This is a genomic window from uncultured Turicibacter sp., from assembly GCF_938044715.1.
Lineage (GTDB): Bacteria > Bacillota_I > Bacilli_A > MOL361 > Turicibacteraceae > Turicibacter > Turicibacter sanguinis.
The window spans coordinates 1-41,618 of sequence record NZ_CALIOS010000024.1 but is presented as its reverse complement, the minus strand read 5'-3'; the positions used below and the strand labels follow the sequence as shown (position 1 = coordinate 41,618).

At 35.7% G+C, this 41,618-nt stretch carries 41 protein-coding genes and 1 other annotated feature; of the genes, 37 read left to right on the top strand and 4 right to left on the bottom strand.

Translation table 11 applies throughout. The annotated features are described in order from the left end of the window. Positions 1 to 224 precede the first annotated feature (224 nt). The 26 genes from hemA to gnpA all read left to right on the top strand — a co-directional run bounded on the left by hemA (position 225) and on the right by gnpA (position 26,758). On the top strand, positions 225 to 1,460 hold the full coding sequence (hemA, locus tag QWC74_RS02635) for a glutamyl-tRNA reductase (protein WP_006783543.1): 1,236 nt from the start codon (positions 225 to 227) through the stop codon (positions 1,458 to 1,460). 17 nt (positions 1,461 to 1,477) lie between these two features. Continuing rightward, positions 1,478 to 2,773, top strand: a complete 1,296-nt coding sequence (gene hemL, locus QWC74_RS02630) for a glutamate-1-semialdehyde 2,1-aminomutase (protein WP_006783544.1) — start codon at positions 1,478 to 1,480, stop codon at positions 2,771 to 2,773. A gap of 69 nt (positions 2,774 to 2,842) precedes the next feature. After that, complete coding sequence (locus QWC74_RS02625) at positions 2,843 to 3,622, top strand: sirohydrochlorin cobaltochelatase (RefSeq protein WP_006783545.1); 780 nt, start codon at positions 2,843 to 2,845, stop codon at positions 3,620 to 3,622. Position 3,623: 1 nt separating this feature from the next. Continuing rightward, positions 3,624 to 4,529 (top strand): hydroxymethylbilane synthase, encoded by a 906-nt coding sequence (gene hemC / locus QWC74_RS02620; protein ID WP_006783546.1) that lies wholly within the window; start codon positions 3,624 to 3,626, stop codon positions 4,527 to 4,529. Then, the gene (gene cobA / locus QWC74_RS02615) at positions 4,519 to 6,027 is read left to right on the top strand and encodes a uroporphyrinogen-III C-methyltransferase (RefSeq protein ID WP_006783547.1); all 1,509 of its coding nucleotides are present in this window, start codon (positions 4,519 to 4,521) and stop codon (positions 6,025 to 6,027) included. The genes hemC and cobA overlap by 11 nt, the downstream gene beginning before the upstream one ends. Position 6,028: 1 nt before the next feature. Then, positions 6,029 to 7,000 (top strand): porphobilinogen synthase, encoded by a 972-nt coding sequence (gene hemB, locus QWC74_RS02610; protein WP_006783548.1) that lies wholly within the window; start codon positions 6,029 to 6,031, stop codon positions 6,998 to 7,000. Between the two features lie 86 nt (positions 7,001 to 7,086). Next, positions 7,087 to 7,671: a bifunctional precorrin-2 dehydrogenase/sirohydrochlorin ferrochelatase gene (locus QWC74_RS02605; protein ID WP_288993898.1), complete on the top strand. Its 585-nt coding sequence runs from the start codon at positions 7,087 to 7,089 to the stop codon at positions 7,669 to 7,671. A gap of 161 nt (positions 7,672 to 7,832) precedes the next feature. Further along, positions 7,833 to 8,054, top strand: a binding site (T-box leader). A gap of 174 nt (positions 8,055 to 8,228) precedes the next feature. Next, a complete protein-coding gene (locus QWC74_RS02600; protein WP_006783550.1) occupies positions 8,229 to 9,002 on the top strand; it encodes a transporter substrate-binding domain-containing protein in 774 nt (257 codons plus the stop codon). Between the two features lie 27 nt (positions 9,003 to 9,029). After that, the gene (locus QWC74_RS02595; protein WP_006783551.1) at positions 9,030 to 9,716 is read left to right on the top strand and encodes an amino acid ABC transporter permease; all 687 of its coding nucleotides are present in this window, start codon (positions 9,030 to 9,032) and stop codon (positions 9,714 to 9,716) included. Continuing rightward, on the top strand, positions 9,709 to 10,434 hold the full coding sequence (locus tag QWC74_RS02590) for an amino acid ABC transporter ATP-binding protein (protein WP_006783552.1): 726 nt from the start codon (positions 9,709 to 9,711) through the stop codon (positions 10,432 to 10,434). The genes QWC74_RS02595 and QWC74_RS02590 overlap by 8 nt, the downstream gene beginning before the upstream one ends. 340 nt (positions 10,435 to 10,774) lie before the next feature. Then, positions 10,775 to 11,698 (top strand): phosphotransferase enzyme family protein, encoded by a 924-nt coding sequence (locus QWC74_RS02585; RefSeq protein WP_006783553.1) that lies wholly within the window; start codon positions 10,775 to 10,777, stop codon positions 11,696 to 11,698. A 174-nt stretch (positions 11,699 to 11,872) separates the two neighbouring features. After that, on the top strand, positions 11,873 to 13,039 hold the full coding sequence (locus tag QWC74_RS02580) for an SIS domain-containing protein (protein WP_006783554.1): 1,167 nt from the start codon (positions 11,873 to 11,875) through the stop codon (positions 13,037 to 13,039). Then, positions 13,033 to 13,902 (top strand): tagatose bisphosphate family class II aldolase, encoded by an 870-nt coding sequence (locus tag QWC74_RS02575; protein WP_006783555.1) that lies wholly within the window; start codon positions 13,033 to 13,035, stop codon positions 13,900 to 13,902. Before QWC74_RS02580 ends, QWC74_RS02575 begins: the two co-directional genes overlap by 7 nt. Before the next feature lie 137 nt (positions 13,903 to 14,039). Next, complete coding sequence (locus tag QWC74_RS02570) at positions 14,040 to 15,809, top strand: sensor histidine kinase (RefSeq protein ID WP_006783556.1); 1,770 nt, start codon at positions 14,040 to 14,042, stop codon at positions 15,807 to 15,809. Positions 15,810 to 15,825: 16 nt separating this feature from the next. Beyond that, positions 15,826 to 17,061: a response regulator gene (locus QWC74_RS02565; RefSeq protein WP_006783557.1), complete on the top strand. Its 1,236-nt coding sequence runs from the start codon at positions 15,826 to 15,828 to the stop codon at positions 17,059 to 17,061. A 90-nt stretch (positions 17,062 to 17,151) separates the two neighbouring features. After that, positions 17,152 to 18,549 carry a carbohydrate ABC transporter substrate-binding protein gene (locus QWC74_RS02560; protein WP_288993895.1) on the top strand — a complete coding sequence of 466 codons (1,398 nt, stop codon included), beginning with the start codon at positions 17,152 to 17,154 and terminating at the stop codon, positions 18,547 to 18,549. A 155-nt stretch (positions 18,550 to 18,704) separates the two neighbouring features. Next, positions 18,705 to 19,103 carry a hypothetical protein gene (locus QWC74_RS02555; RefSeq protein WP_229098559.1) on the top strand — a complete coding sequence of 133 codons (399 nt, stop codon included), beginning with the start codon at positions 18,705 to 18,707 and terminating at the stop codon, positions 19,101 to 19,103. Between the two features lie 124 nt (positions 19,104 to 19,227). Next, positions 19,228 to 20,895 (top strand): hypothetical protein, encoded by a 1,668-nt coding sequence (locus QWC74_RS02550; protein WP_006783560.1) that lies wholly within the window; start codon positions 19,228 to 19,230, stop codon positions 20,893 to 20,895. A gap of 122 nt (positions 20,896 to 21,017) precedes the next feature. Beyond that, positions 21,018 to 21,281, top strand: coding sequence for a hypothetical protein (locus QWC74_RS02545; protein ID WP_006783561.1), 264 nt, complete (start codon positions 21,018 to 21,020; stop codon positions 21,279 to 21,281). 70 nt (positions 21,282 to 21,351) lie between these two features. After that, positions 21,352 to 21,501 carry a hypothetical protein gene (locus QWC74_RS02540; protein ID WP_009606742.1) on the top strand — a complete coding sequence of 50 codons (150 nt, stop codon included), beginning with the start codon at positions 21,352 to 21,354 and terminating at the stop codon, positions 21,499 to 21,501. A gap of 418 nt (positions 21,502 to 21,919) precedes the next feature. Then, entirely contained in the window at positions 21,920 to 22,105 is a 186-nt protein-coding gene (locus QWC74_RS02535) for a hypothetical protein (protein WP_006783563.1), read from the top strand. 25 nt (positions 22,106 to 22,130) lie between these two features. Further along, positions 22,131 to 22,256: a DUF2812 domain-containing protein gene (locus tag QWC74_RS02530; RefSeq protein WP_129821420.1), complete on the top strand. Its 126-nt coding sequence runs from the start codon at positions 22,131 to 22,133 to the stop codon at positions 22,254 to 22,256. 133 nt (positions 22,257 to 22,389) lie between these two features. Beyond that, positions 22,390 to 22,629: a hypothetical protein gene (locus tag QWC74_RS02525; RefSeq protein WP_006783565.1), complete on the top strand. Its 240-nt coding sequence runs from the start codon at positions 22,390 to 22,392 to the stop codon at positions 22,627 to 22,629. A 161-nt stretch (positions 22,630 to 22,790) separates the two neighbouring features. Beyond that, positions 22,791 to 23,747, top strand: a complete 957-nt coding sequence (locus tag QWC74_RS02520) for a carbohydrate ABC transporter permease (protein ID WP_006783566.1) — start codon at positions 22,791 to 22,793, stop codon at positions 23,745 to 23,747. A 14-nt stretch (positions 23,748 to 23,761) separates the two neighbouring features. Further along, positions 23,762 to 24,592: a carbohydrate ABC transporter permease gene (locus QWC74_RS02515; protein ID WP_006783567.1), complete on the top strand. Its 831-nt coding sequence runs from the start codon at positions 23,762 to 23,764 to the stop codon at positions 24,590 to 24,592. A gap of 15 nt (positions 24,593 to 24,607) precedes the next feature. Beyond that, positions 24,608 to 26,758 carry a 1,3-beta-galactosyl-N-acetylhexosamine phosphorylase gene (gene gnpA / locus QWC74_RS02510; protein ID WP_155222901.1) on the top strand — a complete coding sequence of 717 codons (2,151 nt, stop codon included), beginning with the start codon at positions 24,608 to 24,610 and terminating at the stop codon, positions 26,756 to 26,758. A 293-nt stretch (positions 26,759 to 27,051) separates the two neighbouring features. On the opposite strand, the gene QWC74_RS02505 is transcribed toward gnpA, so the two are convergent. From QWC74_RS02505 to QWC74_RS02495, 3 genes are all read right to left on the bottom strand, one after another. Further along, the gene (locus QWC74_RS02505) at positions 27,052 to 27,723 is read right to left on the bottom strand and encodes a flavodoxin family protein (protein WP_006783569.1); all 672 of its coding nucleotides are present in this window, start codon (positions 27,721 to 27,723) and stop codon (positions 27,052 to 27,054) included. 165 nt (positions 27,724 to 27,888) lie between these two features. Then, a complete protein-coding gene (locus QWC74_RS02500; RefSeq protein ID WP_006783570.1) occupies positions 27,889 to 28,617 on the bottom strand; it encodes a hypothetical protein in 729 nt (242 codons plus the stop codon). A 142-nt stretch (positions 28,618 to 28,759) separates the two neighbouring features. Continuing rightward, positions 28,760 to 29,605, bottom strand: coding sequence for a hypothetical protein (locus tag QWC74_RS02495; protein ID WP_006783571.1), 846 nt, complete (start codon positions 29,603 to 29,605; stop codon positions 28,760 to 28,762). Between the two features lie 289 nt (positions 29,606 to 29,894). On the opposite strand from QWC74_RS02495, the gene QWC74_RS02490 reads away from it, so the two are divergent. The 9 genes from QWC74_RS02490 to QWC74_RS02450 all read left to right on the top strand — a co-directional run bounded on the left by QWC74_RS02490 (position 29,895) and on the right by QWC74_RS02450 (position 37,413). Continuing rightward, positions 29,895 to 30,611 (top strand): hypothetical protein, encoded by a 717-nt coding sequence (locus QWC74_RS02490; RefSeq protein WP_230321554.1) that lies wholly within the window; start codon positions 29,895 to 29,897, stop codon positions 30,609 to 30,611. A gap of 130 nt (positions 30,612 to 30,741) precedes the next feature. After that, complete coding sequence (locus QWC74_RS02485) at positions 30,742 to 31,173, top strand: MarR family winged helix-turn-helix transcriptional regulator (RefSeq protein ID WP_006783573.1); 432 nt, start codon at positions 30,742 to 30,744, stop codon at positions 31,171 to 31,173. Positions 31,174 to 31,251: 78 nt separating this feature from the next. Further along, positions 31,252 to 31,728 (top strand): glutathione peroxidase, encoded by a 477-nt coding sequence (locus tag QWC74_RS02480; protein ID WP_006783574.1) that lies wholly within the window; start codon positions 31,252 to 31,254, stop codon positions 31,726 to 31,728. Between the two features lie 316 nt (positions 31,729 to 32,044). After that, the gene (locus QWC74_RS02475) at positions 32,045 to 32,575 is read left to right on the top strand and encodes a GNAT family N-acetyltransferase (protein WP_006783575.1); all 531 of its coding nucleotides are present in this window, start codon (positions 32,045 to 32,047) and stop codon (positions 32,573 to 32,575) included. A 135-nt stretch (positions 32,576 to 32,710) separates the two neighbouring features. Further along, positions 32,711 to 33,562: a hypothetical protein gene (locus QWC74_RS02470; RefSeq protein ID WP_006783576.1), complete on the top strand. Its 852-nt coding sequence runs from the start codon at positions 32,711 to 32,713 to the stop codon at positions 33,560 to 33,562. Between the two features lie 10 nt (positions 33,563 to 33,572). After that, on the top strand, positions 33,573 to 34,238 hold the full coding sequence (locus QWC74_RS02465) for a hypothetical protein (RefSeq protein ID WP_006783577.1): 666 nt from the start codon (positions 33,573 to 33,575) through the stop codon (positions 34,236 to 34,238). A 13-nt stretch (positions 34,239 to 34,251) separates the two neighbouring features. Beyond that, the gene (locus QWC74_RS02460) at positions 34,252 to 35,040 is read left to right on the top strand and encodes a polymer-forming cytoskeletal protein (RefSeq protein WP_006783578.1); all 789 of its coding nucleotides are present in this window, start codon (positions 34,252 to 34,254) and stop codon (positions 35,038 to 35,040) included. 9 nt (positions 35,041 to 35,049) lie between these two features. After that, positions 35,050 to 35,679: a DUF4004 family protein gene (locus QWC74_RS02455; protein ID WP_006783579.1), complete on the top strand. Its 630-nt coding sequence runs from the start codon at positions 35,050 to 35,052 to the stop codon at positions 35,677 to 35,679. 27 nt (positions 35,680 to 35,706) lie between these two features. Beyond that, the gene (locus QWC74_RS02450) at positions 35,707 to 37,413 is read left to right on the top strand and encodes an ABC transporter ATP-binding protein (protein WP_288993891.1); all 1,707 of its coding nucleotides are present in this window, start codon (positions 35,707 to 35,709) and stop codon (positions 37,411 to 37,413) included. A 136-nt stretch (positions 37,414 to 37,549) separates the two neighbouring features. Here the strand turns inward: QWC74_RS02450 and QWC74_RS02445 are convergent, their stop codons facing one another. Further along, entirely contained in the window at positions 37,550 to 37,981 is a 432-nt protein-coding gene (locus QWC74_RS02445) for a hypothetical protein (protein WP_006783581.1), read from the bottom strand. Between the two features lie 339 nt (positions 37,982 to 38,320). On the opposite strand from QWC74_RS02445, the gene QWC74_RS02440 reads away from it, so the two are divergent. Further along, a complete protein-coding gene (locus tag QWC74_RS02440) occupies positions 38,321 to 40,159 on the top strand; it encodes an ABC transporter ATP-binding protein (protein ID WP_155222900.1) in 1,839 nt (612 codons plus the stop codon). Further along, the coding region (locus QWC74_RS02435) for an ATP-binding cassette domain-containing protein (protein ID WP_288993889.1) at positions 40,147 to 41,618 on the top strand (1,472 nt) is incomplete at its 3' end. The genes QWC74_RS02440 and QWC74_RS02435, both read left to right, overlap by 13 nt.

Sequence of the window (41,618 nt, the reverse complement as noted above, 5' to 3'; positions counted from 1 at the left end):
TCCTTAGCGCCGAGGGTAGTACGCAAGTGCGAGAGTAGGACGTTGCTGGGCCAAAAATTTATTAACATCCTTATTAGGGTGTTTTTTTTTATTTTTTTAAATATAATTTTATTCTAATGATCAAAGTTTTCCTTTAAATGAAATGAAATTTACAAATAAAGTTTACTTGGGGTATACTAGTATTGAACTTATTAAATAAGAGTACATACCAATGGAGGTTAGTTATGGATGTAGCAGTTATAGGTGTCAATCATCACTTGGCTCCAATACAGATTAGGGAAAAAGTTTCATTTACAGATTCTCAAAAAATAGAAGCTATAAATGTTTTGTTGGATCAGGCTATCAATGAAATTGTTATTTTATCTACATGCAATAGAAGTGAAATTTACATTCATGCTAATACAATTGACGAAAAGATTAATGTTATTAAAAATTTTTATGAAGAATTCTTTCATGATGATGAGATAAAAAATTTCCTATTTTCAAAAACGGGAGAACGGGCAATGGGTCATTTATTTGAGGTGGCATCTGGTCTAGATTCTATTGTTTTAGGTGAAGATCAAATTTTAGGACAAGTAAAAAAAGCCCATGAATTTTCTATGCAACTTGGGGCAAGTAAAAAGTATTTTAATAAACTCTTTAGAGAAGCAATTATGACCGCTAAAGAAATTAAGAATACGACTAAAATCTCTGAGCAACCTTTATCAATTAGTTATATAGCTATAAAACTTTTAAAAGAAAAAATAGGTTCGTTAAAAGGAAAGAATGCTTTAGTTATTGGGTATGGAAAGATGAGTAAATTAGCGATTACTTATCTGAATGATGAGCAGGTTAATAAGATTTATGTGGCAAATAGAAGTCACGGCAAAGTTCAGGATATTGGCGATAGGTTTACTAATGTCATGCCTATTCTATATGAAAATCGATACGATGTATTGAATGATGTTGATTTAGTTATAACAGCTACTGCCTCTCCTCATGTTATTTTAAAGCTAGAGCATATGCCAACGATTGATCATAAGATTTGCATGATGGATATTGCGCTTCCTCGCGATATTGATCCAGCTATTAAAAAAATGAATAATATTGAACTTTATGATATTGATGACTTAAAGAAAATACACGAAGAGAATGATAATAAGCGAAATGAGTTAGCACTAATTGGACGTCAAATTATTAATCGTAAAATAGAAGAGTTTCTACAGTGGCTAGAGTTAGCTAACATTGACCCAACCATTCAATCATTAAATGAAAAATGTTTGGAAATTAAATCAGATAGTTTAGATTACTTATTTAAAAAAATAAATCTGGATGCAAAAGAGAGAAAATTGATTGATAGGATGATGGAATCGGCGTTAAAACGATTAATAAGAGAGCCTATTATTAATCTAAAACAAATTGATAATAAACATAAACGTGATGAGTATATTAAGTTAATTGAGGAATTATTTGATATCTAGTATTAGGAGGCAACAGGATGATAAATATAAAATCACAGAAAATTTTTGAAGAAGCAATTGAATATATACCTGGCGGAGTTAATAGTCCCGTAAGAGCATTTAAATCAGTAGGTTTGAGTCCAATTTTTATTGATCATGCCCATGGTAGCAAGATATATGATGTAGATGGTAATGAATATATTGATTATATTTGTTCTTGGGGACCTCTAATGTTAGGCCATTCTCCGCAAGAATTAACTGATGGAATCGAAGACGTGATTAAAAAGGGGACAAGTTTTGGGGTACCAACACAAATCGAAGTTGAGATGGCCAAGATTATTGTAGATGCCTATCCAGCTATTGATCAGGTACGAATGGTTAATTCAGGAACTGAAGCGACAATGAGTGCGTTACGAGTTGCAAGAGGATATACCAATAGAAATAAGATCTTAAAGTTTGAGGGATGCTATCATGGTCATTCAGATGCACTATTAGTTCAATCTGGTTCTGGAACCATTACTTATGGGGTGCCAACAAGTCCTGGAGTGCCTGAAGATGTGGTTAAACACACTTTAGTCTGCAAATATAATGATTTAGCAGCTGTTAGACGTATTTTTGAGGAACAAGGAAATGAGATAGCCGCTGTGATTGTAGAAACTATTTCTGGTAATATGGGACTAGTTAAAGGAAAACAAGAATTCATTGAATTATTACGCGAGGTATGTACTGAATATGGAGCTGTTTTAATTTTTGATGAGGTTATTACTGGATTTAGAATTGATTATCATAGTTCTCCTGCTTATTTTAACGTTGAACCTGATATGGTTTGCTTTGGAAAAATTATTGGAGCAGGACTTCCTGTTGGTGCATACGGCGGAAAAAAAGAGATTATGAGTGTTGTATCTCCTGTCGGGCCAGTTTATCAAGCTGGAACTTTATCCGGTAACCCATTAGCTATGTATATGGGGAAAAAGAATTTAGAAATTTTAAGGGATAACCCGCAAATCTATACTGAATTAGATCGAAAAGCTCTAAAACTTGAAGAGGGAATTAAAGCTAATTTAGAGAAGCTAGGATTAGATTATACGGTAACACGTGCGGGTTCATTAGTTTGTTTATTCTTTGCTAAAGGACCTATTGAAAATTATGATGATGCTAAGCGATGCGATATCGATAGATTTAATAAGTATTTTAAAGCGTTATTAAGTCAAGGAATTTTAATTGGTCCTAGTCAATATGAAGCGATGTTCTTATCCAATGCTCATACGGATGAAGATATTGAAAAAACAATTGAAGCAAATTACGAAGCATTAAAATTGGCTCATCAAGAATGATTTATTATGTGATAAAAACCTAGTCCATTTGGCTAGGTTAATTTTTTAAAGGTTTCAAGGAGATAAATGATGAAAAAAGCTGTATTAGTTGTAAGTTATGGAACAAGCTATAAAGAAACACGAGAAAAAACAATAGAGGCTTGTGAGAAAAAAATACATAAATCTTTTAAAGATTATGATTTTTATAGGGCATATACATCTGATAAGATTATCAGTAAGATAAAAGAACGAGAAGGAGTAGAGATTCATAACCCAACTAAGGCTTTATCACAAATATTAGAAAAAGGATATGATGAAGTATTAGTGCAATCTTTGCATATTATTTGCGGAGATGAGTTTAATCAATTAAAAGAAGAGGTAGAAGCCTATCAACATAAATTCAAAAAAATTGTATTAGGGAGGCCTTTATTGTCAGTTGGTCATGATTACGAGGAGGTAGCAAAGGCTTTAGAAGATGAGTTGTTTGCCATGAATAAAGATGAGGCCGTTGTATTTATGGGACATGGGATGTCTCATAAATGTAATCAAGAGTATTTAGGAGTTGAGTCTGCTTTAAGATCGCATGGTATCAATGCTTATGTAGGAACGATTGAAGGGACGCCTAGATTAGAAGAGGTGATACCGCGATTAAAGGCTGGTCAAGTAAAGACGGTTAATTTAATGCCTATGATGTTAGTAGTAGGGTACCATGCTAAAAAAGAGATGATAGGCAATAGTCAAGATTCATGGAAAAATGTATTGGAGTCCGAAGGATTTGTTGTGAATGTTCAACTGAAAGGTCTAGGAGAGAATATTGGGATCCAAGATAAGTTTTTAAAACATGCGCAAGAGTGCTTAAAGGAGGTTTAGTATGCGAGTAGTGGTCGGTACAAGAGGAAGTAAATTAGCGCTGACGCAAACGCAATGGGTGATTGATCAGTTAAGAAAATATCATCCTGAGGTGGAATTTGAAGTTAAAATCATCAAGACAAAAGGTGATTTGATTCAACATGTTTCGTTGGATAAAATAGGAGATAAAGGGTTATTTGTAAGAGAAATAGAGCAACAATTATTAGATAAAGAAATTGATATAGCTGTTCATAGTATGAAAGATATGCCGTCAAAATTGCCCAAAGGGTTAAAGTTTGCAGCGGTTCCTAAACGCGAAGATCCACGAGATGTGCTAATCTTAAAAGATGGATATAAAACGTTAGAGGATTTGCCTAAAGGGGCTAAAATAGGAACGGGAAGTAAAAGAAGAAAGTATCAATTATTAAAATATCGACCAGATTTAGATATTTTATCGATTAGGGGAAATATTGATACGAGAATTAGAAAAATAGAGGATGAGAATTTAGATGGAATCGTACTTGCGGCTGCAGGGATATTAAGAGCGGGAATGAGTGAAATGATTAGTAGTTATATTCCAGTTGATATTATGGTGCCGGCTCCAGCTCAAGGAGCATTAGCGATTCAGATTAGGGAAGCAGATTTAGAGATTGAAGCGTTAATAGAGAGTATTAAAGATGTTGAAACTGAAATTAGGGTAGCAGCAGAAAGAGCCTTTTTAGCAGGTGTGAATGGTGGCTGTCATATTCCAATGGGAGCGTATTGTGAATTAGAAGGTGACAAGCTTAAGTTAACAGGCCTTTATGGAAGTGAGAATGGAAATTGTCTGGTGAGGAAGTGTTTAGAAGGTGGAATTGAGTCACCGATTGAGTTAGGATTAGAGGTTGCACAGTTTGTTTTAAAGGAGTATGACAATTATGAAAGGTAAGGTTTATCTTGTAGGAGCAGGGCCAGGTGATTATAAGTTATTAACGTTAAAGGGACTAGAGTGTATTCAGCAGGCAGATGTTATTGTTTATGATCGATTAGCGAATGTTCATTATTTAAAGGAAGCTAAACCCGATTGTGAGATTATTTATGTTGGCAAGGCATCTAGTGATCATACGCTACCTCAAGATGATATTAATCGTGTGATTGTTGAGAAAGCGAGGGAAGGTAAGATCGTGACACGATTAAAGGGTGGGGATCCTTATGTTTTTGGTCGTGGAGGTGAAGAGGGAGAAGCGTTAAAGTCTGAGGGAATTGAGTTTGAGGTAGTACCAGGTATTACGTCTGCTATTGGAGGACTTTGTTATGCAGGGATTCCAATTACTCATCGTGATCATGCATCGTCATTTCATGTGGTGACGGGGCATTTAAGAGCAGATGATAAGGAAAATCCTGAGATTAATTGGAATGCTTTGGCGAATATAGGCGGAACGTTAGTCTTTTTAATGGGGGTGGCTAATTTGAAAAAAATTAGCGACTGTTTAATGAGAGAAGGTAAAGATGGTAAAACACCGGTAGCGTTAATTAGTTGGGCAACACGTTTTAATCAGCGAGTGATTACTTCAACGCTTGATGAGGTTTACGATACGGCGATTAAGGAGAAGGTGAAGCCACCAACGTTGATTGTGGTGGGATCGGTTGTTGGATTGCGTGAGTCATTGAATTTCTTTGAGAATAAGCCGTTGTTTGGAAAAAATGTGATGGTGACACGTAGCCGAACTCAAAGTAGTTCGTTGGTTGAGAAGGTGATGGATTTAGGTGGAAATCCGATTGAGGTGCCAACGATTAGGATTGAGAAGATTAAGGATAATGTTGAATTAGAGCAAGCGATTAAGGAGATACAAGATTATACGTATTTAATTTTGAGTAGTCAGAATGCGGTGGATATTTTCTTTGATCAGTTAGATGAATTAGGATTTGATGCAAGGGCATTGGCTCATTTGAAGGTGTGTGCGATAGGAAGTGCAACGGCCAAGGCGGTGAAAGACCGCGGGATTAAGGCTGACTTGATTCCATCTAAATTTGTTTCAGAGGCTCTTTGTGAGGAGTTAAGAGACGTATTAAAACCTGAGGATCGAGTGTTAATTCCAAGAGCTAAGAATGCACGAGATGTTTTGGTTGAGACGTTAGGTCAAATTTGTTCCGTTCATGAGGTTCATACGTATGAAAGTGTGATGGATACAAGTATGAAAGAGGATGTCACTGAGCTATTAACCAATCATCAGGTTGACTATGTGACGTTCGCTAGTTCGGCAACGGTTAAGAATTTTGTTAAGATGTTAGGGACTGATTATTTAGAAAAATTGAATCAGACAAAGGTCATATCAATAGGACCTGTGACCTCTAAAACATTGCAAGATTTAAAAATCGAAGTATACAAGGAAGCAAAGGAAGCAAGTATTGATGCGCTTGTTGAAGCGATGATTGGAGGCCATTAGAATGTTAAGAAGACCACGTCGATTAAGAACGAGTCAAGCAATTCGAAATTTAGTAAGAGAAACGAAGTTAAATGTTGAGGATTTAATTTATCCGTTATTTATTGTCGAAGGCGAAGGAATTAAACGTGAGATTTCATCGTTACCAGATGTTTATCATTTTTCAGTAGATCAATTAGAGGCCGAAATTATAGAGTTAGGCGAACTTGGAATTGAGCATGTGATTTTATTTGGAATTCCTCATGATGAGGATAAAGATGCATGTGGAAGTGAAGGATTTAATGAAAATGGAGTAATTCAACGTGCCATTCGAAAAATTAAAGAAGTGAATCCTGCTATGAATGTCATTACAGATGTTTGTATGTGCGAGTATACAAGTCATGGACACTGTGGAATTTTAAATGAGGAAGGGTATGTTAAGAATGATGTGACCCTTGAGTATTTAACGAAGATTGCCGTGAGTCATGCGTTGGCAGGAGCAGATATGATTGCACCATCTGATATGATGGATGGACGTATTAAAGCGATTCGTGAAGGATTAGATGCAGCAGGGTTTGAGAGTATTGCGATTATGTCATACAGTGTTAAATATGCGTCAACGTTTTATGGACCGTTTCGTGAGGCGGCTAACTCTGCGCCGGCTTTTGGAGATCGAAAAACGTATCAAATGGATCCGGCTAATTCAAATGAAGCCTTAATCGAAGCAGAACTAGATGTATTAGAAGGGGCTGATATTTTAATGGTGAAGCCAGCCCTTTCTTATTTAGATGTCATTCGCCGTGTGAAGGATGAGTTTGATCTTCCATTAGCAGCCTATAATGTGAGTGGGGAGTATGCCATGTTAAAATCGGCAGTTAAAAATGGGATTTTAGCAGAGGGAGCCATTTATGAATCGGTGATGTCGATTAAACGTGCGGGAGCAGATATTATTATTACGTATTTCGCGAAAGATTTGGCAAAGATGTTAAAAAAATAAACATAAAAAGACTGATGACGCTTGCGATAGTCATCAGTTTTTTTGTGTTATAATGAGGCTATATGAAGAAATGAAGGTGATTTTTTTTGCTTTATCCGGTCAATTTAGAGTTGGATCAGTTTGAAATTGTGATTGTTGGAGGGGGTGAAGTATCTTATCGAAAATGTAAGAACTTTCTTGAGTTTAATAAATCGGTTAAAGTCATAGCACCTCATTTTTTAGATAGTTTTTATGAGTTAGAGAATGTGGTGTTAGTGCAGGATAAGTATGATGAAAGATATATTGAAAGTAGTCAAATAGTGGTGGCAGCAACAGATAATCGGTTAGTTAATGAGGAGATTGCAAAGTATTGCCATCAACATAAAAAACTTGTGAATGTGGTAGATAATCGGATGCTTTCAAATTATATCGTTCCATCTTATGTAAAAAGAGGTGATTTACTGTTAAGTGTTTCAACGGGGGGAAAGAGCCCCGCTTTAGCGAAGAAGATTAGCCGTGAGTTAGCGGTGGAGTATGATGATTCTTATGAGGAATATGTCAATCTTTTAGGGAGTTTACGAGAAGCTATTATGAAGAGGTATGAGGATGTTGGTGTGAGGCGAAAGCTAATTAAAGAGTTGATTTCATTAGATTATGAGGCATTAAAAGAAGAAAGTAGAAAGTATTTATAAGATTAAATTTTATCAAAATTAGAGTAGTGTGTGAGCATTGTTTTGCTATATTCAGGTGCTAGAGATGAAGCTGCAGTTTAAAAATAAGTTTAAATTTTTTTAAAATTGTTCTTGATTTTTGAAATGAATTACCTTAAAATGTATTTAACAATTTGATTTGAATAAATCCTTTGACGAAGAAAGTAGCCATAAGTTAATTGCAAAGCGAGCTAGAGTAGGTGTGAGTCTAGCCAATGCTTATGTGTGAAACGCCCTTCTATGGAGATTATCACAAATATACCTCGTATAGAGTATGATAATCGGGTACTCCCCTTAATGAGCAGAGCGGATGCAAGTTTTTGTATCAATTAGAGTGGTAACGCGGTCAGTAGGTCGTCTCTTATGTTTATAAGAGATGACCTTTTTTTATAAACATAGCCACTATTAATTGATAAGATAAACTTGGATCAATAAGAGTGGTACCGCGGTTGAAAGATCGCCTCTTGATGAAAGAGGCGGTCTTTTTTAATTGTCAAAAAAAATCGATTCAAATCAATTTATACAAGGAGGAGAAAACGATGAAAAAAATGTTAATGATTTTAGGTTTAATGTTAGTGGGCGTGGTAGGATGTTCACAAAATGGTGTGAGTGTTGAAAGTATCGAAAAGAACGGAAGTTTATTAGTCGGGTTATCGGCAGATTATCCACCTTTTGAATCAGTAAAAATGATTGATGGAAAGGAGACGTTAGTTGGATTTGATGTCATGTTAGCAGAAGAAATTGCGAATGAGTTGGGTGTTAAAGTTGAGTTTAAGCAAATGGATTTTAGTGGTTTAGTAGGAGCTTTACAAGCGAGTCAGGTTGATATGGTTATTTCAGGGATGAGTCCTGATGAGGAGCGTCAAAAGCAAGTTGATTTCTCAGATCTTTATTATACAGGGGAAAATGCTGTGTTAATTAGAACTGAAAGTGTTGACTCAATTAAGTCGGAAGATGATTTAAAAGGGATTAAAATTGGGACACAATTAGGAAGTGTACAGTCACCAATTGCTTATGAGTTAACTGAGAATGTTAAAGAGTTAGCAACAACTCAAGCGATTGTATTAGAGTTAAGTAATGGGAATCTTGATGCGGTGATTGTTGGAAAAGAAATTGCGAATCGTTACGCTGAGCAGTTTGAAAATGTAGAAGTGGCTGATTTAAAAGTTTCATCTGAGGAGTATATGGCAGTTGCGATGCCAAAAGGTTCAACAGATTTAGTTGAGAAAGTGAATGAGGTTATCGCGAGTTTAAAAGCGAACGGTAAGTTAGATGAGATGTTAGAAGAGGCGATTACAATTTCAAATCAATAATGATTTTAGGGAGTGCAGGTGAGAAAAATGAGTTTTGAATTTTTAGTTGATTATTATCCGATGTTGTTAAAGGGAACGGGTGTGACGATTGCGTTAGCATTGATTACCGTATTCTTTGGAACGCTTATTGGAATTTTGGTTTCGTTGACAAAGTTTAATGCTAAAGGGATGCTCGGAAAAGTTTTAAGTAAGCTAGCCGATGCCTATGTGGCCTTTTTTAGGGGAACACCATTAATGATTCAATTGTTTATTTTATGGTTTGGGGTGCCACAGTTATTGCATACACGTTATCCATCGTTTGGATGGATTTCAGCTGAGTTTTTAGTTGGAGCCATTGCTTTAGCGATTAATTCAGGGGCTTATGTATCAGAGATTTTTAGAGCTGGAATTCAAGCGGTTGATAAAGGGCAATTTGAAGCGGGGCGTTCACTTGGTTTAAGTGAGAAACAAACGTTAAAGCATGTCATTTTACCACAGGCAGTGAAAAATATTTTACCGGCACTTGGAAATGAATTTGTTGTCATTATTAAGGAATCAGCAATTGTGTCAGTGATCGGACTACGCGATTTAATGTATAATTCAGATATGATTCAAGCGGCAACGTTTAATGCTTTTGGTGTTTATGTGGTCGCGGCGGTGATTTATTTTATTTTAACGGCGTCATGTTCAAAATTATTATCTGTTTTAGAAGGGAGATTACATCAAGATGCTTAAAGTTTGTGGGTTATCAAAATCTTTTCATGGTAAAAAAATCCTCAACTCTATTAATTTAGAGATTAAAGAGGGAGAAATTATTGCGATTATCGGACCTTCTGGATCAGGAAAATCGACGTTATTACGTTGCTTAAATTTATTGGAGGTTCCTGAGGAAGGAGAAGTGTTATTTGAGGGAACAAATTTATTAGATCCAAAGACTGATTTAAATCAAGTTCGTGAACAAATCGGGATGGTCTTTCAAAACTTTCATTTATTCCCGCATATGACGGTTGGAAAAAATATTACATTAGCGTTAAAGTTATTAAAGAAAATGGATGATAAGTCAGCGGATGAGATTGCACTTAATTTGTTAACACGTGTTGGACTTGCCGATAAGTTTGATGCGTATCCATCTAAGTTATCAGGTGGACAAAAGCAACGTGTGGCCATTGCGAGATCACTAGCTTTAAATCCGAAGTTAATGTTATTTGATGAACCTACCTCAGCACTTGATCCTGAGATGGTGAAAGAAGTATTAGATGTCATGAAAGAACTAGGAGAAGGTGGCATGACAATGGCGATTGTCACTCATGAGATGGGATTTGCCAGAAATGTAGCAACACGTGCCATCTTTATTGATGAAGGTCAAATTCTAGAAGATACGAAGCCGGAAGTATTATTTACGTCACCAACTCATCCCCGTACAAAAGAGTTTTTAGCGAAAGTTATGTATTAAGATGAAACCACCCGACTCAATCGGGTGGTTTTTTTCATGCATAAAAAAAGAGTTGAACATTCAACTCTTTTGCATAGAGGAGCTATTTTAGAAATTTAATGAACTGTTAAAAGCTTTGGCCTAGGTTAAGGGATAAAGGGTAACGAGGAAGGCACAGACTCTATTTTTGATGAAAGGGTGAGAAGGTTGTGTAAAAAGGATGAGTGTATAAAATAAGAGGGCGTAAGCGCGGCATAGTAAAAAGATATCTCCTTAAGGAAATGGTTATTTAGGGTTATGACTAAGGTGGAGGAGATATTCTTAGAAGTGATATAATAGCAGTAGTTTAGGAGGTTTAGAGATGGAGACACAACAGCTATTAAAAACGTTAACGTTATATTTTGATGGAAAGTGTGAGATTTTGCATGGTTCATCTGGCATGAATAATCTGACAAGGTTCATTCGCCAGGAGAGTGGAGAATATGTGATGCGGGTGTATCAAAATCATGCGGATGTTTCGAGGATTTTGGTTGAACAGGCAGTGCTTGATCAGCTTCAAGTGTTGCCAGTTCCTCGAATTGTTTTGACGAAGGATGGTCAAACGATGGCTAAGGTGGGGGAGAAATTAGCGGTTGTGTTTGAGTTTAAGAAGGGTCAGAATTTAAAGTTAGAGCGTATTGATCAGTATGTTGCGTATGGAAAAATGGTGGGACAACTGAGTGTGAAGCTACGGGATGTATTTGTAGGTGAGGGAGAGTATTTGCCATATTATGAGCTTGAGAAATCGTATCCTATGGTGAAGGCAACCGGGTTGGTACAGGAGTTGTTAGAAGAAGTGAAGGGATTGATGGCGCAATTTAAGGCGTTACCTCATCAGTTGATTCATGGGGATATTAATTGTTCGAATATGCTAATGGATGATTTGGGGATGCCATGTGCCATTTTGGATTTTGAGTTTGTAACATGGGATTTAAGAGCGATGGAAGTAGCGATTTGTTTATCGGAGTTATTGCAAGAGGATGATTATTTTAATGGATTAAAGGCATTTTGTGAGGGGTATAAGTCAGTGGTTTCATTAACTGAAGCGGAGATTTTAATGATTCCATGGTTGATTAGGCTGAGAAGATTAGATGTGATGCTTCATTTTTTAGAGCGTCATGAGCGTGGGATTGAAACAGAGGCTATTGAGAGCGAGCTTTTTTTACAAAAACAGCTCTTATCCTTACAAAAGCAACATCAGTGGTTAGTTGATCATGGGGGCCTTTTAATGGAATATTTAAGATAGGAGTGCGCATAGTACTCCTATTTTTTTCATATAGTGAAGTGTGAGTTCATTTTAGCCTAACCTTTAGGAATGGCTATCTTTTTTTATCTATATAGGAGTCAATTTTGTCTATATAAAGTTAAATGTTTAGCGATTACAATAAAGGGGAAGGTAAAGTTTGGAAGGAGAGTTGAGATGGAAGAAAAAATTTTAGGGTATGAACAGTCGAATCTAGAAGCGTGGAATGGAATTTATACGGCGAAAGAAATTCATCAGCAGCCTGATGTGTGGTTAAAAGTCTTACACCAAATTTCAACTCATAAAGAGGTCATTCAAAGTTTCTTAGATCAGGTGTTAGAGCATGAGGATTTAGAGATTATTTTAACAGGAGCAGGAACATCAGCTTTTGCTGGTGAGGTCGTAGAGCCCTATTTACATCAGTTAACTAAAAAGTCTGTTCGTGCGATTGCAACAACAGATATTGTGGCAAATCCATTTGGCTATTTGTCGCCTGAAAAACCAACGTTATTAATTTCTTATGCTCGTTCTGGAAATAGTCCTGAGAGTGTAGCAACCGTTCAGTTAGCCAAACAATTAGTGCGCAACTTGTATCAAATTGTCATTACCTGTAATAAAGAGGGAAAATTAGCTCAGTTTGCAAGCGAGGATGAGGGCTCATTATTATTGTTAATGCCTGATGAGACAAATGATATGAGTTTTGCAATGACAAGTAGTTGCACGTCAATGATTTTAACGAATATTGCGATTTTTAATTTGAAGACATTACATAATTTACAAACTGATTTATTTAATGTGAGAGAAAATTTACTTGATTTATTTAATAATACGGACTTATTTAATGAGATTTTAACATATGACTATGATCGTTTAATTTTCTTAGGATCAGGACCACTTAAAGGTATTGCACGTGAGATGGCATTAAAGACACTTGAGTTAACAGCTGGAATTGTCAATGCAAATTACGATACACCACTAGGATTTAGACATGGACCTAAATCAGTCATTAATGATAAAACGTTGATAGTAGTGCTTAAAAATAATCAAACTTATCCAAAATACTATGATGAAGATTTAATCCGCGAGTTGTTATCAGAACGTAAGGAAAATAAAGTGTTGGTGTTATGTAATGATCACGTGGCTGATGATTCTGTTTATTTCGGACGTGCGATTAAAAATAATGTGATTTTAGGAATGCAGTATTTAGCATTTGGACAAATTTTGGCTCTTAAGAAGTCGTTAAGTTTAGGGATTACGCCTGATAATCCTTGTCCGACGGGAGAGGTTAATCGCGTGGTAAAAGGAGTTACGATTTATCAATTTAAGGAGGAAAAAGGATGTTAATAAATACGAAAGAAATGTTAATCGAGGCACAACGCCATGGTTATGCCATTCCAGCCTTTAATATCCATAATTTAGAGACCATCCAAACAGTTGTTGAAACAGCGAATCGTTTGCATTCACCGGTTATTTTAGCGGCAACTCCTGGAACAGTGAAATATGCAGGAGGCGAAAATTTAATCGCGATTACAGAAGCGATGGCGAAGAAAGTCAATGTGCCAATTACGTTTCATTTAGATCATCATGAGAATGTGGAGGATATTAAAGCGTTAATTGAACTTGGGTGTCGTTCAGTTATGATTGATGCCTCAAAGCATCCGTTTGAAGAAAATATTGAGATTGTACGTGATGTTGTTAATTTTGCTAAAAAATATGGAGCCACAGTTGAAGCAGAGCTTGGAAAGCTTGGAGGACGTGAAGATGATTTAGTGGTAGAGGACGCAGATGCGTTCTTAACTGATCCTAAAGAAGCACAGATTTTTGTTCGTGAAACAGGGATTGACTCGTTAGCAGTTGCGATTGGAACGGCTCATGGAATGTATAAAAGCACACCTAAACTAGATTTTAAACGATTAGCACAAATTCGTCAGGTCATTGATATTCCACTTGTGTTACATGGGGCATCAGGTGTTCCAACAGAGATGGTTCAAGAGGCGATTAATTTAGGAATTTGTAAAGTGAATGTCGCAACAGAGCTTAAAAATATTTTCAGTGAAAGTTTAAAGATTTATTTTAATGAGCATCCCGATGCGACGGACCCACGCTATTATTTCTTACCTGCCAAAGAAAAAATGGGTGAGTTAGTGGCGACAAAAATCGCCATGTGTGGTTCAAATTTAGAAGAGGTTACTAAAAATGTAGGTTAAATAGATTAAAAAGAGCATACAATGAGTTGTGCTCTTTTTTTTATGTCATTCTTTTAGTAAAGACTAAGGTAATAAAATGGAAAATTTGTGCAGGTTATGATAAAATAAAGAAAGCGCTACTAAAAGAGGGGAGTCGAATGAAAAAGTTAGAATGGGGAAGGCAATATTATATTGTCAGAGAGAAACTTGAACTTTTGTTTCGAAAGTTTAGTATTTATAAGCGGTTGATAACAGTTATGTTATTAGTCTCAATTGCGCCGATTGTGATGATTGGCAGTATTTCAATCCATATCATTTATGGATCGATTCGTTCTAATTATGTGAATCATATTGAGAGTACGAATGAGATTTTAGCAGATAATTTATCCTTATTTATTCAAGATGTTGAAAGTTTTGGAACGCAACTTTTGTTTTCATCCACGATTCGCCAAGGGCTTCAAAAATCAGAGGGGATGACTCTTAATGAGCAAGTTCAATTTATACGTGAAGTCGAACAAATCATCTCACAAAATTATTCTTTGTTGACGTTAGCGGCGGATATTTCAATTTTGAATGTAAATAAGGATTTTTTATATGCTCAAGGTTATCGATATGTTAATACGGATTTCATGATTAACTGTATCGAAGAACTTGAAGAGAGTGGAAAATCATCTCTGAAGAAAAGTTTTTATAGTCGAGATGGACGATATATCGGTATTATTTTGAAGATAACCAATGGCAATCCGCATACACCGATGGGATATTTATTCATTGCGATTGATGAGATAAGGATGCAAAATATTTTAGAAAAAGGGATGATTAGTGGTGTAGGTGGTTTGATGTTGCTTGATTTAGAGGGGGATGTGGTAACCTCGATTGGGCAACCCACTCATTTTGATTTAGATGAGTTTTTGAAGCAATGCTATTTGAAGGGGGATTATAAGGGAACTAAGATGTTTACTTATAACCTCGTGAGTTACAAGTATGTCAGTTATAATGATTGGTATTTGATTTCAAGTACACCAAATACGTATATTTTAAGTGAAGTTTTAAAAGTGGTAAAGTCACTTTTAATTGGCATTATAGTTTTGATTGTCATCGTAACTTTGATTTCGTTTTTGCTGTGGCAAAGTATTATTAGACCGTTGAATCGATTGATTATGACGATGAAAAGTATAAATACGATTGAACTGACAGACCCTCAACGTGAGGATGGAAATGACGAGATGACGTATTTGTACAAAGAGTTTAATATTATGATTCAATTTATTAAAGATTTGATTTCAGATATGAATGAGACGAATGAAAGTCAAAGGCGACTTGAACTTAAAATGTTACAGGCTCAGATTAACCCACACTTTTTATTTAATACGTTAAATTCAATAAAGTGGATGGCAGAAATGTCGAATGTTAAGACCATTAGCAATACGATTGGGGCTTTAAGTCGATTGTTGCAGGCAACGATTAGTGATACCAATGAATTGATTCCAATTAGTCAAGAACTTCAAAATGTAGAGGATTATATGACGATTCAAAGAAATCGTTATGGAGATACGTTTCATTTTACGGTGGATATTGAAGTAGATTGTTTAGATTATAAAATTACACGTTTTATCTTGCAGCCCATCGTTGAAAATAGTTTATTGCATGGTTTGAATGAGGAAGAGGATTTAAAAATTACGATTAAGGTGCGAGATATGCTCAATTGGATTTATTTATATGTTGAAGATAATGGAGCAGGATTTGATGTAGAAAAGGTGTTAGAGAAGAAGTCGAAGGAGAAGTTAGACGGAAAATTATCTTCAATTGGAATGATTAATGTCATTGAACGAATTAATCTTTGTTATCAATCAGAGGGAGATATTAAGATTTTAAGTCGTTTAAATGAAGGCACGACAGTAGTTATTAAAATACCTAAGCAGTTATAATTGGGGGGGGCTAGTCATGTTAAATATTTTAATTGTTGATGATGAACAAATTGTAAGGATTTATTTACAAAGTGTAATAAATTGGCAAGAAGAAGGATGTAAGGTGGTTGGGGTTTGCAAAAATGGAGCAGAGGCACTTGCATTCTTAAAAAACAATCAGGTTGACGTTGTCTTAACAGACTTAAAAATGCCAAAAATGAACGGCATAGAATTAATGGCAGAAATGAAGGCAAGAAATATGGAAACTAAGGTGATTGTATTGAGCAATCATAGCGATTATGATTTGGTCCGTCAGGCGATGAAATTAGGGGCAATGGATTATTTTATTAAGATTAATTTACGAACAGAGGATTTAATTAACTTAATTAAACAGATTAAAGTTGAATTGAATGAGAAGCAGTTAAAAAAACGTAAATTAGAAGAAGATGAAAAAAATGAGGTTCATCATTTTAAAATAGGGAGAAAAAGTTTTTTAACAACCGTTTTAAAAGGGGACATTTATTATAGTGAGGATGAACTTGATCGGTATGTGAAGATGTATCATTTATTTGAACCGCAACTGAGTTTATATCGCTTAAGAGTGAAAGAAAATGACAAGATTGAAGATGATCAATTTCCGTATATTGATGCCATTATTAGGGAGCAATTTAGGGGATTTGATTTTGATGTGGTCCATATTAATCATGAGAAAGTACTTATTATTTTATATGAGCGAGAAGTGTTAGAAGATCTGATTATAACCGATCGTTGGATTAAGGTTGTGAGAAGTGTTCGTAATTATTTAAATACCGATTTACAAGCTTCAAAACGAGTCGTGATTGATTCGAGAGTTAAGTTGGCTGCTTGTACGAAGCTATTTCAAGATCAAGTAAGACCGGATCAACAGATTTCCCTTATTTCTGATGAGGAGTTGGCCCATTATCGACCTGAGGTCCAATTGGTCCTTGCGTATATTCATGAACATTATGTCGAACGAATTACACTTCAGGAACTAGCAGATTATGCGTGTTTGAATGAGGCCTATTTGAGTCGTATTTTTAAGATTGAAACACATAAAACGCTGAATAATTATTTGAATGAACTAAGAATTTCTAAGGCAAAGCAGTTACTAAAAAAACGTGACATAAAAGTGAAAGAAGTTGCGCAGTTAGTTGGAATTAAGGATCAACTTTATTTTAATCGTGTGTTTAAGAAGTTTTGTGGAGAAAATCCCACCGAGTATCAAGAACGGGTCAAAAAAGTCCATTTCTAAGTCAGTTTAAGTTATTTTAATTTTTGGGGATTAATCTTAGAATAATGATGTAAGCGATTTTAATCTATCTTAAATAAGGGGGATTTAGAAATGAAGAAAAAGCTATTGGGTGCATTATCTGCTAGTTTGATGATGTCATTATTGTTAGTCGGATGTTCAGGATCAAACGATGCAACGACGACAAAACCTGAGGGAGAAACATCAGAGCAAACACCAACACAAGAGGAAACAACATCAACAGATGAGAAGCAAGAAGTTTTAAAAGTCGCAGTATTTGAAGGGGGCTATGGTAAAGCGTTTTGGGAAGAAGTTGCCAAACGTTTTGAAGCCGATTATCCAGATGTAACCGTTGAGTTAACTGCAAGTCCAAAAATCGGAGATGTGATTCGTCCTCAATTAGCGGCTGGAAATGCTCCAGATTTCATTTATTTTGCCTCAACAAATGAATCAGGTGTTGCACAAGCGTTAATTAAAGACAAAAAGTTAGCAGATTTAAGTGACGTATTTTCACAACCAGCACCTGGGGAATCAACACCAATTAAAGATAAAATGTTACCAGGATTCTTAGATAATAAATTAACAGCCCCTTATGGAGATGGAACCGTTTATTTAGCTCCCCTTTATTACAATGTAACAGGCCTTTGGAATAACAGTGCATTATTTGCAGAAAAAGGATGGGAAGCTCCAAATACTTGGGATGAGTTCTTTGCTTTAGGAGATGCTGCTGCATTAGAAGGATTAAGCTTATTTACATACCAAGGGATGTATCCAGGATATAATGAATCCATTGTATGGCCAGCCATTGCGGGAGCAGCAGGCACAGAAGCAGTTGAGAATATTTTCTCTTATGCTGATGGAGCATGGGAAGATGAAAATGTCGTAAAAGCTCTAGAAATTTTCCAACAAATTGCTGAAGGTGATTATTTATTAAAAGGGACGGTTGCCATGAATCATACCCAAGCACAAACCGAACATTTAAAAGGTAGTGCTCTATTCTTGCCAAATGGTAACTGGTATGAAGATGAAATGAAAGATGCCATTCAAGAAGGTTGGGAATGGGGATTCATGACATCTCCAGTGTTTAATGAAGGAGATACTCGCTATGTTGCGACCGGGATTGAAGAAATGTATATTCCATCTGATGCTGCTAATGTTGAATTAGCAAAAGAGTTCATGCGTTATTTATATAAAGATGAAATTGTTGCATTAAATGCCGAGTTGAATCATGCAGTTGTTCCAATTGAAGGTGCAGTGGAAATGGCTAAAGAATATGTTCCAGCATCTAACTATAGTAGTTTTAAAATTTTTGATGAATCAGATGTGTTGCCAATTATGGTTGGATTTGAAGTGGCGACTAATACTGAAATTAATATGAAAAATGAAGTGTTCCAACCGATTAGTTCAATTATGAATAAAGAGTTAACAGCATCTGATTGGGCTGCTAATCTAGAGGTTGCTTCAGATAAAGTACGCGAAAGCCAAGAATAATTCTAATGAAAAACCATTCTCAATAGTTGAGAGTGGTTTTTTTTAGGAAAGCTTATTTTTTAGTAGAGATTTTTTCTAGCAACGTTCTTTTTTATTTTAAGGTTCATATTTGTCGAATGATATGATTAAAATGATAGTAGGAGGGGGGATGTTGCTTGAAGAGATGGATTGTGTTGTTGTGCTTTTTGGGTTTGATAGGTTGTCAGGAGCAGTTTAATTTGTTGCAAGTTGATGAGGTGGATAAGATTGAGGTGTTGTTGGCAAGTGATGAGGACGTGTCTCGTACAGAGGTGATCACAATCACAGAACCTGATGAGCTTAGAGGAATGATGAGGATTCTTCGCAGTGGAAAGTTAGGGAGACGGATAGCCGATCGAGACATGTATTTGGTGCAGTCTAGTTATTATGTGTTGTATAAAGATGATGAAGTGGTGCAAATGATTTCTTTTAACGGCAATGATTCGCGTCATGTTTGGCGTGGAGTGGAATGTTTTGAGGTGAAGTATAGTGGGATGACGCCTTATGAGTTTGTTGAGTCGTTAGATAATAAGTAAGATAACAGCGAATTATTTTTCGCTGTTTTTTCATCTTAAGAAAAAATTAAGAATTCACCTGACCTTTTTTTAAGATTTATTAGTTATAATGACATCATGATTTTAAGGAAAGGTGGTGTTGAGTATGAGCTCAACTATTTTAAATAGTCTGAAGCGGGGACTTGGTTATCTCTTGATGACCGGATTGATTATTTCGGGTGGAAATTTTGTATATATTCAGTATCCGAAGATGACAGAGCAAGTTAAAAAAATGCAAACGCCATATTTTGAAAGCTATCAATTTATTAGGCGATTGGCAAATAGTAGTTTGTATCTTGCATACGAATTTCAAGAGATATCGGGTGATGAAACAGGAACGAATGAGGGGAATTTTTATGATGAGTTATCATATTGGGAATATACGTTAGACCGCTATCCGGCTGAATTAGATTATTACGCTGTGAATACAGATGGATCACATGAGGAGGCACGTGAAGCTGATCTATTAAAGCAGTTAGTGACGACATCAGACGAGTTGTTATGGAATGAATTACAATCACGTTATCAGTTTGTGACAACCGTAACGTTTGATTCGGAAGGGAATGTATCAATTGGTGACGTTTACGGGGCGGATCGTTTTGATTTTGAACGTTTAATGCAGCAAGAGTTTGACTCATATTATGACCACCAATATGATATTAAAAATATGACGTTTGTCTTTGGAGTTCCACAGGATTTACCGATGAATGGACCGATTTATTACGAGTTAAATGATTTTGGGATGGAGAATTATGTGATGGTTAGCATTCCTTATTTAATCGTGATGGCGCTGGTGACGATTTTAGTTATTTTTGTTTTACCCTTTAGATGGATTAAAGAATCAGGATTAGTTAAGGGATTATTATTTGTACCACTTGAAGTTAGATTTTTATTTGTGATTGCAACTTGCTTTGCCATCATGGGGGCACCATTTTTAATCATTGCGACGCAAACTGGCGCATTAGCTGAGATAGTGCAGTGGAGTGTTAATACCGATTATGTAGCGGGAATTGTTCATTTAATGAATGTGTTCTGTTGGAGTGCTTTTATTGCTGTCATAGCCATTCATGCGCTTTATGTGAAAGAGTTCTTTATCATTGGTCCTTGGAAAATGTTACGCCGCCATACGATGATTGGCCAGCTGTTTGGTTTGTTCAAAAAGACATCAGACGTTGAAACTGTGATTGAGGAACGAGTCGTGTATCAGGAATCTCCTGCGTTTGCTTTGATGAAGGAAAGGGTGTCTTCTTTAAGTCATCGTCTTTCGAACTTACAACATCAGCTTCAAGAAGCGATGTCTTGTGAGACTGATGTGGCATTACTTGAAGAAATGAAGTCAGTTCAGGAAGAACTCCAGTTGCTACTTCATTTAAGTGAAAGTCAAAGTATGAAAACAGAAGTTAATTTTTCGAAGTTAATGGCAGATGTTTTAGCTAAGATGCCAGAATCATTTAATGAGTTTGAATTAAAAACTAAACTGCCGACGTCTTCAGTGACGGTCTTAGCTCATCAAAATCAGTTATCTTCCGTGATGGAACAATTATTTACGACGATTGCCACTGATGCTTTAGCAAATTCTCGTGTTTATTTAGAAGTAGACGAGATGAATGAGTTCGTGCAGATGACGTTACGTTATGTGACGAGTCATGAAGCAAAGATTTCCTCAGAGTTAGTGACATGGATCCAGATGACGCTTGAAAATCAAGAGGGATGTTTTGAAATGGTGGATGATGGTGATTTAGTGAAGTTTATTTTAAGCGTACCAATGAAATAATTTGAGTTGTCTGGTCAGGGCCAGGCAACTTTTTTTATGGAATCATGTCGTCTTTGTGTCAATAGATTGGGGGGAGGTGAATATATATGTAATGTAAGGGGTTTAAAAAAGGGGGGTTAACAATGGATATTTTGTATGCATTAGGATTAATTTTAGGACTGAATGTGTATATTGGATTAGTGATTTATTTGTCCAAGCAAAAACAAGTATTTTGGGGACTTTTGTTACCCTTTTTGATGAGTGGAGTCAGTGTTTGGCGTGTGATAGAATATGTGCGATGTGGTTCATACTATTTAAATAGTGAAGTAGGAGTATCGATGATTTGTTCATTTATTTTAGCGGTATTTGGATGGGTTTTATTTACAGTTGTGAGATATGGTGAATAAAACGAATAAGGGATTTATTGTATAAAAATAGATTAATTTGGAATAATAAGAAGTGGAAGGAGTGGGATTGATGGAATATCAGCAACTCATTATGACACTTGTACAAGTATTAATATGGGGAGGATTAATCGGATTATCAATTTTTGGAGTTTTATATAAAAAAGGACAGGCAACAGATGAGGAAGAAGTTGAGCAATATCCAAAAAAACGACAAGTTTAAGATGAACTTGTCGTTTTTTATTTCATTTTAACGTTAAAATGAAATAAGCGCCCCTGTTAAGCGGGTGATGAGTGATTTATATTTAGTTTGTTTTGCTCCTAAATAAACACGATTTTGATAGTATTTTAAAATAGCTTGAATGAGAATTGCCACTAATTATGCCTATTTAAGGTTGTTATTTCTATCTATTTGTAATCTTTTATTTTCAAAATAGTAAACTATTCCATTTAGTGATGTGGTTTTATTACAGTAAACAGAATAGGGGAGGATAGGGATGCGATATTATGTGAAAGGGTGAGCCTTAACGGAAACAACCTTTTTTATTTTATTAGCTGTGTTTGAGCCGAATCACGGTTATGGAATGATGCAATTTATTGAAGAACGAACAGAGGGACGTTTAGTTTTGGGAGCGTAAACCTTGTACGGGGCGATTAAAACATTAGATAAAAAAGGATGGATTCAAGAAGCTTTAGATGACGGTGAATCCTTACGAAAGAAGGTATACATCATCACTGAACTTGAACGAAAAATTGCAGTGCAAGAATTGAATCGTCTAGAATCACTTTACCACACAGCGAAAAAAATCATGAAGGGTAGAGAGTAGAATAAGTAAAAAAGTATATAAAATCTTGTTGAATCCGTTTGAACCACAAGAAGATTGGTTGAATAAAATGGCAGAAGAAGGATGGAAATTAGTTAAGACGAGTCGTTGGGGTTATAAATTTGAAGCCTGTCAACGAGGAGCTGTCTGTTAGGAGGTAGACTTTGTAGCAGATAAGTCGTTCGCTGAGTTAAAAGAGTATGAAGCATTTTTAGAGGGACTAGGCATGAAGGTTTTCACTAAAAACTTGAATCTTGGCAAGTACTCGATTGGGGAAGTTCGTTTGCGTGAAAAAACATCAGGATGAAAAAGCATTTAAGTTACAGACAGATTATGAAGATTTTATTCTATATGTCAAAACAATTTGTAATGCATACATTGTAGCGGGGGGGTTATTAACGATCACGCTGATGATGAATCTTGGCAATCACTTACTGCTCAACTTCGTGTCAGTTGGATTTATCCTATATTTATTAAAATTGGTTCGGTTGTTTAAGCGTGAACGTAGAGTTTATAAAAAACAATAAAAAATTTAAGAATCGTAAAAGTGACTTCACCATGAAGTCACTTTTTTTAGTGGGGACAAATTTGTCCATATGAACGTCAATATAATAAATTTTAATCGCTTACATTGCTTGTTAAAATAGGGGTGTATTATAAATCAAGATTAAGAAGGGATGGGAGTGTCTTGGAGGCTTTAAAAAAATCAAAAGCAATGAAAGTTGGGGGGACACAAAAAGAAAAAGGGATGAGCCGTAAAGGGAAAGATCGGTTGTTTATTGCGGTTTGTGTTTTACCTGCTGTGTTGTTATTTAGTTTATTTATTTTATATCCGATGGCAAAAGGATTTATGATGTCTTTTTATCAATATAGTGGACTCGGGGGGGAAGCAACGTTTATCGGGCTAAAAAATTTTCAAACGTTATTTGCGGATCCAATCTTTCTCACTGCTATGAAAAACATGGTGTTTGTACTGGTATTCTTCCCATTAATGACAATGGTGCTCGCCATGTTATTTGCAGTAATGTTAACTCAGGGAAGACTTCATCAGTTTGAGCAGAAGTTTTTTAAAATGATTATTTTCTTTCCTAATATTTTATCAATGGTTGTGATTGGGGTGTTATTCCTTTATTTATACGACTATAATTTAGGATTACTTAATGGATTTTTAGATGTGGTGGGATTTGAGGTCTTAAAGCAGACGTGGCTTGGACAAAAGAGCACCGTACTGTGGTGCTTAGTTGCGACGATGGTTTGGCAAGCCACGGGTTATTACATGGTGATGTATATTGCAGGGATTAATCAAATTCCAGTCGATTTATATGAAGCGGCTGATATTGATGGTGCTAGCAAACGCGTCCAATTTTTCAAAATCACGCTTCCTTTACTTTGGCAAATCTTACGTGTCACCTTAGTGTTCTTTATTACAGGGGCATTTAACTTAACGTTCACATTTGTGACGGTAATGACAAGTGGTGGACCGAATAATGCCTCACAAGTTCCACTGACTTACATGTATTCACAGGCGTTCTCGAATGCGAATTACGGTTATGCGATGGCGATTGCAGTGGTGGTGTTTATTTTAGCGATTACGTTGTCATTCATGATTCAAAAATTAACAGATAAAGATGCGATTGAATTTTAAGGGGAGGTGTAACGATGAAAAAGTTTTTATCGGGAACAGTACTTCGATTGATTTTATGGTTGGTGTCAATTTTAATTATTATTCCACTCGGATGGACTATTGTTCAATCGTTTAAAACGACACAGGAATTTTTCGGGGATGTTTGGGCGCTTCCAGCGTCACTTCATATTGAAAATTATGCGAATGCTTGGTCAACCGCCAACATGGGGTCGTATTTTTTTAACTCCATTTTGGTGAGTGTCATGGGGGTTTTATTCTCACTTTGCTTAGCCGTACCGGCTGCTTACTGTTTGTCACGCTATCGATTCTTTGCTTCAAAATTCATAATGTTTGTATTTAGCGCTGGTTTATTTATTCAAGCAACGTATGTGTTAGTTCCATTATTCTCATTATTAAAAGATTTAAATTTACTTGATAACTTAGTCGTTTTAGCCCTTATTTATGCGACTTCAAGTTTGCCATTTACGATTTTCTTGTTATCAAGCTTTATTCGAGGTGTGTCAAGAAGTTATGAAGAAGCAGCAGTGATGGATGGAGCCAATCGTTTCCAAATCATGACGAAAGTGATTATGCCACTCATTCAACCAGGAATCGTCACAATTGTTATTTTTAACTTTATGGCTTATTGGAACGAGTTCCTGATGGCATTTACGTTTATTTTAGATGACGCCAAAAAGACGTTACCAATTGGGCTTCAAAATTTAATGGAAGTTCAACGATTCTCAACAGACTGGGGAGCTTTATTTGCGGGGATGGTCATTGTATTAATTCCAATTGTGATTATCTATGCGATTTTAAATGAAAAATTAACTGAAGGTGTTAATGTCGGTGGAATTAAAGGATAAGAAAGGGGAATTTAAATGTCAGGATTTACATTACCAATTGATAACGTAGAATATGAAAGATTAAGAGAGGTGATGACGCGTTGGCATGCCGATGCGATTCGAGATTCAGATGGAACAAAACTAGATGATCGTATTTTAGAACTTGGTTTAAAAGTGTATAAAACGTACTTAACAACACGTAATGACCAACAGTGGGCAAAAGATCACAAAGAAGAATTACAACAACTTTATATGATGAGTGAACCAACGATTGCTTTTCATAAGTATTTAATCATTGATCTGATGAAAGGAATTTTTAAAGAACAATTTAAAGTCAATCCCAAAGATTATCATCGTTATTGGCAAGTCATTGACCGAACAACGGGTAAGGAAGTCGGTCATGAGAAGTGGTTTTATGATGATGAAAAAGAAGTTGTTGTATTAGTTGATGCTATTCTTTATCATGAGTACACGGTTAACTTCTTAATGTATCAAATTTGGGATCCAACTCAAATGTACAATCATTTAACGAATGATTGGGGGGATCGTGAGCATGAAATACCGTATGATATGAGACATCCTCTGACGAATTCCCATATTAAAGGCTATTTAAATGAGTGGTTAAGCGAGCATCCTGAAGTAGATGTGGTTCGGTTTACAACGTTTTTCTATCATTTTACACTCATTTATAATGAAATGAAAAAAGAAAAGTTTGTGGATTGGTTCGGTTATAGTTCAACACTTAGCCACGAAGCCATTCAAGCATTTGAAAAAGCTAAAGGATATCCCTTAAAAGCTGAATATGTCGTAGATGAAGGATATTTTAATAATCCATTCCGAATTCCAACTAAAGAGTTTTTAGACTTTTTAGATTTTCAATCGGAGTTTGTGTGTCGTGAGGCGAAGGTCCTCGTGGATATGACGCATGATCATAAAAAAGAAGCCATGATGTTTTTAGGTGATAACTGGATTGGAACAGAGCCTTATGGAAAATATTTTGAAGCGATAGGCATTGATTCAGTGGTTGGATCAGTTGGAAATGGAACCACACTTCGTATGATTTCTGATATTCCAGGCGTCAAGTATACAGAAGGACGTTTCTTACCTTATTTCTTCCCTGATGTATTTTGTGAAGAGGGGGATCCTGTTACTGAAGCGAAGGAAAACTGGATCCAAGGACGACGTGCCATTATGCAAAGCTCTCTTGATCGGATTGGATATGGTGGGTATCTGTCACTGGCTTTACAGTTCCCTGAGTTTGTTGACGTGGTGGAGCGAATTTCAAATGAGTTTCATACGTTTCATGAAATGGTGCAAGGTACGAAAGGATATAAGGCTCCCTTTAAAGTGGCGATTTTAAATTGCTTTGGTAAACTTCGTTCTTGGCAAACAAATCAAGTCGCGCATGCGCTTTGGTATAAAGAGATTTATTCGTATGTTGGAGTACTTGAGGCATTGTCGGGGATGACGTTTGACGTGGAGTTTATTAATTTTGAGGATATTAAGCAGAATGGAATTTCTGAGGAGATCGGGATTATGATTAACTCTGGAGATGCGATGACGGCTTGGAGTGGTGGTGAAAATTGGTTAGATGAAACAGTGATTACAACGATTCGTGAGTGGGTTTATAATGGGGGTGGATTTATCGGAATTGGAGAACCAACAGCTATTCAACATCAAGGGAAGTACTTCCAATTGTTCGATGTACTCGGAGTTGATAAAGATATTACGTATGGACTTAGCTATCGTAAGTATCATGAGTTAACAAAGGAACATTTCATTCTTGAGGATATAAAGACGGAGATTGATTTTGGTCGTGGGATGAGGGGCGTATTTAAAAAAGGTGAACATACGACGATTTTAGCGATGGATCAAAATGATATTTTATTATCAGTCAATGAGTATGGACGCGGACGTGGCGTTTACATCGCAGGGTTACCTTATAGCGCTCAAAATGCAAGACTTTTACAACGTGCGATTTATTATGCGGCTCATCAAGAATCAGAACTAATGACTTATTATGTGGATAGCTGTGAAGTGGAGTGTACTTACTTCCCTGAAGTGAAAAAGCTAGCGGTATACAATAATAGCTTTGAGGTTCAAGAGGCACAAATTTATGTGCGTGGAGAAGTGAAGCATCGTGTTACATTAAATGAAATGGATTTAATTTGGTTAGACGTTGAATAGTAAAAAGCGATATCTAAAAGGATATCGCTTTTAAATGAATAGAGTAAAAGGAAAAACCTTTATGGCCATTTTTTAAGGGGGATCAAAAACTTTAGCATCATCAATTACTGTTAAGGGATTAATAAAGCTTTAGAGATCGTACGTCCTAATTAATCTAGTAAAAATGAACCCCTCTAATGAAAAGAGTCTTGTTTTTTAGATAATACCCTAAATACTAGATAGTGTTAATTGATTAGAGTATATGATCTTTTATGAATTTAATTTTTTTGATATTAATTTTAAAAAGTGACTCATTACATCCCAAGATACTTAAGGTAGTCATTAATTGTCATCAGAGGCATATCTAGTTTTAACTTCGTCTCTTTCGTTATAGCTCTTTGTGTTGCCATTTCAAATCCTGCTAGTTCTACAGCAGCCAAGTATTCATCAACGATTGGCTTAATGTGGATATCTTTACTTTTTAACAGTTTGCCACAGTTCCTGTAAATTTCTAAAACAGGATGACAGGGAGAAAAAACAGCTTTCATTGTTTCAAAATTATTGTTTCCAGGGAAACCAGAATTTGAGATGACAACGAATTGTTGTGTTTTTTGTACGGTATCGACAAGGTCAAAATTTTCATTTTGCTGAACGATTAATGGACTTTTCAATGGGATAAGACGGTCGACAAAGTTTTTTAGTACAGCTGTCATATTCCAAGTATAAATTGGAGTTGCAAAGCAGACAACATCAGCAACCTTATATTTTGGAAGTAATGCTTCCATATCATCTTGCAGTATACATTTTCCTGGAGTTTTAAACCAACAGGTAAAGCAACCTTTACAGTGACCGATTTTTTTGTCAATGAGGAATATATTTTCAGTATCTGCACCGCCTCGTTTAGCACCACGTAAAAAAGCTTCTGCTATTACATTCGTGTGACTATTAGCTCCTGCAGGGCTACCATTAAAGATAATAAATTTCATAGGGAAATCATCTCCTTCTCTTAGCTGATGACTTTATTATAAAGACGACAATAGATATGTTCAATCGACGCTCCGTAGAGTTAAAGATAGAAATGGTCATTCCTTCTTATAAAATATCCTCAATTTCGGTCAATGCAATAAATAAAAAAAGGCCTAGGGCCCTTTTTATTCAATTGTTAAAAGATAGCTTTTCCAGTTTTCATAGGTTAAATCAGTTGCTTGGTTAATTAAATATTCTCCTTTTCCTGCATAGCTGTAAATTTGGTAACACATGCGGCTTTCACCTGGCAATAATTTAGTGTTTTCAGAACATGGAAGTACTTTTTCATTGTTGTATTCAACGTGATAGTTTGCTAAATAATCGTTGTTCTCAACCCCCATGATGTAAGGAGTCGTTGAAAGTGGTTTAAGTTCTTGATCATCTTTAAAGACAGTCATTAGAGTTAGAGGATGTTGCCCATATAGCCCAACTTCAAGTGTCTCATTGGTTGTATTTGTTTCGGTAAACCATAGTACTAACCCTTTTTTTGAACTTCCAAGTTCATCATCGACAATTTCAGCTTTGTCAAATGAGACCAATCCAAGGATTTGGTCGTCATTTTGAATGGTGATTTGATCACCGATAGTTAAGTGAGGGAGTGTTTCGTAGTCATGGCGTGATAATCCATTTTCAAGATAGAGTTGTGCTTCATTTACGATATAATCACTACTATCTATCAGTGTATTAACGGATGGTTCTTCTTCCTCTTCAATCGCAATATTTTCTTCGGCTGTTTCAATTTTTGTTGGGGATTCTTCTATGATTTCCGGCTGTGGTTGTGCATCTTCCATGACATTTTGTTTTTGATGACAGGCAGTTAAGAATAGTAAACTTAAGAGTAGTATTTTTTTCATGTTGGTAATCCCTTTCAATTCTATGATATGAAATTATAGCATATTGATAGATGATTAAGGTTAAATTTACAATATTAATAATAAAATTCCATAACTTTGTTATAATTTGGCGAAAAAAAATAAGGTCACCGTTAGGGTGGCCTTATTTTACTTCAATCAAAAAGCTTTGATAGTTACTATAAGTGTTATCTAGCGCTTGATTGATGAGATATTCTCCCTTCCCAGCATAGCTATAATGGTTATAGCACAGACGACTTTTTCCTGGCTCTAGCGTATTAGGGGTAGAACAAGCTTCTACCTTTGCTTGTTGTTGAGTGAACTCGACATGCTGTGTTTGAAGATAATCTTCATCTGCAAATTTTAGGTTTAGTTCATCTGCAGGCATCAGTTTAAGTTCATCTTCTCCATAGAAAACACTTGTATTGACAACTGGATCTAACACGCGTCCTGCTAATCCAACGTGAATTTCCTGATCACTAATATTAGTTTCTTTGTAGTAAAAGGCAATGCCTTTACGTCCACTTTTTTGATGGTCATCAATAATTTCATAATGATCAAATTGAACGGTTGCATAATCTGTTTCACCATTATTAAGGGTGATGACATCATTAGAATTTAGATAGGGTAGTGTTTCATAATAGGCACGTCCCACTCCGTTTTCTAAATAAAGTGAAGGGGTATTTTGATTAGGAGATTCAAGGGAGGGTTGGATGGAATGTGTTGAAGGATTGTCCTCATTATTTGATGGTTTTTCTTCATCTGATAAAAGAGGAGAGTCGAATTCTTCTTCTTTGTTTGGAAGAGTCATTTGACTAGGATTTTGTAGGGAAACTGAGGTAGATTGGGGTTCCTCAGTTGGGAATTCAATCTGCGTGAGTTTCAGTGGCATGCCTGGGGTGTTGAGTAAGACAAGTTCGGGTACAGGGGTAGAACAAGCACTGAGTAGGGATAGCTCACAGATTAAAAATAGAATGCCTAGAGGTTTCATAATTGCCCCCTTTCATAACGAATTTAATTATAGCGGTTAAAAGGGCACCTGACAATTGGAAGTATTGAAAGAAAAGATATTTTTTTGAAGAAAACGCCTAAAAAAATAAACGAAGTATGACGAGCTGTCATAAGCTATAGTAAGAAAGTTTAGTAGGAGATGATGAGATTCATTAGAAGTAAAAATTTTGAGAAATAATAAAAATTATGGCTTAGAATGGATATTTTAGCAATATAATGACGATAATAAAAAGTAAGCGTTTAAATCTCGTAAAAAGGAGGTGAAAATGATGAAGTGGTTAGTGAACGAAAGTGATCATTATGTGTTTCATGTACATGCGGGCAGTTTGGCGCAGAAGGATATTGAAGAGATTATGGAGTATCAAGAGCATTGCCTGAAGTATGTGTTACAGGTTTTAAGACTTGAGTTGGAAGAGAAAATTCATTATTTTTTATGTGATAGTTTAGATGAGGTTGGAATGTATTATGGTGATTATGTTCCGTGTAGTAGTTTTTTTCGTGATCCATTTGAGATTTATGCAGTCTATAGTCGGAAACAAAAAGCGATTGGCTTTCATCAAGATGTGTTGTTGTTAGCTAATTTAATTAATCGACCAAATGCAGTGGCCATTCGAGAAGGGTTAGCGATGTTTTTTAATAAGAAATGGTTTGGTGTTCATAATTTTGAGTGGGTTCTTTATTGGTTAGAGAATGACCAGTATGTTTCATTACAACGTTTGATGAAAGACGAGTATTTTTATGATTATCCCCCTTATTTAACGTATCCTGTCGTCGGTGCTTTTACGCAATATCTCATTATGACATACGGAATGGATAAATATTTATCATTTTATCGATTAAATGAATCAACGGTTAATAAACGATTTAAGGAAATGTACGGGGAGGGAATTAAGACGATTGAAAAAGAGTTTTTAGATTATGTGAGATTATTTAAATTGGATTATGCGATGAAAGAGCGGATTATCGAATTAATCAGTGAAATGTAAGATGTCATCTCTTAAGAGGAAGAGATGACATCTTTTATGTTTTGATTGACAGTAGATAAAAAATGAATTACAATGACTATAATATTGATTTTATACAATTAAATTTCATAAAATCATATGAGGTGAAATGATGAACAAATATGAAGCATTAAAATTAGAGAATCAGTTGTGCTTTGCTTTATATGCGACATCTCGTGAAGTCATTAAGTTATATAAACCATTTTTAGATGCGTTTGGCTTAACGTATACGCAATATATTACATTGCTTGTTTTATGGGAAAAGGAAGCTATCTCATTTAAGGATTTAGGACAGGCTTTGCATTTAGATTCAGGTACGTTAACGCCGCTCATTAAAAAATTAGAAGCGATGAAATTAGTCATCAAATATCGTGATCCACAAGATGACCGTGTCGTGATTGTGGAATTAACCGAAGATGGGCGTGTGTTAAAAGATGAAATGGTAGATATTCCAAATCAATTATTCTGTCGTGTTGGTGGCGAGGTAGAAGAGTACGCTAGCTTGAAATCATCACTGGAATCTTTATTAAAGAAATTGAGTTAAATCACGGATTTAACTTTAATTTTTTCTAAATTAATTGTATAAAATTAAATTTGATAAAATTAGAAAGAAGGAATGAAAATGAATTTTTATCATTTAGAAGCGAAGAAAATGAATGGACAAATGGTTCGAATGGATGAATATCAAGGAAAAGTGGTATTGATTGTCAATACAGCGAGTAAGTGTGGATTAACACCTCAATTTAAAGAATTAGAAGCTCTTTATCAAGATTATAAACCTCAAGGGTTTGAAGTACTTGGCTTTCCATGTAATCAATTTGCAAAACAAGATTCAGGAAGTAATAAAGAGATTCATGAGTTTTGCCAACTGAATTATGGCGTGAGTTTTACAATGTTTGAAAAAATAGAAGTGAATGGGGAAGGAGCACATCCACTTTATCGATTTTTAAAAAAGGAAGCAAAAGGACTGTTTAGCTCAGAGATTAAGTGGAATTTTACGAAGTTTTTAATTGATCAAAATGGTCGTGTCATTAGACGATATGCCCCAACGGTAAAACCTTCAAAGATTGAAGCAGATATTCAAAAATTATTAAAGTAAGGAAAAATTAGATGAAGCGTCAAATGGTTTATAGGCTAAATTTTTTCAACAGGATTTGAAACGGTAACAGGGGATACTAAATGGTTACTAGTGGATCGTGTAGGAAATGTTGTGGTGCGTTTTACACCGATAATGAAACGAGAATAATTAGAAGATGCCATTAAAGAATTAATTTAATGAGTCGTAATAAGTAAGATTAAAAAAGATTGAGTTTTCTAAAGACTCAATCTTTTTTATGACGATTATTTAAAACAAAAGACTGGTTCTACAAATGGTGGCTTAGGTATAGCATTTAATAAAGAAGGAGTTGATTTAAATGTTACAAACAGAGCGATTAATCATTAGGAGATTTACGAAAGAAGATTGGCAGGATTTGTATGAATACTTGCGTGATGAGGAAGTTGTTCAATTTGAGCCTTATGAGGTTTATACTGAAGAGCAAGCCAAACAAGAGACGCTCAAACGAGTAAATGACGATTGTTTTTTTGCAGTTTGTTTGAAAGCAGATGGAACAGTCATTGGGAATTTAACGTTAATTGAAGGAGCATTTCAAACATGGGAAGTAGGGTTTGTTTTTAATCGTCAGTATCAACGTAAAGGTTACGCAACAGAAAGTGTCAAAGCGTTAATGAATTATGCTTTTACTCATTTAGGTGCTAGACGAATTGTTGCGATGTGTAGTCCATTAAATGAACCATCTTGGAAGTTGTTAGAACGAATTGGGATGCGTTATGAGGGGACATTGTTACAAAATGTGTACTTTAAGAAGGATGAAGAAGGAAAGCCGATTTGGTTAGATACCTACGAGTATGCCATCTTAAAATCTGAATGGATAAAACAGGGATAACCTGTTTTTTTTATGGGGTTGTTTCGTTTAAAATAGAAATAATAAAACATTGTTACGTTAAAGTATTCACAACGAAACAATGTTGTGCTATATTAATAGTATGATGAAACAAACCCTATTCAAAGGATGATTAAAATGGACCATAAAAAACAAAATTTAAATATAAGTTCAAAGCTTCATTTAGTAGGTGGAGATTATAAGAAAGTTCATATTTCTGGTAGTGGCACGTTTAGTGGGGATTTAAACTGCGATACTTTTCAAACGAGCGGCAAAGCAAACCTAGAAGGAAATTTGCTAACCAATCAGTTTTATAGTAGTGGGAAGGTATTATCAACTGGAGCTCTAAGTTGCCAAGAAGAAATTAAAGTGAGTGGAAAAGCTTGTTTTGAGAAATCTGTTACGGCAAAAGAAATCATTGTATCGGGAATATTGGAATCATTTGAACAGATAAGCGGTGAGAAAGTAAAAGTGTCGGGACGTGTGCGTGCTAAGTCGATGAAAGCTGATGAGGTTTTTATCTCAGGTTCAATGAATGTTCAAGAGTTACTTCAAGCACAAGAGTTAACAGTAAGTGGTTGGTTGAACGTATCAGGAGGGATCGAAGTGGAACAGATTAAAGTAGCCGGCCATGTCAGTTGTGAAGGATTACTAAGTGGTGAGAGCGTTAGGCTTGAGGCAATGAGTGGTTCAACATTTAAAGAAATTGGGGCAACAGAAGTTGAAATCATGCGTTCATCGATGGAGAGTGGCATGACCCAGATGGTTGGGTCACTTTTAAATACGCTGATGGGAGGATTATCGCCACTTAAAAAAGTAAGTGGAGAGTTAATTGAGGCGGATACAATCAGCGTAGAATATGCAAAAATTTCAAAAATTAGTGGGCATGATATCATCATTGGACCTAATTGTGTGATTGATGAGATTGAGTATAGTGGCAGTTTGAGTATTGATGAATCGTCAGTTGTTCATCATCAAGTAATGGTATAGGAGGTAAAAAATGATGAGAAGTTTAAAAATGAATGGTGCAGGAAGTAGTGGCGGTGGTGTTTTTAAAGAGGTTATGTTAGAAGGTGCTCATAAAATTACAGGAGATATCGACTGTGAGAATTTTCATACGGCAGGAACGTGCAAGGCTTTAGGTCACATTTCTTGTTTAACGTTTAACGGAGCAGGAGCTATGACGCTTCAGGGCATTAAGACAAAAGAGATGTCGGTAGTGGGATCTTGTACCTGTCATGGAACAGTTGATGGTGAAGTGTTACAGGTGGAAGGGTATTTAAGTGCAGATGAAGAAATAAATGCTGAAGACATTCGAATCGAAGGAAAGTTTAAAGTATTAGGTGTGATGAATGCAGAAAAGGTAACCTTGTTATTGCATGAACCATCAAGTGTAATGGAAATTGGAGCCGGAAAGATTGAGGTTAGAAAATTAACGAAAAAATCTAAATCATGGAATATCTTTACGATGTTTAAAATAAAGAAAGTGGCGTTAGAGGCAAATCTGATGGAGGCTGATGAGATTTATTTAGAGTATGGTCATGTTAAAAAGGTATGTGGCGATCAGGTGGTGATTGGACCTCATTGTATGATTGAGGAAGTGGAGTACCGAGGAGAGATTGATATCCATCCGACTTCGAAAGTTAAGCGTCAAAAACAAATTTAAGGAGGTTTGAAAGATGGCGGAGCATTTAAAGATATATGGTGATGCAACCGTTGGTGGAGGAACCTTTGATAAGGTTCGTATTTATGGTGATGGATTGATTACAACAGATCTTATAGCTAACAGTATTAAAGTTTATGGTGATGCGACGTTTGAGGGACGTGTTGAGGCCAATTTGATTAAGGTCATGGGGGATTGTGAGTTTAAAGGGCATGTGACGTGTCAGACGGTTGCAATTTATGGTGATACGACGTTTGAAGGAAGTGTTGCAATTAAGTTGTTAAAGATTCGTGGGATGGCGACACTTAATGAATCAAGTGTGATTGAAAGTATTCAAAGTATGGGAGCTTGCGTGGTCAATGGGACATTAAAAGGTGAACGTTTGACGAGCTATGGATCACTTGATGGGGATGGAACGATAAAGGTTCATACCTTAATGTCACAAGGTGAGATTCGAACACGAGGTGAACTTGAGGGTGAGTATTTAAATATTTATGGTGCGATTCATAATGCGAAGTTAATTAATGGTGAAGAAATTCATATTGTGTTAAATGAACATTGTCGCTGTGAAAGTATTGGGGCAACGAAGTTAACGGTGAGTCCGTCTAAGAAAAAACGAGTTCGTAAGACGTTGACGGTGAATCAAATTGAAGGTGATGAGATAAATCTGACGTATACGAAAGCGAAAAAGGTTCACGGTGATAAGGTGATGATTGGAGCGGAGTGTACGGTTGATTATGTGGAGTATTCAACTGATTTAACAACACATCCTACAGCAAAGATTAAACAACAAGATAGAAATTAGGTGATGAGTATGGAAGAATCTTTAATCTCTAAAAAAGAATTATTGCAGTTAACGAATATTTCATATGGACAACTGTACAGATGGAAGCGTAAAAACTTAATTCCTGAAGAATGGTTTATTAAGAAGTCTGTTTCAACCGGACAAGAAACATTTTTCCCAAGAAAAGAAATTCTTGAGCGAATTGAACGGATTCTTGAACTTAAGGATACAGTGTCGTTAGATGAGTTGTCAGAAATTTTCTCACCCCATGTAGCGGAACCAACATTTGATAGTTCGGAGTTAATAAATAAGAAGATTGTGTCACAGCAGGCAATGCAGTTGTATCAAAGTATGACAGGGGCTTCAGCTAATTTATCAGATTTAAAAGAGGTGTTGATGTTAAAAATTTTACAAGATTATGTGGCATCAGGGGTTATTACATTTGATGAAGGAAAAATGATTCAAGCTTTTTTAAATCAGCATTTTATGAAGTTAACACAGGAAAAATCAAGTCTTTTTTTGATGCGGCATTTAGGCCTGCCGTTTGTTATTGGTGCGATTGATAAGGAGATGTTGCTGATTGATGAGCAGGATCGAATTGTGTTAGAAATTGCAGTGGCGAAGGAACTAAGTCAGATTAAGTTAGCGAGTTTGCAATAAATTTTAAAATATCGGGGGGGACTGTTTATGAGACAGTACATGTTTAAACACAAATTTTTACTGGTTACAACAGTTTTAGTTCGTTGTATTGGGGCAGCGATGCAAGGCTATATTGCGCTTTTAATTCAACAATTGATTGATTATGTAGTGGGCGGGGACATGAATGGTTTTGTGAAGGCTATTCTCTTCGCGGCGGTTTATTTTTCACTGATGGGACTGGTTGACTATTTAACAAGTGCGACTCAGGCGATTTATTTGAAAAAAACGTTGATTGCGCTAAAACGTGATGTGTTTAAAGGGATTTTAGCAAAAGACTATGAAGATTTTAATAAGAGTAATACGGCTGATTATTTATCAAATTTGACGAATGATATGAATTTGATTGAGGCCAATTACATTACACCGTTTTTAATGATGATTGGAGATGTGGTGATTTTTGTAGGGACCACGGCTGTTTTACTCTGGATTAATCCCTGGGTGACACTTGCGATGTTTTTGATGGCCGCTTTATTAATGATTGTGCCATCGCTTTTTGGGAAGGTGCTTGAGAAAAGACAAAATAAAGTATCGGATAAGCAAGGGATGTTTACCTCAAAGATTAAAGATATTTTTCAAGGCTATGAAGTCGTGAAGTCTTATCGAATGATTCCATCCGTCACCCATGAATTTAACGTTGTGAATGATGAGTTAGAGGATGCAAAATTTAAGAGTACACATCTAAAAGGGGTGGCTCAAGCTGTTTCGATGATTTTTGCCATTGGTACACAAATTGCTGGAATGGCGATTGCGGGATACTTTGTCCTTCTTGGGCAAATGACAGTCGGAAATTTATTTGCGGTCGTTCAACTGGGGAATGGAATTCAAGGTCCGATTATGTGGATTATGCAGAAAGTGACTCAAATTAAAGGAATGAGCGGTGTGAATGAAAAAATCATGGCGCTGATTGAGGTAGGAAAACGTGAATCTAACGAAGTAGCATTATCAGAATTTAAGGAATCAATTAGATTAGAGAATGTGCATTTTGCTTATGAAGAAACACCGGTTTTAAATGGTATTTCTTATACGTTTTCAAAAAATAAAAAGTATGCGATTGTCGGTGAAAGTGGTTGTGGGAAATCGACGCTGATTAAATTAATGATGGGATATTACCGTGATTATGAAGGTCAGATTTTGGTGGATGGTCAAGATGTTAAGAATCCAATCCCATTATCGATGACAGAACTCGCTTCTATGATTCATCAAAATATTTATTTATTTGATAAAACGATTGCAGATAATATTTTCTTAGATCAAACCTTTGCAGATATTCAAATAAAACGTGCTTTAACTCAAAGTGGTGTAACAAAATTTATCAAGCTGTTACCTGAGGCTTTAAAAACTGCTGTTGGTGAAAATGGGAAGAATTTATCAGGAGGGCAAAAGCAACGTGTGGCGATTGCGCGCGCCTTAATTCAGGAGATGCCTATTTTAATGTTGGATGAGGGAACCTCAGCACTTGATTTACAGACGGCGTATGATATTGAAAAGACGTTGCTTGCAATCGATGAGTTAACAGTCATTACCATTACTCATAAGTTAAGTGAGGAAATTTTATCAGATTATGATGAAATCATCGTGATGGATCAAGGTCAGATTGTTGAATCTGGAAGTTTTAATCATTTATTAACTCAAAAAGGTGCATTTTATCAGTTATATACACTTAAAAAAGACGACGATTTTTCTGTTGCTAGTTAAGATTAAAGTCGACCTTCTAGGTCGGCTTTAAAAATAATTTTTCTATATGGTAATAAATGGTTTTTGAGGGGCGGGGAGTTAAGGGAAAATAAAAAAAGCTATTGATTATATTCAATAGCTTCAGTTTAAAACAAATTTAGTAACGTCGACATCCTCGTTTAGTAATGAAATCACCTGTTTCTAATTGGTAGAAATCTTCTGACTCTCCAATGACACGACGTAAATCACCTGGACGGAGGACGGTTGTCGCATGAGCATCAGGAGATGCTTCGGTTAAAACTGGGATATTACTGATGACTTTAACAACAAATGGGTCTTCTAATGTGATGACTTCATTCGTTGCTGCAACTAACACCTCACAAAATTCTTTACTAATCCACCCCGGTTTAATTCGATACATGTCATTGACAACGGACGAAACAGAATAGACTTGCCCAACCTTTGCACAAACCATCATTTTTGAGGTGTTTGAAGGATCTTTGTGAATGGTGGCATGATCTAAAACAGCAATTAAAAACTTGTCATTTGGAACATAATACGTGTTTTCGTTATATTTCACATTAGCCATCTTTATCAATCTCCCTTTAGGTGAATATCATCTTTCTCTATCAGTATATGTTTGAATTTTTTATATTTTCCCATGATTCGTCTAATTTTCGAAAGAAATGAATAAGTTTGTTAAGGGATGATGCGTAATTAGGCTTTAGATCATAAGTGGTAGGGGGAGAGAATGGATTTTATGAAGTATCAGGTGATAGATGAGGCGTAAAAGACGTTTAATAGTCCTCGAACTTTAGAGAAATTTTTAAACAAGAAGGTTTGTTTATCGAAAGAATATGAAGTTTTAGGGGCTATTTTGTTAACGATGGATAGAAAAATGAGGATTTAACTAGGGGAGGCATTAATCATGAATGAGAAATCATCAAAGGATGTTAATCGAAGGGATTTAAATCATTTAAAGTATTTGATTTCACACGCTTGGAAATGGGATAAGTTATTATTTGTTTATTATGGTTTATTTACATTATTAACAGCCGTGCAACCCTTTATCAGTTTGTTTTCGATTAAGTGGCTGATTGATGAGTTGACGACAGAAATGAATGTGATAGTGTTAGCTTGTATTTTAGGATTCTTTTTGCTCGGTGGGGTAATGGTTAATGCCCTTGTTACATTCATTAAAAATTTATATATGCCCCGTCTCATTTTACTGCGTTTTAAGTTTATAAATCAGATGCAACGTAAAGCTATGAAGATGGATTTTAGATATACAGAAGATCCCAAAACATTGGATGATTTAGAAAATGCCGGGCAAGCTGTTTCTTCAAATCATGTGGGAATTGAAGGGGTTTTTCATAAGTTGTTTGAGGTATCGGGGAGTTTAGTGTCGTTACTGACATATATGAGTTTATTATTTATGCTCAGTCCATGGGTTCTTTTATACTTATTTTTGAATATGCTGTTTGTTTACTATTTAACATCTAGAGCGAAAAAATATGAATTCTCTAAAAAAGATGAAAATGCAGCGTTAAATCGCCGGTCGAGCTATTTGTATAATACGATGTCAGATTTTAAATTTGGAAAAGAGATTCGCATTTATCAATTAGGGATTTGGCTTTGTGAAAAATTTAGAGGGATAAAAGGAGAACACTTACAGTTAACGAAAAAAATTCAAAAGCGTTATTTGGGCGTGAGTTTAGTGGATGCAATCTTGATTTTAATTCGAGAAGGAATTGTGTACGCCTATTTAATTTATTGTGTCTTAGCAAAGGGATTAAGCCTTGGAAGTTTCTCCATGTATTTTACGAGTATTAGTCATTTCACGACGACCTTGCAAAGCGTAATGGAAGATTTAGCTCATCTTCGTTTGCAATTATTGTATGTCAATCATTTTAGAACTTTTTTAGAGATTCAAGATGAGCTACCATTAGAAGAACCAACCCCTATTCCGTTGCTTAAACCGTATACGATTGAGTTTAAAAAGGTGAGTTTTAAATATCCAAACAGTGAACGTTATATCTTTAAAGATTTATCGTTTAAAATTAAGGCAGGAGAACGCTTGGCCATTGTTGGCATAAACGGAGCAGGAAAAACAACGTTGGTTAAATTAATAACTCGTTTATATGAACCAACAGATGGTGAAATATTATTAGACGGGATTAATGTTAAAAATTTGGACCGCGCCAAGTATTTCGACTTATTCTCAGTCGTGTTTCAAGATATTAAAGTGTTGGCGTTTACGGTTGGTGAAAATGTAGCGATTCAAAATCGTGATGTCCTTGACCGTGCAAGAGTGATGGAATGTTTAGAGCAGGCAGGGATTAAAGATAAAATTGCATCCTTAAAGCATGGCATTGAGACGCCGATGTTAAAAGGTTTTGAAGAAGAGGGAATTGAGTTATCGGGAGGTCAAAATCAAAAATTAGCATTAGCGCGGGCACTCTATAAAAATGGAGACATTGTCATTTTAGATGAACCCACTTCAGCGCTTGATCCGTTAGCAGAGTATGAAATTTATCAAAACTTTGATGCCTTGATTGGAGATAAGACTGCCATTTATATTTCTCACCGATTATCAAGTACACGTTTTTGTGATACGATTGCTTTTTTTGAAAATGGGGAGATTTTAGAGTATGGTACTCATGAGGAACTGTTAGCGAAAAAGGGGCGTTATGCGGAAATGTTTAATATTCAAGCACAGTATTATCAGTTAGAGTCAGTAGAGGAGATGGCAGCATGCGCAAATTAATAGAACCCTTGATGAAAGATTTGAACGTGATTTTCTTTTTATTTCGATTGGCCTATCAGATTTCAAAGACCTATCTTCCCATTGTCATCACCTCATCTATTGTGACGGCCTTGATGCCATTTTTGAATTTGGTGATGATGAAGCTAGTCATTGATGAGTTGACCGGTTCTAGAAGGATTGAGGTTTTTATCTGGTTGGTTGGAATCGTGGTGCTTGGAAATTTGGTGTTAAATGTGACATCGCGTTGTTTGAAAACGAAGGTGGAGATTAAAAATGAGGAGTTGTTAAATGGATTTGACGCGATGGTGGGTGAAAAAATCATGAGCCTTGATTTTCAAATGATTGAGGATCCAAAGATTCTAGATTTGAAAGAGCGTGCGTTATTTCCGATTCATAATCAGGGGGCAATGTATCGGGTCATGGAATATTCGATGACGTTATTTTCAACCATCTTAACGATGATTGGATTGATTGCCATGATTTCGATGTTAAATCCGTTGATGATTCTATTTTTGTTTTTAATGGCAATTTTATCAGCGTTCATTAATAAGAAGGCACAACAAGTGATGTTTAAATTTTATCAACTCTTGATTCCAGTTAATCGTAAGTTTAGTTATTTTGGAAACTTAACGAGCGATTTTAGTTATGGAAAAGAGATTCGTTTATATAAAATGGACGATTTAATCATGGATCGTATTGAGGATTATAATCACACGACGTTAACGGTCTTTACTGATTTATATGAAGTGCTTGGGAGATATGCAGCTTATAGTGAAGTGATGATGCAGATTCAGATAGTGTTCGTGTATCTTTATATGGTATATAAAGTCATTGTTAAATCGATTGGACTGGGTGATTTTACGATGTATGCCTCAGCTGCAACACAGTTTGGTCAGTGTTTATCACAAATTTTAAATACCTACATGGAGCTATCTCAAATGTGTCGATACATGGAATCGTATATAGAATTTGATGCATTAAAACCAAGTGTTTTAAGTGGGAAAGAGACAGATGTACCGATGGATAATCTGACACTTGAGTTTAAAAATGTGTCATTTAAATATCCAAAAAGTGAAGTTAATGTGCTAAATAACGTTAATGTGACGATTCTGCCAGGTGAGAAATTATCCATTGTTGGACTCAATGGTGCGGGGAAAACAACCTTTATTAAATTATTAACGCGTTTGTATGAACCAACAGAAGGAGCCATTTATTTAAATGGGGTTAATATTTTAGAGTATGATTTAAAAGAGTATTTAGCTTTAATGTCTGTCGTTTTCCAAGATTTTAAATTGTTCGCTTTCTCGGTTAAAGATAACATTGTGTTTAATCAAGTGGAGAAAGATGAAACGATTATTGAAGTATTAAGAGAAGCGGGATTTGAAAATATAAATGTGGATTTAATGATAGGAATTCCAAACCAAACGTTAGAAGAAGTAAAAGACTCAATAGAAGAAAT

Bases quoted from the DNA above. Each gene is read 5' to 3' on its own strand.
- hemA (WP_006783543.1), top strand. From the start codon at position 225: ATGGATGTAGCAGTTATAGGTGTCAATCATCACTTGGCTCCAATACAG.
- hemL (WP_006783544.1), top strand. From the start codon at position 1,478: ATGATAAATATAAAATCACAGAAAATTTTTGAAGAAGCAATTGAATAT.
- QWC74_RS02625 (WP_006783545.1), top strand. From the start codon at position 2,843: ATGAAAAAAGCTGTATTAGTTGTAAGTTATGGAACAAGCTATAAAGAA.
- hemC (WP_006783546.1), top strand. From the start codon at position 3,624: ATGCGAGTAGTGGTCGGTACAAGAGGAAGTAAATTAGCGCTGACGCAA.
- cobA (WP_006783547.1), top strand. From the start codon at position 4,519: ATGAAAGGTAAGGTTTATCTTGTAGGAGCAGGGCCAGGTGATTATAAG.
- hemB (WP_006783548.1), top strand. From the start codon at position 6,029: ATGTTAAGAAGACCACGTCGATTAAGAACGAGTCAAGCAATTCGAAAT.
- QWC74_RS02600 (WP_006783550.1), top strand. From the start codon at position 8,229: ATGAAAAAAATGTTAATGATTTTAGGTTTAATGTTAGTGGGCGTGGTA.
- QWC74_RS02595 (WP_006783551.1), top strand. From the start codon at position 9,030: ATGAGTTTTGAATTTTTAGTTGATTATTATCCGATGTTGTTAAAGGGA.
- QWC74_RS02590 (WP_006783552.1), top strand. From the start codon at position 9,709: ATGCTTAAAGTTTGTGGGTTATCAAAATCTTTTCATGGTAAAAAAATC.
- QWC74_RS02585 (WP_006783553.1), top strand. From the start codon at position 10,775: ATGGAGACACAACAGCTATTAAAAACGTTAACGTTATATTTTGATGGA.
- QWC74_RS02580 (WP_006783554.1), top strand. From the start codon at position 11,873: ATGGAAGAAAAAATTTTAGGGTATGAACAGTCGAATCTAGAAGCGTGG.
- QWC74_RS02575 (WP_006783555.1), top strand. From the start codon at position 13,033: ATGTTAATAAATACGAAAGAAATGTTAATCGAGGCACAACGCCATGGT.
- QWC74_RS02570 (WP_006783556.1), top strand. From the start codon at position 14,040: ATGAAAAAGTTAGAATGGGGAAGGCAATATTATATTGTCAGAGAGAAA.
- QWC74_RS02565 (WP_006783557.1), top strand. From the start codon at position 15,826: ATGTTAAATATTTTAATTGTTGATGATGAACAAATTGTAAGGATTTAT.
- QWC74_RS02560 (WP_288993895.1), top strand. From the start codon at position 17,152: ATGAAGAAAAAGCTATTGGGTGCATTATCTGCTAGTTTGATGATGTCA.
- QWC74_RS02550 (WP_006783560.1), top strand. From the start codon at position 19,228: ATGAGCTCAACTATTTTAAATAGTCTGAAGCGGGGACTTGGTTATCTC.
- QWC74_RS02545 (WP_006783561.1), top strand. From the start codon at position 21,018: ATGGATATTTTGTATGCATTAGGATTAATTTTAGGACTGAATGTGTAT.
- QWC74_RS02540 (WP_009606742.1), top strand. From the start codon at position 21,352: ATGGAATATCAGCAACTCATTATGACACTTGTACAAGTATTAATATGG.
- QWC74_RS02515 (WP_006783567.1), top strand. From the start codon at position 23,762: ATGAAAAAGTTTTTATCGGGAACAGTACTTCGATTGATTTTATGGTTG.
- gnpA (WP_155222901.1), top strand. From the start codon at position 24,608: ATGTCAGGATTTACATTACCAATTGATAACGTAGAATATGAAAGATTA.
- QWC74_RS02505 (WP_006783569.1), bottom strand. From the start codon at position 27,723: ATGAAATTTATTATCTTTAATGGTAGCCCTGCAGGAGCTAATAGTCAC.
- QWC74_RS02500 (WP_006783570.1), bottom strand. From the start codon at position 28,617: ATGAAAAAAATACTACTCTTAAGTTTACTATTCTTAACTGCCTGTCAT.
- QWC74_RS02495 (WP_006783571.1), bottom strand. From the start codon at position 29,605: ATGAAACCTCTAGGCATTCTATTTTTAATCTGTGAGCTATCCCTACTC.
- QWC74_RS02490 (WP_230321554.1), top strand. From the start codon at position 29,895: ATGAAGTGGTTAGTGAACGAAAGTGATCATTATGTGTTTCATGTACAT.
- QWC74_RS02485 (WP_006783573.1), top strand. From the start codon at position 30,742: ATGAACAAATATGAAGCATTAAAATTAGAGAATCAGTTGTGCTTTGCT.
- QWC74_RS02480 (WP_006783574.1), top strand. From the start codon at position 31,252: ATGAATTTTTATCATTTAGAAGCGAAGAAAATGAATGGACAAATGGTT.
- QWC74_RS02475 (WP_006783575.1), top strand. From the start codon at position 32,045: ATGTTACAAACAGAGCGATTAATCATTAGGAGATTTACGAAAGAAGAT.
- QWC74_RS02470 (WP_006783576.1), top strand. From the start codon at position 32,711: ATGGACCATAAAAAACAAAATTTAAATATAAGTTCAAAGCTTCATTTA.
- QWC74_RS02465 (WP_006783577.1), top strand. From the start codon at position 33,573: ATGATGAGAAGTTTAAAAATGAATGGTGCAGGAAGTAGTGGCGGTGGT.
- QWC74_RS02460 (WP_006783578.1), top strand. From the start codon at position 34,252: ATGGCGGAGCATTTAAAGATATATGGTGATGCAACCGTTGGTGGAGGA.
- QWC74_RS02455 (WP_006783579.1), top strand. From the start codon at position 35,050: ATGGAAGAATCTTTAATCTCTAAAAAAGAATTATTGCAGTTAACGAAT.
- QWC74_RS02450 (WP_288993891.1), top strand. From the start codon at position 35,707: ATGAGACAGTACATGTTTAAACACAAATTTTTACTGGTTACAACAGTT.
- QWC74_RS02445 (WP_006783581.1), bottom strand. From the start codon at position 37,981: ATGGCTAATGTGAAATATAACGAAAACACGTATTATGTTCCAAATGAC.
- QWC74_RS02440 (WP_155222900.1), top strand. From the start codon at position 38,321: ATGAATGAGAAATCATCAAAGGATGTTAATCGAAGGGATTTAAATCAT.